A 57,671-nucleotide genomic window follows, 5' to 3' on the forward strand; every position below is an offset into this window, starting at 1 on the left:
GAAGGAAAGCTGAGAACTTCCTAACGCAGAAAAATAACTTACCACCTTAGAGCTGCACTGGGGAAATTAAGTATCTAGTGCCGTGTAAACGACGTTACCGTAAAAGAAGCCATTGTATATTTACAATGGGAATCTGGGTGGAACCACGGGTAAAAGCACGCTCGTCCCTATTTTAGGGATGAGTGTGCTTTTTATTATGAAATGGAGAGATGAAAAATGAAAGAACAGATGATTGAAATGAAATTTCCGGATGGAAGCGTTAAAGAATTTGTAAAAGGAATTACTTTAGAAGAAATTGCGGGATCCATTAGCAGTAGTTTAAAAAAGAAAGCAGTCGCAGGGAAAGTAAATGATCAGTTATATGATTTACGCCGAAATATTGAAGAAAATGCGGAAGTAGAAATCGTTACTATAGATTCAAATGAAGGGGTAGAAATTGCAAGACACTCTGCGGCACATATTTTAGCGCAAGCTGTAAAGAGAATGCATGGTAATGTAAACCTTGGTGTAGGACCTGTTATTGAAAATGGATTTTATTATGATATGGATCTTCCGAGTAGTGTAAACGTAGAAGATTTACCGGAAATCGAAAAAGAAATGAAAAAAATTATAAATGAAAATATAAAAATAGAGCGAGTTGAGGTTTCACGAGAAGAGGCAAAAAAACTGTTTCAAGAAATGAATGATCACCTGAAATTAGAATTGTTAGAAGCAATTCCTAGTGGGGAAAGTGTAACACTATATAAACAAGGTGAATTTGTAGACTTATGTAGAGGACCTCATTTACCGTCAACAGGCTATTTGAAAGCCTTCCAATTAACTCACGTTTCTGGTGCATATTGGCGAGGTGATAGTAACAATCAAGTGCTTCAGCGTATATATGGTGTTGCGTTCTCTTCTCAAAAAGAATTAGAAGATTATTTACATTTCGTTGAAGAAGCAGCAAAAAGAAATCATCGTAAATTAGGTAGTGAGCTGGAGTTATTTATGTTTTCTGAAGAGGCTCCGGGAATGCCATTTTATTTACCGAAAGGACAAATTATTCGTAATGAATTAGAAGCATTTTTAAGAGAAATTCAAAAAGAGTATAAGTATCAAGAAGTACGTACTCCGTTTATGATGAACCAAGAATTATGGGAGAAATCAGGACACTGGGGACATTACAAAGACAACATGTATTTCTCTGAAGTAGACAATAAAAGTTTCGCATTAAAACCAATGAACTGCCCAGGACATATGTTAATGTTCAAAAATAAATTACACTCTTATCGCGAATTGCCAATTCGTATGTGTGAGTTCGGTCAAGTACACCGACACGAATTTAGCGGGGCATTAAATGGATTATTAAGAGTACGTACTTTCTGCCAAGATGACGCTCATTTATTTGTAACTCCAGAACAAATTGAAGATGAAATTAAATCTGTAATGGCGCAAATTGATTACGTTTATAAAACTTTTGGATTCGAATATGAAGTAGAGCTTTCTACTCGTCCAGAAGATTCAATGGGTGATGATAAGTTGTGGGAGCAAGCAGAAGAGGCATTAGAAAATGTATTACATTCATTGAATTATAAATATAGACTAAATGAAGGTGACGGTGCATTTTATGGACCGAAAATCGACTTCCATATTAAAGACGCTTTAAATAGAAGTCATCAGTGCGGGACAATCCAACTAGATTTCCAAATGCCAGAGAAGTTTGATTTAAATTATATAGATGAGAAGAATGAAAAGAGAAGACCAGTTGTCATTCACAGAGCAGTTTTAGGATCTTTAGACCGTTTCTTAGCGATATTAATTGAGCACTTTGGAGGCGCGTTCCCGGCATGGGTGGCACCGGTTCAAGTGAAGGTCATTCCAGTTTCGAATGCAGTCCATGTACAATACGCAGATGAGATTGCGGATAAATTAGCACAAGCTGGCATTCGTGTTGAAAGAGATGTACGAGATGAAAAGTTAGGATATAAAATAAGAGAAGCACAAATGCAAAAAGTTCCTTATGTTCTTGTTATTGGGGATAAGGAAATGGAGAACGGATCTGTAAATGTACGTAAATACGGTGAAGACCAGTCAGAAGTTATTGAACTAAATGGGTTTGTGGAGAGTATAAAAGAGGAAATAAAAAATAAGAAATAGAGATTGATAATAAAATACACCATTAACATGTATTACTGAATTTAAACTCATTAAAGAACCCTAATAAATGATGAAGGGATAGCTTAATCGCTATCCCTTCATCATTTATTGCCATATACTTCACTTCATACCGTTAAATCATTTTCTGATTTTATATTAATGGCTTCTTGTAAGAGCTTTTGGAGAACTGCAGCAAAAACAGCAATCACGATAGAGGAGAAAATAATGATCAATCCAATTGGTATAAAACTTGGAGGATCAATTTTTTTTGCCATAAGATAGTAAAGTGGCATACCTAGTATGTATATGGTACCGATAGTGAGGGCACAGTATTTTATATTTTTTAAAGCCTTTACTGATAATACCGAGAACGCTTTGTTCTTATCAATATAACTTAAAAGTTTAAAAACTTGATACAGAGCGAAGTAAAAAGGTATCGTCGCTACGTACATATCGATTAAAACGAGAGATTTCATATAAGCAATAGCTGGATACAATTCTCCAGCGAAATTCCCGATTTTAGGAACTAAAAATATGCACAATGCAAGTACTACTATACCTATAAAAACAATAGCTAGTTTTAAAAAGAGTGTTGTAACTTGTTTCATAAAAAGCACCTCGTTTATTTAATGACAACATGATTTTATCATATAATTTATCGTTTTAAAATAAAATTATATTGTTTTTTAACTTATTATTATTGTTATTTATGTATCCTATTAATTTTGATAAAAATAAAAAACTTGCTCATTACAAATGAATCCACCTTATGAAATGGTCTGTAATATTTTTTACCTTACAAAAATGTAAGGTAAATGTAAGCGAAATCGAAGGAACGAGTTTTAGAAAAGTGAGAATATGGAATAGGAAAAAGGTTTACGTAACTCGTGTAATCCTTTCTGATTGAAAAGTTTAAAAATTATTAAGGATTTACATGAGAAAAAGATAAGAAATATGTGAGAAATTAATTTTATACAAAAGGGATGGAGTGAAAGAGATGTCAACAAATGTAGTTACTGTAGAACGTGTAGAAAAAACGTATGGGAAAAGAAATGAGAATCAGTCAAAAGCGTTAAGGGGTGTGTCATTAAGTATTAAAGAAGGGGAATTCGTCGGGATTATGGGTCCTTCTGGATCTGGAAAAACGACTTTACTTAATGTGATTAGTACATTGGATCAAGCAACGGGTGGCAGTGTGACAATAGCTGGTACAAATATTACTTCTATGAAGGGGAATGCATTATCTGATTTTCGATCTCAAAAATTAGGATTCATTTTTCAAGATTTTAACTTACTAGAAAACTTATCAATTTATGAAAATATCGCTTTACCACTTTCTCTGCAAGGCGTACCTTCAAGTGAGATTACGGGGAAGGTAAATGAGGTTGCAAAGAAATTAGGGATTACTGAAATTTTAACGAAATATCCAACTGCTGTTTCTGGTGGACAAAAGCAAAGAACGGCGGCAGCACGAGCTTTAGTACATAATCCAGCAATCGTATTAGCAGATGAACCGACAGGTGCGCTTGATAGTAAAAATGCAAAAAGCTTATTAGAAGCGATGCAAGATTTACATGAAAATCACAATGTAAGTATTTTGATGGTTACACACGATGCATTTAGCGCGAGTTATTGTGAACGTATTTTATTTATTCAAGACGGTCTTCTTTATAAAGAGTTAAAGCGTCAAGGAACGCGAGAAAATTTCTATCAAGACATTTTAGGCGTGCTCGCTCATATGGGCTCAGCTGCTGAGTCTAAGTAGGGGGCGAGACTATGTTATTCAAATTATCACGTCATAGTATGAAAAAGATGTTAAAAGATTATATGGTTTTACTTATTGGTCTCGTTATTAGTATTAGTATTTTCTACATGTTCCAAACGATGGCGATGAATAGTGAATTTACGAAGGATAATAGTCTTATTGGTAGTATTAGACTCGTATTTTGGGTAGGTGCCATACTATTATCTTTCATTACTGTATTTTATATTATATATGCCAATTCTTTCTTACTCACATTAAGAAGAAAAGAACTCGGTATGTACATGATGCTCGGTGCGAAAAAGAAAAAAGTAGCACAGTTATTATTTATTGAAACATTCGGTATGGGTATTGTCAGTATTATTATCGGGATCTTAGTAGGGATGTTACTTGCAAGTGTAGCAGGAAACTTTTTAATGAATGGTATGGAAATTTCAACAAAAGGTAGTTATTCATCTGTATATACACCAGCAATCTTAGTTACAGCTATTTTCTTCTTAATACTATTTTTTATTACTGGTTTAATGAATAGCATCCGTTTATTACGTAAAACAGAATTAGAATTAATACGTGAAGATGAAACACTAGATGAAGTGAAGAAAAGTAAAACTCGCATTATTATAATGACTGTACTTGGTGTATTACTAGTAAGTACAGGATATTATTTTATGGTAAATATAAAAATGTTTGCTGAACTTGGTTTTATAATAGCGACAATCGTTACAACACTCGGAACATATTTTATCTTTAGTTCATTGCTTCCATTTTTTGTGATGAAAATTAAAGGGAATAAAAAACGAAATGAAACGGGCTTAAATAGTTTTACATATGCACAGCTACGCTTTCGAGTAAATAGTTTATCGAGAGTATTAGGTACCGTAGCGATGTTAATTGCATTAGGTGCAGGTGCGATGACGGCAGGGATGGCGTTCCAAAAAAATGTAGGTATTATGACAGACTTCTCTCGTGTATATGATGTCGTAATTCATGATCCAAATAATCAAGATAAAGCAGCCTTAAAAGAAATGGAAATTGTGGAAGAAAGCAAGTATAAGTATAAAGTAGATGGAGAAGCGGTTTATTATTTACGTAACGACTTAACTGAGAAACCACCACTTGTTTCAGACCACTTTGATACAAAAACTTTAAAAGAACCTGCTCGTAAACGTGTGGCTGAACCTTTAACTGAACCTGTTTATTCTGCTTTGGAAGCTCCTGAAGCAGCCAATAAACTTCCTCGTATGCCAAGGGATTGGGAAGATGCGGTTGTAAGAGAAATACAAATTACACATAATCAATTTAACGGAAAACCTGTAAGGATTGCAGATGAAGAACACTACAAAGCAGTTCAAGGAACGGAACATAGTGTAACATTAGCAAAAGTAGATGATATGAAAAAATATAAACCGTTGTTAATTGAAATAGACAAGAGACAAAAAGAACAAATTGAAAAAACAACAGGTGCAAAAGTAGACTTATTTACGAAAATGACAATTTATCAGTTTATGAACAGTTTCATGAGTGGAACAATGTTTATGGGATTTTTCCTCGGAATTGCCTTTTTAGCAATGATGGCAAGTTCTCTTATGTTCAAAATATTAACAGGTGCTTCTCGTGACGTACGACGTTATGAAATGTTACGAAAAATTGGTGTGAGACGTAGTATGTTAACGAAAAGTATATATAAAGAAATTTCATATTTATTTATCTTCCCGGCAATCATTGGGATTTCCCACGTGTTAGTAGGGCTAAACTTATTTAGCTTCATATTAGTTGACCCGTTTGTAAAAGTGTGGGTGCCGATAGGGATTTTCTTAGTCATTTATTTCATCTATTACTGGATAACTGTTCAACTTTACAAAGGTATGGTAATGCCGAAAGAAGAGGTAGCGAAATAGTTAAAGGAAAAAAGTCTTTGTTTTGAAAACAAGGGCTTTTTTCTTTATTTTTAATACATTGTGACCGAGTCTTTCTATAAAATTTATATTGAAAATTAAGAAAATATTAAGAGTTTATATAGGGGAAAGTTAAGAAGTGTATGGGATATTAAAAATGTGCAAACGAGCAAGATGAAATTAGAGAGAGAAATTGTTATATATTCATATTATTTTGAGGGAGTTTTACAGAATTAAATTGATGTTTTTATAAATTTAAAAGAAAGGAGACTACTTATGAAGAAGATAAAAAAATTAATAAAACTTATTGGTGCCATCACTACACTATTATTAATCGTAGCACTAATATTTCCTACATGGACTTCGCAAATAAAGGGGAAGAACAGTATAAACATATTAGAGCAAGTAGAGATAAATGGCAGTGGTCATGAAATTATGATACGCGGCAAAGATAGGAACAATCCAGTTATTATTTTTGTACATGGTGGACCAGGAACTTCAGAAATACCATATGCTCAAAAATACCAAAACTTATTGGAAGAGAAATTCACAGTTGTTAATTACGATCAAAGAGCGAGCGGGAAGTCGTATCATTTCTTTGAAGACTATTCGAACCTTATATCAGATCTTCTTGTAGAAGACTTATTAGCTATGACAGATTATATTTCAAACCGTCTTGGTCGAGAAAAAATAATATTGGTTGGTCATTCTTACGGTACATATATCGGAATGCAAGCTGCCAATAAAGCCCCGGAAAAATTTGAAGCATATGTTGGCATCGGGCAAATGAGTGATACAGTAGAAAGTGAAATCGATAGTTTAAAATATGTGGTTGAACAGGCACAAAAAGCTGGGAATACAGATGAGGTGTCCTATTTAAATGGGTTGACTGAAAAAATTAAAAATGGCGATACATACACTCCGAGAAATTATGTTGCGAAATATGGTGGAACATCAAGACTCATTGAAAATCCAGATGGTGATAACATCGGAATGTTACTCAGTAATGAATATAACTTGTTAGACGTAATTCGTTATAACGTTGGATTATCACATTCTCAAACTGTCTTATTAGAAAAGGATTTAAAGAATCCATTGCCTACTAAGGTGACTAAAATGAAGCTACCGCTTTATTTCCTTATGGGGAAATATGACTATAACACTTCATATCATGCAGCAAAAACATATTTTGATACGATTGAAGCAGGTCAAAAAGAATTTATTACTTTTGAGAAGTCAGCTCATTATCCACAATTTGAGGAGGAAGAAAAATTTTATAATTGGATGTGCGATACATTCGTAAAATAAATAAAGTGTATCCGAACTTTAGAAAATTATAATAGTTAGCGAGACGTATAAAGATATTTAGATGCATAGTATTAACTGAAGCGAAGTTAAATAAAAAGACTCTTGATAAAAAACAAGAGTCTTTTTTATATTGTTCTCTATACAGAAGGAAAAGATTGGATAATGGTCGAAAAATATAATATAACTTCCAAGAAATGACTGAAAAAATAAAATTTTGTCGAGAGAAAGGGTTAGAAGTATGAAAGAAATGCTACAGTTATTTCGCAACAAAGTGTATGCCCGTTTTTTTCTAGCAAATATTTTAGAGCGACTCGGTTCTATGATTGCTGGAATTTCTTTAATGTTTTATTTGTTAGACCAGTACGGAAAACAACCAGTTTACGCAACGATGACACAAATTATGATGGCATTACCCGCATTAATCTTTTTTCTATTAGTAGGGACAGTAGTGGATCGTTTTGATAGACAACGTATTTGTACGGTAAGCAACATATGTTGTTCGCTCTGTAATATCGGAATTCTAATTTCGCTTTATTACGGAATGATTATACTCGTCTTTATATTTTTATTTTTGGAAAATGCATGTATACAATTTTTCTCTCCATCAGAACAGTCGATGATACAAGGAGTAGTTGAATCAGACCAATACGGTGCAGCAGCAGGTATGAATCAAATGGTAAATAGTTTGTATGCTTTGTTTGGGGTAGGAATTGCAACGATGGTGTACTGGACTTTTGGAATTTACGGGAGCATTTTAGTAAATACGCTCACATTTATTATGAGTGGTATTTTGATTCAAACGATCTCCATTCCAGAAAAAGTTCGTTTGCCAAATGGTAGAACAAAGTGGAAAGAAGTTAATTTGAAGATGTTAATAACAGAGTTTCAAGAAGGGATCAAGTATATATATCAAAATGACACTTTAAAAAAATTACTTTTAGGATTTATCGTATTTGGACTATTAAATGGTATTTTAAGCGTATCCACTACTTACATATTAAAATATAAATTAGCACCAGCAACGTATGAAAGTTTAGCGATGGTGGGCGGTGTAGTTGGAGGGATTTCATTATTAATTGGAAGTATAGTAGCAACAAGTATAGGTAAGAAATATGCACCTAAGCCTATTATTGTATTTGGTATGGCGGGCTCAGGAGTCTTTTTCGGTATGTGTTACTTTGTAAATCACGTATGGTCTTTTTATGTATGTATCGCTTTTGCGACTTTCTTTTTACCATTTATTAATGTTGCAATAATGGGCTGGATGTATGAAATTGTAGAAGAGTCATTCATGGGACGCGTTCAAAGTTTACTTAGTCCATTAACGACAGGATTCCAGCTGTTATCTCTCGGTGCGATAGCGATGTTGTTCCCGAAATGGATTCGTGCAGATACGTTGTTTATTATTTTATTTGGTTTATTATTTTTTGTTACGTGTTTATATCGAGCCATTTTACCTAGTGGAAAGAAACGAGTGCAAGGTATAGCTGAAGAGATGTAATATATCTGGTTTTGATTTCTGAATATTCTATCGGATAGTAAGGAGAAATCGTTATGTTGATGCGAATTGTTAAATGGTGTGGGATTACTTGTTTACAACTAGTAGCTGCTATTTTATGTATAATCTGCTTAGGTGCGCTGCCACGTTTATTTAAGGGATTGCAAATGGATTTAATCGGTTTTTGGAACACGATTGTATTTCTTGGAGGAAAGTTACTTCAACCAGGTGAAATTACATATGGATTTCGGGACTCAAGAAAATTATTTCCACAAATATGGATTCATTATATTGAAACGATGATTGTATTTCTATCAGCGTTTTTACTATCTTTGCTTATAGCGTATGTACTTGTCGTTTGGGTATTGCAACGTTCTCATATGAAACAGAAAATGTGGAACGGGATTTTTCTTACGCTTGAGAGTATACCAGATATATTACTTATTTTATTATCACAACTTCTTGTCGTAATTCTTTTTCAAAAAACAGGATTTATGCCGGTCAAACTAGCTGGATTAGGGGAAGAAAGGATACGTTTGTTACCGATTATATGTCTTACAATACCAACAACATTATTATTTATTAAACTGTTGTTATTACGATTTAAAGAAGAGTTAGAGAAAGATTATAGTTTGTTTGCCAAGAGTAAAGGATTAAGCTTACAGCATATTTTGACACATCATATTTCAAGAAATGTTTTATTGACGACAATTTATTATGCGAAAACAAATATATTATTTATGCTTTCCAATTTATATATTATTGAATGGATATTTAATACATATGGTATGTTTGTTTTTGTAAAAGAAAATTCTAAATTAGAAATATTTACAGTGAGTCTAGTAATATTATACGTACCGCTTTTTATACTATTTCGTATATTACATACACTCTTGCAAAATGTGATAAAGGAGCGTGTGTAATATGTGGCAAGTTGTAAAAAGAGATGTGAGATTTTGGATAGGTATTACTTTTTTAAGTGTACTAATGATTGTTAGTATTGGATATACGGTGTTTTTTGATGGGAATATTCGCGAACTTACGATGATGTATAACGAAAAAGGAGAACTAGAGGCAGCTCCATTTTCGCCATCAAGTAAATTTTGGTTTGGAAGTGATGTGAAAGGCCGCGACATTGTTCAATTAATAATAGAAGGCGCGAAATGGACAGTTGGAGCGAGTATAATTATAGCGATTTTACGAGTTATAGTTGGAGGGGGAGTTGGTTTACTTCTTGGTATGTATGGTAAACGTTCTTTTCCAGTTATTTCATCATTTTTTGATCCTTTTAGTATTGTACCAATGGTCATGATTTCTTATTTTATGTTAAATGAAGTTTTAACGTTTGACAGTGGAGCGGAAGTTGTGCCGTTGTATTTGCGGGTGGCATTTCAAATTATAGTGCTTGTATTTCTTGCTGTACCAACAGTTATGCTATATGTAGCGCAAGAAGTAAAACGTATTAAGAAAGAGGAATTTATGTTGGCAGCTACTGTTCTCGGCGGGAGTAAATGGCAGAGGTTGAAGCGCCATATATGGCCGCATATGTTACCACCATTTCTTTTATTAGTAGCCCAACAATTTGTGAGTACTTTATTGCTTCTTTTACACCTTGGTTTGTTGCAATTATTTTTTGGTGGAACAATAACCTTCAGTGGAATGGATCCAGATAGTGTAACAAAAGAATGGACTGGCCTAATTGGTCAAAACTTCCGCCATTTAACTACACATACATGGATTGTACTTATACCAATTGCTTTTTATAGTATGACGATTTTAGCGGGAAATCTAGTTAGTAATAGTATGCAAGATGCGATTAAACTAGGAAATATAAAAATACTTAAGAGCAAGGATAAAGAAGTAAAGGAAGAGAAACGAATACAAACTAATGTGAATGATTTTTCTTTCTATAGAGAGGTACAAAAATAAAAAAGATAGCTGAAGTTAAAAAACAGTAAAGTTTTAAAAGAAATAATAATCGAATTATTATGGAAATATCGATAGTGTAAATCCTATAATTGAACTGGGTGATTAAAAGTGACTATACAAAATAAAAAGATAATTGATATATGTGATAACCACAGACTATTAAATAAATATTCACGTAACAGTATTCCAAGCGTAATCTTCATAGCAGGGTTAGGCGATAGTTATGAGACATGGAAAAAAGTCCAAGACCGAATATCGCAAGAAACATCAACCTTTTCCTATAACAGGTCGGGTATTGGCAGGAGTCAAGTCGCATCCGTCCCGACGACTTGCTATAATCTAGTCGAGGAGCTAAACGAATTGTTGCTAGCGCTTGAAGTGGAGAAGCCCTATATATTGGTAGGACATTCTTTTGGTGGTTTGGTCGCTAGATTATATGCCAGCCTTTATCCACTGAACATCTGCGGTATGATTTTGGTTGACGCTGCACCGGAATATAAAGAACTTGCCTATGAAAAGGTTCTACCCGAAAATCTGCTTGCAAGAAATAGGGAATATTACGAGAATCCTATGTTGAATAGTGAGAAGATTGATAAAATACAAAGTTATAAGCAAATCGTTGATCATTCAAAGCAAAGTAACCTCCCTCTTGTAATTATTACAAGAGGTTTACCTGACAATGTTGAAGAGGGATGGCCATCTCAAGAAATATTGGAAATTGAGCAAAGACTCCAAGCAGAATTCCAATGGCTATCAACGTCAAGCAAGTACCGGATTGCTAGTCGAAGTGGACATTATATTCATCATGATGAGCCAGAAGTTGTTATAGAGGAGATTATGTTAATGTTGAAGGAGATGGGGAAATGAGCGATACAAGGACTAAATTGATGCTGGATTTGCAAAGAATTGAGAAGGATGAGTATCAGTTACGCGAAGGTGAGCAGCATCAAGATTTCTTACCTTTGTTACTTCAATATATTGGCGATCCTCAGCCAGAATTACGGGATAACCTGATTTATTCGATGTTTTATATGTGGATTAGAGAAGAGAATAGATTCAGTGAAGAGGAGTTACGAAGCCTCTTAACTGTTCTGACTGATGAGAACCATTTGTTCTATAGTATTGGTAGCGAGGATGATCAGTCAGTTTTTACAAGGACGTTCTCTGCTTTACCTATCGCTTTGATTGTGCAACGTCACAGACAGAATCCATTTTTTAATCAAGCGGAAATTGAGCAATTAATACATGCGATGCTCCGTTATTATAAAGAGGAGAAGGATCTGCGAGGTTACATTTCAGTAGGAGGCTGGGCTCACAGCGCGTCTCATGGTGCGGATGTTTTTGTCGAGCTGGTGCAGTGCGAGGAGAGCAGCGTCGCACTGCTGCGTGAGGTTCTTGTCGCTATTTCTGGCATGCTTCATAATGGTAGACACATTTTTAGCGATGAGGATGATGAGCGGTTGGTAAACATCGTGGATACGATGATTGACAAAGAGTTACTTCCACATCAAGAAATCGCTGATTGGATTAGCGGCTTAGCGCAATGCTGCAATTTGCCGAGAAGTCGCAGTCAGGTGATTGCTCGCGTGAACAGCAAAAATTTTTTACGCAGTCTCTATTTCAGAAGGGGAAAAGATAGCCGAGGGAATGAGCTTAACACTGTCATACTTAGTACTGAGGCAATTTTGAACAGGTTTTCTTTCAGTTAAAGGGTTAGAGGAGCCGTCCCAAAAGCCATCGGAAATTGGCTTTTGGGACGGCCCCTTTTTATGTCAAGAAAAACAAGAAGAAACCATCCATTGGTAAAATGGAAGTACCACCCACCACGCACAAAAGGAGAGGCAAGGGCTGCAATTAAGGCAGTTTTTCCTCATTGAACTAAAGGGTAGCATTTCTGTAAAGATTGTGAAAAAATGCTTATTGAACTAACGCATGCGTTAGTTCAATAAGGTCTAAAAATGTTGTTTTAGTAAATGAGGTCATATGTAGTACAAAAAGGATAGATAATGCATATACTTTCTGCTTTATCTATCCTCTTCTTTTTCGTCTATACAATGTGCAACATTATATAACTATTATTGATATACATATGCTAAATACCTATTTCTTGGTTCTAAATAAAACAAATCGTTTTCAGCTATCTTTTTTTGTTTAAAGTGGTGGTAAATCAATCTTACCTTCTTCAAATAATTCTTTTATCATATGCTTCGTATAACCAGCGGCTTGACCAAAGGTGATTTTTGCTGGCATTGGTGCTTCATTTACATCTACAACTACATCAATAATACACGGACTATTTTGTTTTACCGCACTTTCGAAAGCAGGAAGTAGTTCATCTAAATTCTCAACACGGTATCCAATACCTCCGCACGCCTCTGCGTATTTTGCAAAATCAGGGTTTGTTAAGTCTGTACCAAATTCGATATTCCCCATAACTTCTTGTTCGAATTTAATCATGGCGATTTTATTATTGTTTAAAACGACGACAACGATTGGTAGTTTATATTTAACAGCTGTTACGAAATCGTTCATTGTCATTCCAAAACCACCGTCACCACAAACCGCAAATACTTGTTTATCCGGGAAAGCAATTTTTCCAGCAAGTGCACCAGGTAAACCGCAGCCAAGTGTTGCGAGCCAGCTAGAAATAATAAATTGCTGATTTGTCATACGAAAGTGCCTTGCTGTCCATACTGTTACATTTCCGACATCGACTGATAATATTGCATCATCATGAGCTACTTGTTGCAGTGCATGCATAACGCGTTGTGGTTTAATTGGAGTAGAAGAATCTTCTTCTTGATTGTGTAATTTTTCTTCCCACTTTTTCATCATGTCTTGGTGATTCTCTAAGAAGGAATGGTCCTCGTGTTTTTCTACATTTTCAATTAACCATTTTAATGTTTTATCAGCATCACCAGCTAAGCCAATATCTGTTACGTAACGTTTTCCGATTTGGGCAGGATCAGTATCGATATGAATTGTTTTTGCTTTTTCGGGCAAGAAACCTGTGAACGGATAGGATGTACCAATCATAATTAAAGTATCCGCATGTTTCATTGCTTCATAAGAAGGTTTCGTTCCAATTAATCCTAATCCACCGATACAAAGTGGATGTTCATCAGGAATAATTCCTTTAGCTGGCAATGTAAGTACGATTGGAGCACCAATATGTTCTGCGAAAGTAAGTAAAGATTCTCTCGCGTGTTTCGCACCTTTTCCCGCTAGAATAACAGGCTTTTTCGCTTCATTTATTGCGAGTTTGGCAGCATGTAAATCTTTTTCTTGCGGAAATAATTCAGGTAATGTAAAAGAAGTATTTGTAACACGAGCACCACTTTTCACTTCGAATTTCGGAACATCATCTGGAATCGTAAGAACAGATACACCTTTTTTCGTATAAGCCATTCGAATCGCTTGATTCACGACAGCAGGCAACTGTTCTGCTGACATAATGCGCTGGTTATATACCGCAACATCATCGAATAATCTTTCTAAGTTTATTTCTTGGAAAAAATCCGTCCCGAGTAAATCTGTTTCTACTTGACCTGAAATTGCTAGAACAGGGGCTTTATCGAGTTTAGCATCATATAAACCATTTAATAAATGAATAGCACCGGGCCCTGCGATTGCCATACAAACGCCGAGTTTCCCTGTTAATTTCGCATAGGCAGCTGCTGCAAGTGCACCAGCTTCTTCATGGCGCACTTGAATAAATTTGATTTTATCTTGTTTTTTTCGTAAAGCTTCAATTATAGAATTGATGGAATCTCCAGGCATTCCGTATATATGTTCTACTCCCCAGTCAATTAAAAGGTCAACTAGAGCTTCACCCGCTGTTTTCCCAAACATAATTTTTCCTCCTTATAATTAGGTAGATACTATTATGTTTTGGAGAAAAAGGAAAAATATACAAATGATTATATTATTATCTTTAATGATGACCAGCGAATAGTGTAAATACTGTTATTAGTAAAAATCCACTAGTTGCCCATGTTAAAAATGTCAGGAAAGAGAGCTGTCTCTTTGCTTTCCAAAGCATTTCATGAATTGTAACATAGCCAAGGGAACCGATAGCACTTCCCATAATGAGCCCTTGTAGATGAAGAGCTTTTCCTTCCATCAAAATACCAAAAACAGTACCGGTACCGAGAATAAGTGAAAGTAATAAAGTTGTTAGTAAAAATGAAATATATTTATGCTTTGTAAAGAGAAAGGGGATAATTAAAGCTAATCCTTCAGGAATATGGTGAACAACGATTGCTATTAAAAAAGGAACTGCAGATTCAGCATGATTAATAAAAGCTGTACCTAAAGCAAATCCACTTGGCAAATTATGAATAAATATAGCAAAAGAAAGAAAAAGGAAAGTTTGCCACGCTTGTTGATCTTTTTTATGTATCATTGGATGGTGACAATATTTATCTAATAAGCTCATAACTAAAATACCGATAGCTATACCAAGTATAGGCCCAATTATTTCATAGCTTGCAAATGTTTCAGGAATAATTTCAAGGGATAAAAGGCCAAGCAAAATTCCGCCACATAATGCATATAAACGATGCATTTTTTCTTCAATTAGTTGGCGCGTAGCAATGCCGACAGCACCGCCTAATAGTAATCCACCAAATGAAAAAAACGTAACAATCATTGGAATCCATAATCGTCCCATCGTATCACACTCCGATTCTTCCACTTATTTTTAGCTTACGAAAAGGAAAGTTAGATTAGTCCAAGTAATTATGTTTGATTATAGAGAAAAAACTAATAATTCGTTATAATTTATATATTAAACTTAAGTGGAAATATGAAATGGGGAATACGTTTGCAAACAAAATGGAGTCTATCTGAATACGAAAATCCAAAACGATATGATATAGAAAATAAAAGTCTGTCAGATTTTCCGTTCTTACTATCATGGGCACAAAAACTAAATATACAAAATGAATGGATTCTAGATATTGCCTGCGGAACAGGAAGGGTTACAATTCCATTTATAGAAAACGGATATCAAATGATTGGTGTAGATATACATGAAGGTATGCTTGCTGAAGCAAAGAGAAAATCTATGGATTGTAAAAAAGTAAAATGGTTACAACAAGACTGTTTACAATTAAAGATTGAAGAAACAATTCTGTTAGCATTTATGGTTGGTCATGGATTTCAACACTTTCTTACGAATACAGATCAAAATAAGTTATTAACATCTATTCATCATGTGTTAGCTGATAATGGTATATTTATATTCGATACACGTTTTCCTTCAAAAGAAGAATTAATACAACCATCTACAGAAGAATATTGGACAACTATTAGTGATGAAAAGGAAAGAAAATGCGATCTATATACTGAAATGACATACGATTCAATTCAGCAAATACAGCATTACATAACAACAAGAAGATTTTATGAGGGTGATATGCAAGTAGAAGAACTGAAAACAACGATTGATCTTCGCTATACGTATCCACAGGAGTTAGAAAGATTATTAGTAGTGAATGGTTTTGAATTATTACATATATATAATGATTGGGAAGGAAATGAGTTAGGGGAAGACTGCTATTCTATGGTAGTAGTTTGTCGGAAGAAAAAATAGTGTTATTTTTAAAATATGAGTGTGAAAAGCTTTTAAGGAGAGAAAAAGATGACTTGGTACTTAGATAATGTTTATGAAATAAATAAAGAAGCGCCCTATACATTCTATCTTCCTAGCTCAGAAGTTTTGGAGAAATTAAAGGTTGGAGATTTGGTAAAGTTAATTTTTGTAACTAAAATCGAAGACGAAGATGGGTTTCATGGTGAACGAATGTGGGTGGAAATCACTGAAAGGAATGAGAAAAAGTTTGTAGGGGAACTGATCAATGAGCCATATCGTTTAGATTTAAAAATAGGTGATAAAATTTCATTTGGAATTGAAAATATATGTGATACGGAATATAATGATCCAGCTTCAAAAGATTGGGATTTTTATTTTGATACGAAGGTAATTGTTAGTGATGATGTACTTGAAAAAAGAGAATTTAACTTTATGCTTAAAGAGGGTTCAAGAGAAGAAGGTGACTCTGGTTGGTCAATATTAAGTGGCTATGAAAGTGATGACTATGTCAATAATCCTAAAAACTTTCAAATTATTTCAATTGGAGTCATTTTGAATATAGATGATTCTATTTTAAACTTTCTTGAGGAACCACCTTTATGTGCATATGAAAGAAATGATGAAGGTAGATTCTATAAGATTGAAGACTATGATTGGGATGCTTATTTAAATGGATAGATGAAGTTACTATGTTCTAAAGAAAGCGATATATATTATTTCATACTATGTGCTGGATGAAGGTTTTACAGATAATAATTGAAGAGAATAGTAGTAAATGGAGGAACTAATTATGCAGCAAATAAAAAAAATAGGAAACTCATTTTGGTATATGACACCTGTTTCTGAAACAGATAGACCTATATTAGGAATGGTCGTTGGACAAGAAAAAACTTTAATGATTGATGCAGGAAATTCAGAAGAACATGCACAATTATTTTTAGAAATGCTAAAAGAACAGAATGTATCAAGTCCTGATTTCGTAGCATTAACTCATTGGCACTGGGATCATATTTTTGGGTTGCCTGTACTACAAGATGCATTAACTATTGCGCATGCAGAAACGAAGAAAGAAATGCAGCCACTAGTATCTTATGAATGGACAGATGAAGCGTTGGACGCACGCGTAAAAGATGGGACTGAAATTGCATTTTGTGCAGATTGCATTAAAAAAGAGTTTGAAGAAAAAGCGAGAAATATTAAAATTATTCCTCCGACCTTAACGTTCCAGGATCAAATTGAATTAGACCTTGGTGAAGTGACATGCGTGTTAAAACATGTCGGCGGAGATCATGCACATGATTCAGTTGTTATTTACGTGAAAGAAGAAAAGATTTTATTTTTAGGAGACTGTATATATGCAGATATCTTCTCTTCAAAGTGGAACTATTCGATGAAACGAACGTTTAAATTAATAGAAGAGTTGGAGTCATTTGATGCTGAAACTTATATTCTTTCTCATGGGACAGCTATAAGTCAGGATGAGTTTTTACAAGAAATGCATTTGTTAAAAACAGTAGGAACTTATACAGAAATTCATAAAGGCGATGAAGAAAACATAAAGACAGCGTATAAACGAGACGTAAATAGAGAATTAAATGAAGATGAATTAGAAACAATTACGTTTTTTGTAAATGGTTATGAAATGAATAATCAGTAAGACACTACACTAATCAAATATAATTAAACTGCATAAAAAGAGTATTGAAAGTTAATTCAATACTCTTTTCAATAGTTAAATATGTAGTTTCAAACAAATTCTAAATATGGGGTTTATCGTCTAAAATAATGCCATTCTATTTATTTTTCATATAGATAGTGGTTCAAGTGGAAGCTTTCTTCGCTAATTCAGTTATATAGTTAAAAAATCCATTGTGGTTTACATCATATACTACATTTACAGGTCGTCCGTCAACAGTTTCCACTGTACGCCCCTGGCTAGGTCCATATGTATGAATAATACTATTAATTGTTTGTAATTTTGCAAGGTCAGATTTCCCGATAAAGGCAGCAGTCAATACATCCCACAAATAGTAAGTAGAGTTAGTTGAGAAATGAACGAGGGGAGGAACCATTGCATAGCATTGACCAAGAAAATCAACACCAATATATTTACGCTCTTTTGCCCAACTTTCACGTATGTCTATAGTTAATGGAACTTGGTTTGTACTTTCTAGCGTTACTAAGTCGATTTTAATTTTTGATTCCCACACACGAGCTACTGCTTCAGGATCCCAAAACGAATTCCACTCAGCCGTTCCATCATGTTCTGGTTCATGTACATTGCCGGCAGTACGAAATGTTCCTCCCATCCAAACAAGGCGCTCAATTTTCCCCTCGATTACAGGTGCTTCATATAGTGCACGCGCTAAATCGGTAAGAGGCCCTGTAAATAATAAAGTTGTTTTCTCTTCAGTTTGTAGTAGGGTTTCAATTAAATGATGATGTGCAGGTTTTTCTGCTACGGGTGTTACAACTTTTCCAGACTCATTTAAAATGGGTAAAGCATCTACATAAAATGCATGCATCCGCCACTCTTTTGGAAATGGATTTTTTGCACGGGAATTTGATGCGGCTACTTCAATATTTCCTTTGCCGAAGCGATCAATAATTTTGCGACTTGCAGACATTGCTGGTTCTAAATAGCAATCTGCAGGGATAACTGAAACACCTGTAAGTTTGACATTATCCATCTGGAGTAATAAAAATAATGAAATTAAATCATCTACACCACCATCATGATTGAAGTACACTTTTTTCATCATTATAATCTCCATCCTATATGATTTAGTTAGGAATTAAATATGAATTGCGGAAAAATCATCAATAATTTCCACCACTTCAATTTTTCCATTGATCAGTAACTCAGGAAGTTCATTACTAACGTTTCCTTTCCAATACTCTCTTGCTTGTTCAATTTTTTGAGAGAAAGGAATACCATCTTCTTTCGGTAAAAGATTTCCGTCACCTTCAAAACAATTTCCAATTACTCGTAGTTTAACAATCTGCAAAACTTCTCGATTGTAAGAATCAAATAATGCTTTCCATTTTAAAGTATCTTCATAGCTCTTTGCAGCATATAAACAAGATAATCTTGAAGGGTATTCAGGGAATTCTTGTAGTCTTACCATTTCTACAATCGTTTCTCTAACGGCTCTAATTGTTTGATTCATATAATTCATAACTACTTTAGCATTTTCATTATTTATATGTAATTCTTCATTTGTATAATGTTCTTTTAAAATTTGCATGGGATCTTCACCGTTAGAATTCAAATGTTCCCTTTCAAAAAAGAAATGAAAGAGGGTATTCGTTTGATTTTTATCGAAATGAATGATTTGTCCAATATTCATTTTTTCCCTTGTAACGATGTGGTATACGTAAAATTCTATGTCATTCATGGTTATCCTCCTAGTAGTAATGTATTTCAATGTTAAATTTAGTAATTCAACATTGAAATATATAAAACCTTTATAAGTAAGAGTGAGAATTTGATCAGAAAGTATAGTGAATATATGATAACGCTTTAAATTTGTTCACAAAATGTTCACTTACGAAGAGGTTTCCATAATCGATATAATGACAAAGACTTAAACAGAAAGGATGATAGAAATTGCCAACAACAAGAAAGGAAAACCTCCAATTTGGTATGATGATGTGCCTTGGGATGGTTATTGTAATGACGTTTTATAATTTATTACTGAATGGAGCAGGAGGGCCAATTCATATTAAGGAGATCGCATTAGAACTAATAATTGGATTCATTATTGCATTATTAATTGAAATATGTATCGTTGGACCTTGTACGAAAAAACTTGTATTCATGTTACCGTTTGATAAATCGAAGAAAATAAATATTATAGTTGCGATGGCGACAGCTATGGTAATTGGAATGGTTTTCTTTATGTCTTTTTACGGAATGGCTATGATGTATTTACATGGTGGACTACAAGGAGACTCATTTGTATCGATGTATTTTTCAATTTTCATTAAAAATTTCATTTTGGCGTATCCATTACAATTAATTATTATGGGGCCACTTGTGCGTTTCTTATTTGGAAAGTTTGTTATGAAGAATAAACCTGTTAATATAGCGTAGCTATAAATATTAAAATATTATATAACGATAAAACAATAAAAAACACATCTCAAATATTTTGAGTTGTGTTTTTTATTGTTCATTTGTAGCTATTTTCATACTGATGTGACATTTGTCCTTTTGCCTTTATAGGATTATAGCTTTTAATTAAGTCAGAAATAGAAGATTAGGAGATGATTTTTTGAAAGGCGTTGTATTTGCTATTTTAGCTGGCGTATTTATTACACTTCAAGGTACATTTAATGCAAAACTTAGTTCACATATCGGTATATGGTCGACAAGTATTATTACGCATTTAATTGGATTCATTATTGCAACAACAATATTTTTGTTAAAGAAAGAAGAGAAAATAGCGGATTTAAAGGATGTGAAAAAAATATATTTAGTAGCTGGTGCACTTGGCGGATTAATTATTTGTGCAGAAACAGTAGCGATACATGCAATGGGAGTTACATTAACAGCTGGAACACTTATGGTTGCTCAATTATTAACAGCAACTCTAATTGAAATGAAGGGATTATTTCAAATAAAAAAGATACAGATGGAGAGATATCATATTGTGGGAACAATAGTAATGATTATAGGTATTGTTGTATTTAATATGTAAATGAAAGGAGGAAATGAAAATGGAGAATAGATCAGATTTAATTATCCATTATTTGAAAACTAATAAAATGGTTGAAATTTTTTCAGAGATAGATACAGCTTATTTTCAAGTAAATCATTTTGAAAAAGGCGAGCTTATTTGCAATATAGATGACGCAATGGATCGTTTATATTTTGTTGTTAAAGGTAAAGTAAAAGTTTATACGATTACACCAGAGGGAAAGAAACTGATCCTTCGTTTTATCAATCCATTGGCGGTTGTTGGCGATATTGAATTAATACAAAATAGCAAAGCGCATAATGTCGTTGAAGCTTGTTCAGATGTTATAGTCATCTCTATTTCTCATGCTGTAATTAGAAATAAGTTATTACATGATCCTATATTTATGAACTTCTTGCTTGAAAACATTGCAAACACATTAAAAATATCGACTCGTTTTACAGCACTTAATTTACTTTATCCAGTAGAAGTACGTGTAGCTAGTTATTTACTTTCTATTTCTACTGATAGTAACGGGAATATGTATAAAAAAGATTTGGATGCAACTTCGATATCAAGTATTGCGGATTTTATAGGAGTAAGTTATAGGCACGTCATACGGGTGTTACAAAAATTTTATAAAGAAAAATTAATTGAAAAGAAAAATGGTGTTATTGTAATTAAAGATTTTTTTAGAATGAAGGAAGTTGCTAAAAATAATATATATGAGCAATGAATAGGGGAGAGGGAATATGATTGGATTTAGTTTAGCTATAATAGCTGGCGTATTAATTAGTTTACAATCTATTTTTAATGCAAAGGTAAATGAAAGTGTAGGACAGTGGTTAACAACAGCATGTGTTCTTGGAATAGGTCTCATAAGTTCTATTCTATTTTATATCATTACAGAAAACAGTATTAGCATTAAAGTGTATACTACAAATTATTTGTTTTATGTAAGTGGATTGTTTGGCATCGGGTTAATTATTTGTATAATGGGTGCAATAAAGAGTTTAGGTCCAGCGTATACGGTGTTAATTAGCCTTATTACTCAATTAGTTGTTGCGTTATGTATTGATACATTCGGATTATTTGGAATGGAGAGCATTCCATTGCAAATAAATAAATTAGTTGGGATAGGTCTATTAATTGTAGGGGTAGGAATTTTTAAAAATCTATTTTCGAGTAAGAAAGCTATTCATATAAATGAGGATAAGAAGTAGTGAATATATTTTGGTGAAGAGTTTACATCTATACAATACAATTATAAGTCAGTAACTAAAGCAGTTGAAAAATAAGAAAAGAAGAAGACCTTGTAAACTTAAGATCTTCTTCTTTTCTTATTTTCTATTGAATCGCACATGAACAAACTTTAACATCTTTATTAAGTTTACAATTCGCATCATAATGCGCGTACTACCATCCCAATCTTTATTTGTAGGTATATCTTTAAAGAAAGGAGAGCAGCTTAATACTTTTATGGTAGAAGACCATTTTTCTATTGATTTTGGATTGTTTACATAAAAATGCATCATTGCGCCGTTATTACCGGATTTCTTTACAGTAGCATTTGAAAGGTTCAGTGCAAATTTTGATTCAGCGTCAAAGTATAATTCGCCTCTAGGAAAACGTTTTGACACAGCGACTATGATTTTCTTCAAATCCTCTTCTTTAAAGTAATAAAACACGCCAGCTGATATAAAAAGAATACCGTCGTTTGGATCATATTTTATATCGTCAAACCAAGAAGTATCAAAAAATGATTTAGCGATGCTCATGTTTCTTGGTGTATCTTCAATTAATGTTTTTCGAAATGAAATAGCATCGGGCAAATCAAGATTATACCAATGTATCGTACCGTTATCAATTCTAGAAAAAGTAGTGTCTAGTCCAGAACCGATATTTACAATAGTAGCATTTGGATGTTTTATAATGAATTTTTTTATCGTATCATCAATTTTTCGTGCGCGAGTAATGTATGTGATACATCCGTATTCACCAAATGTATTTGCTATTGTTGAGAAGTCAAAATCACATTCTTTAATAATTCGAATTGCTTCCGTATCATCTAAAATATCTTTATTTTTCTCACTGCCATAGGCACGTCCCCATAGCGGAATAAGCATCGTACCTTGTACTGAATGAATATCTATTTCTTTAACCATGAAACATCCTCCGTGTAATAAAAAATTATTTATATTTTTAATCGTTATTTAACATTTTTGAGAGCATTTTATTTGTTTTATACAATCCGTAAGTTAAATCACGTTGATCTTCTTCACTTAGTTTCTCAAGATTATTAGTGAAATTATTATATATTTGTTTCCATCTCTCATAATGTACCTTTTCAGCCTTTTCTGTTAGAGAGATTAATATAGCTCTTTTGTCTACCGTATCTTGTTTTTTTATAATGTATCCATTTAGTTCTAAATTACGAACTGTTACGCTTAATTGTTGTTTAGGTATGTTTAAATAACTGGCAATCATTTTTAAATTTACAGGCACCTTTTTTTGTGCGATATATTCCACTACGTGTTGCTCTATATGTGTAAATTCAGATGATTTTTCCGATAATAATTTGAAAGTACCTGACATATTTAATAATAAATTCATGTATTCGTTTAATAATTCGTTTTGGGTCATCATTTTCGCTTCCTTTATGCATTTAGTAATTATTTTATTACTATTTTAATGATAAAACAAGTGATTTAATCCATCATAGTAAATTAATGTTTACTATGATTTATTTTTAAAATTATATGAATTGAAATAGAAGAGTATGAGAGATGCTTTTAGGAGAGGAGAGTATGACCGGAAAGGGAATATTACTAAATACATATAACTAATGCATGCAATGTCTTTTTCAGTTATTATGTTGTAAATAATTTTATGATAAAATCTTTAACATAATGAAATAAAGGGGTAGTATTCTATGGGGTATTTCTCAAATGGTTTATTAGTTCTGTTTGTGCTTATCGTATGCAGTTGTATAATTTTTGGTTGATAATATAATGAGAGTCTTATAAAAAAGAAGTTATCTTAAGTGAGATAACTTCTTTTTATTTTATGTTAAGAAGGAATTATATTGTTCTTAGGGAAGTTTGTATAAATTAATTTCATATTAAAGATAATTGTATGAAATAAAAACAAACGAGAAAATAAGGAGTATTTACATGAATAACAGTATAAATTATACAATGGAACACCCAACAAATTTCAATGGATTATTAACTGTATATGAATCTTTAGGATGGAATTCTCTTCAATTAACGGTTAACGAGTTAGAACAAATGTGTAAACAAAGTTGGTATGCAATGTATGCTTTTGATGATAAGAAGCTAGTAGGGATGGGGCGTATTATATCAGATGGCGTGATAACAGGCGTTATTTGTGGTGTTTGTGTATTACCAGAGTATCAGTCCATTGGTATTGGAAAAGAAATAGTAGAACGATTAATCCATCACTGCGAACAAAACAAGGTAATTCCTCAACTTATGTGTGTGGAAAAATTGCAATCTTATTATGAATCTATGGGGTTTGAGGCATTTTCTGTTGGAATGACAAAACACATTATAAGATAGTGGAGCTTTATATTTCCAGTTTATTCGTACATATCTTCAAACTTCAGTATAAAGGAGAATTGCTATATGGAGATTGCTAAAGGGGTAGAAATGTTACAACTTGAGTTTCAAGAATTTATCCCGCTTTAATGGGCAGTAAGACCCCCACCTCAAAATTCAACGAAAGCAAAGAATTTAGGTGGGGAATCAACTGCCCATAAAAGTCCGATTGGTTCAACTAATAATCAGTTGGGGATGAAGAAAACCCCCACTGATTAAAGTTTCACTTTATTATTCACCCAATTCTTTTATGAGAGATGAAATGGCAGTTTTAATAGATACTGGTTTTCCTGGACAATTTGAAGATATACAAGTAGGGATGGAAAAGGTTGGGGTATCATTTGATAAGTTAAAAGTCGTGATTTTGACGCATCAGGATATAGATCATATAGGTAGTCTTCCAGAGTTATTGCAACGCTGTGGAAGTAATATTAAAGTTTATGCGCACGAGTTAGATAAGCCATATATTGAGGGAAATTTACCTTTATTGAAAGATGGAAAAGTCGAGAATCCACCAAAAGGAAAAGTGAGTAATACTGTGATTGATGGGCAAGAACTTCCGTATTGCGGTGGGATACTAATTCTACATACCCCATGACACACTCCAGGTCATATTAGTTTATATTTGAAACAAAGTAAAACCCTTATTGCAGGAGATTCTATATATAGTGTGAATGGAAAGTTAGGAGGAATTCACGTCCTAACTACTTTAAATGTTAAGGAAGCACAGCAGTCTTTGAAGAGGTATTCAAATCTTGATATTGAATCGGTAGTTTGTTACCATGGGGGATTAAGTAAGGAGAATATAAAGATTCAAATTCAAAATTTGTAAAAGTTGAAGAGGAATTTTTTATTAAACTGAGCTGAAGTATAATCTAATTAATAGTAAATAAATAAAAGAGCATGTTTGAAAAAATTCAAACATGCTCTTTTATTCAAGAAAATCTATTTAATATTAATGACCTAACCCGTTCCAATAAAAAGAAACGATTTCTTTTGCTAAGTTATCTATATTTGAAGGAATATCATTATGGCTCTCATCCTTAAAATTTCCCATTGATAATAAAGAAACGAAAGCGTAAGCAGCAAATGTAGCATTTCCTTTTGGGATTTCTCCAATTTGCATTGCGTTATCGAGTGCTTTTTCTAATACTTCATACATGTTGTCTTCAGCGTCTTTTAATTCTTTCAATTGTTCTTCAGATAATGATAGTTTTGCATCTTTCATAAAATTCTTCATATCAATATCCATCGTTGCGTGTAAGTAGACTTTAGCGAAGTCCAATAATCTTTCTTTTAAAGTCTTATTTGTAGAAAGGATTTGAGACATATTCTCGCGTATACGTATCATCATTTGAATCATAGTAGCGGTAAATAAATCTGCTTTTGTTGAATAGTAATAGTAGACGGTTGCTTTCGTAACACCACAAACTTTTGCGACTTCATCCATGGAAACGACTTGATAATTTTGAGTAAGAAATAGCCGAGTTGCCACTTCCAAAATGGTTTCTTTTGTAGATTTTGTATTTTTATTTTGACGAGGCCTTCCGAGAGGACGTTGTTTTTGTTCCAAATCTATTCGCTCCTGACATGTATTGTTGAGATAATTATAACACAAATTTTTATTCATTCTTGATTAATTAACCGACCAGTATATATAATTAATAGTGGAAGAAAAAAGGAAGGTGGGTTTTTATGAAAAAGCACCCGTTACATATGTTAGGGAGGCTTGTAGCAGGGAAGCATACACAATGGATAACTTTATCAGTATGGATTCTTATTACATTATTACTTTCATTTACGTTACCACAAGTAAATAGTACAAAAGAACCGAATCCGAAAAATTTACCTGAAACAGCTATGTCGCAGCAAGCGGAAGCACTTATGAAAAAAGAGTTTCCGAATAATGCAGGGAATCCTTTATTAGTAGTATGGTATAGAGATGGTGGATTACAGTCACAGGATTATAAACTCATACAAGACGTTTATAAAGAATTAAAGGCCAGTCCTTTAAAAGAACAATCAACGTTACCACCATTTGATACAATACCAGAACAAGTATTATCAAAAAGCGCATCAAAAGATGGTACATCATTTGTCACACCGGTATTCTTTAATAAATCTGCCGGAACAGATATATTAAAAGGAAATCTTGAAGATTTAAGAAAGATAGTAAATAGTAAGGTGGAGGAAGATCCATTTAAACAAAAAATAAGTGAATCTGGTTTACATGCTCGATTATCTGGACCTGTAGGTATTCAAACTGATGCGGTTAGCTTATTTAGTCAAGCTGATGTGAAGCTGTTAGTTGCTACTGTACTACTCGTATTAGTCTTATTAATTTTACTGTATCGTTCACCAATTTTAGCAATTTTACCTTTACTTGTTGTGGGCTTTGCATACGGTATTATTAGTCCTACACTTGGTTTTTTAGCTGATCACGGATGGATTAAAGTAGATGCCCAAGCGATATCAATTATGACAGTATTATTGTTTGGTGCTGGAACGGACTATTGTCTATTTTTAATTTCGAGATATAGAGAGTACTTGCTAGAGGAAGAAAGTAAATATAAAGCATTGCAACTTGCAATTAAAGCTTCTGGCGGAGCAATTATAATGAGTGCGTTAACTGTTGTACTTGGATTAGGAACATTATTACTTGCTCATTACGGTGCCTTTCATCGATTTGCGGTACCATTTAGTGTTGCTGTATTCATAATGGGAATTGCTGCTTTAACAATTTTACCAGCGTTATTATTAATTTTCGGTAGAACTGCATTCTTCCCATTTATACCGAGAACAACTTCAATGAATGAGGAATTTGCAAGAAAGAAAAAGAAAGTTGTAAAAGTTAAAAAATCAAAAGGTGCCTTTAGTAAAAAACTTGGAGATGTCGTAGTACGAAGACCGTGGACAATAATTATGCTCACTGTATTTGTTTTAGGTGGATTGGCTTCATTTGTACCACGTATTCAATACACATATGACTTATTAGAATCGTTTCCAAAAGATATGCCTTCACGTGAAGGGTTTACGTTAATTAGTGATCATTTTTCAGCTGGAGAACTAGCACCAGTAAAAGTTGTTGTTGATACGAAAGGAAAAGAGCTTCTTATTAAAGAAGAACTAGAGGGATTTTCTTTTGTAAATACAGTAAAAGACCCAAAAGAGGGTAAAGAAAATAAGCAAATACAAATGTATGAGGTTTCTTTAGCTGAAAATCCATACTCAATTGAAGCGTTAGATCAAATCCCTAAATTGAAAAGTAGTGTAGAAAAAGTATTAAAAGATGCTGGGATTAGTAATGCAGAAGATCAACTATGGATTGGCGGAGAAACAGCATCATTATATGATACAAAGCAAATTACGGAACGTGATGAAGCAGTTATCATTCCAGTAATGATTAGTATTATAGCTTTATTATTACTTGTTTACTTACGATCAATTGTCGCGATGATTTATTTAATTGTAACTGTTGTATCATCGTTCTTCTCGGCACTAGGAGCAGGGTGGCTATTGCTTCATTATGGTATGGGAGCGCCGGCCATTCAAGGTGCGATACCGTTGTATGCATTCGTATTTCTGGTTGCTTTAGGTGAAGATTATAATATCTTTATGGTTTCAGAAATATGGAAAAACAGAAAGACACAAAATCACTTGGATGCTATAAAAAATGGCGTTATACAAACAGGTAGTGTCATTACATCCGCAGGTTTAATTTTAGCAGGAACTTTTGCAGTGTTAGGTACACTTCCAATTCAAGTTCTTGTTCAATTTGGTATTGTAACTGCAATTGGTGTAATACTAGATACATTTATTGTTAGACCATTACTTGTACCAGCAATTACAGTTGTTCTAGGTCGCTTTGCTTTTTGGCCAGGAAAGCTTTCAAGAAAGAGTGAAGAAGTACAAAAGGTGGATGCATAGTTAAGAAAGCCAAGGATATTTGCCTTGGCTTTCTTCTATGTATTTTATTAATTTTTTGAAGTCAAATCATCAGTTACAGCATGATCAGCATCTTCAATAGCAGTTTCTGGCATTCCATATAAGCCGTTCATTGCTTGTTCTTCGATATTAAGATTTGCAGTATTATCATTTTGAATAGGTGTATTGTTTGCGATAGCATTATCTTTTTTATTTACATTTTTGTCATTCATGTTTGAATCCTCCAAACGTCAGTTGATTTATTAATAGTATGTGGTTGGATTTCAATAAATATGTGAATGAATTTTTGTAGATGTTATATAATTAAATAAAAACTTTAACTATTAGGAGTGAACAGGTTTGGTGAAAGCAAGAAAGTTAGCCTTCTAAAATAAAAAATTTTTAGGAGGCTATTACAATGAAGTTTTATATAATTGACAGAGAAAATTGGAATAGAGAGCAGTATTTTGAACATTATTTAAAGTTGAAATGTACGTTTAGTATGACTGTGAATGTTGATATTACGAGGTTATTAAAGGAATTACATCAAAAAGGAATAAAATTTTATCCCGTTTTTATATATTTAATTTCTAGAGTAATAAATAATCATAAAGAATTTCGAACATGTTTTAACGATGAAGGAGTTTTAGGATATTGGGAGGAAATGATACCAAGTTATACAATCTTCCATAAAGATGATAAATCTTTTTCAAGTATATGGACGGATTATTCTAATGATTTTCACATTTTCTATAAAAACTATGAAGAGGATATGAGGTGCTATGCTGGTGTTCATGGTCTCTTCACAAAAGAAAATGTTCCGCCAAATGTTTTTCCTATTTCTAGCATACCTTGGGCTAGTTTTACTGGATTTAATCTTAATATTAATAATGATGGTGATTTTCTATTACCAATTATAACTTGTGGGAAATATTTTAATGAAGAAAATAAGGTTATGCTACCAGTTTCATTACAAATTCATCATTCGGTTTGTGATGGATATCATGCGAGTCGATTTATAGAGGATTTACAGGAGTTAAGTAATAGTTGCAACGAGTGGCTAAAGTAATATCTAATTTTTAATTATACACAATTGAAAATGAATAAAAGAGGAGAACATGTTTATATAGCATGGTCTCTTTTTTATTCATTAATACTAAGTAATGGTGGAAAATATAGGTTGATTTGTAGTTTAATAGTAAATGAAGTTATTAATTTTAATTTTCTTTATTTTATAACTATACGGTTCGCAAAACTTATTATCTTGTAACAATGAAGGAGAAAACAAAAATGATAATAATATCTATAGAAAAAGCTACAATTTTAGATGCTGAAAAGTTAACAGAAATAATGACAAGAACATTTGATGAAGAAGCAAAACGATGGCTATGCGGTCAAGGTGATGTCATTGACTATAACATCCAACCACCAGGCTATTCTTCAGTTGAAATGATGAGATATTCAATCGAAGAACTGGATTCTTTTAAGGTAATAGTGGATGACAAAATAATCGGAGGAATTATAGTTACGATTTCTGGTAAGTCATACGGTCGAATTGATCGTATTTTTGTAGATCCTGATTATCAAGGAAAAGGAATTGGATCACATGTTATTAAATCAATTGAAGTGGAATATCCAAGCATAAGGGTTTGGGATCTCGAAACATCCAGTAGACAACTTAATAATCATCATTTTTATGAAAAAATGGGCTATGAAATAATTTTTAAATCTGAAGATGAGTATTGTTATGTAAAAAGAATAACTGTAGAGTCAGCTAAAGAGAACCTGATTAAAAATAATGATATGAAAAATAGCCAATATGAAAACTGTAATCTAGCAAATACAGAGTATTATCAAGTGAATTTAAAAAACAGTTCCTTTGTTGGTAGCAATATGATGAATATGAGGATGAGTAATTGTAATGTGAGTCAATCAAAGTTTAGAAATATAAATTTTAAAAGTTCTTTATATGCCGATTTAAATTTTTCCGGTAGTAAATTTTCTTTTGTGACTTTAGGTGGAGTTCATTTTAAAGATACAAACCTTGGAGAAGGTAAACATCCTATTTCATTTAATAGATGTGATTTGGAAGGTAGTGCGATAAGTAATAGTAATCTGAAAAATATGGAAATAGAAAATTGTGATATAACTGGTATGAAAATAAATGGTATTCCAATTGAAAATCTGCTGGAGTTATATAATAAAGTAAAAAGTTAACCAAATGTAGATAAGCTGTTCATAAATTGGATGTTATACTGAAATGATTATGTAAAAATAACATAAAGAAATATAGAAGAGAAGGGGTTTCACCCAGGGGTCTAGAATGAATATGTATTGTTATGAATATGGAGGGGAGAAAATATGGAGATCAAACTAAGAGCGGTAGAAATACAAGATGCTAGAGCAATTCATCGTATATGCATACAAGATGATGTATTACCTTATATGGTTTTCTTACCTAGTATGCGTGTAGATGCGATGGAAAATAGAATTCGTAATTTAGCGCCAAATCAATTTGAATTTGTTGCAGAGTATGATGGAAAAGTTGTTGGATTTGTTGGATTAACCCAAAGCCCAGGACGTAGATCTCATTCGGGGGATTTGTTTATGGGGGTAGATAGTGAATATCATAATAAAGGCATTGGGAAAACACTTCTTACAAAAATGCTTGATTTAGCTGATAATTGGTTAATGTTAGAGCGAGTAGAGCTTGGTGTTTTAGAAACGAATCCGAAAGCGAAATCGCTATATGAAAAATTTGGATTTGTAGAAGAGGGAATAAAAGTAGGGAATTTGAAGGCTCACGGAAAGTTTATTAATGAAATTATGATGAGTCGTTTTAGACCTGATGGTTTAATTGTACATAATGAATAGTGAAAAGCATGACAAATTAATGTCATGCTTTTTTATTTGTTAGTTGTGATTCGGTAGTTTTGGTTGTAATAAGAATAATGCTAAACCAATAAAAATAAATGTAATGCCTAGCCCTTGTTGTAAAGAAATAGTCTCATTTAATATAAAGTACGCTAGTATACAAGTTCCAATCGTTTCTCCTAAAATACTCATAGAGATTACAGTAGCACTCATCCATTTTAATAACCAATTAAAAACTGTTTGCCCTAAAATTGTAGCAATAAATGCTAAGCCGATAAAGCACAACCAAGTTTGTGTAGAGTAATGGATGAAAGATTCTTGCTGCATGTAGGAAAAAATACCGAGAAAACAGGCGCTACTTCCATAACTAATTACCGAATACGGTATAAGTGATAAATCTTTACGAACATGTTGGCTAATGAAAAAGTAAGTGGTAATAATTCCGGCCGCAATAAAGGCTAAAATGTCCCCGTATAAAGCTTCTCCACTAATTTGGAAGTCTTGCCATCCGATGACGATACTTCCTGAAATAGCGATGAGGCAACCAATGACCGCTCCTTTCGTAAATCTCTCTTTAAATAGAAAGTAACCACCAATCATTGAAAATAAAGGTTGTAACGTTACGATAACTGTAGAACTCGCTACAGAAGTATATTGTAATGATTCAAACCATAGTACATAATGTGCAGCTAAAAATAGCCCGGATATGAATCCGAATCCCCATTGTCTGTTTGTTACTGTTTTTAGCTCGTTTCGATTATTTTTATTAAATAGTAATAACGGTAATAGAATCAGTGCAGCAAAAAATAAACGGTAAAAAGCAATGATAGCCGCAGGAGCATCTGCCAATTTTACGAAAATTGCTGAAGTTGATAGGGCGAATACGCCGAAAAATAAGATGCAATATGAAAGAATAGGTGATTTCACAGTTTGTCCCTCCGATAGATTGTTTATTATAATGAACTAAATACGATATAATGTACAAAGGTAAGTATATAAGTCCTTAAGGCGATAGGAAAGGATTATTTGCCTTTGTTTACTATGTCAGCACAAAGACAACGAAACATGCAATATGATGAACGAAAGGAAGGTTTTACTATGATACATGATAGACTCGGACAAACTGTATTAAGTTATCGTAAGAAAAATAATATGACAATTCGTGAATTTGCTGATTATGCAGGAATTAGTACTTCACTAATTAGTCAAATTGAACGAGGATATGCGAATCCTTCTTTAAGTGTATTGGAATTAATTGCGAAAGCATTAAATGTACCGCTATTTACACTTTTTATTAATGAGATTGATACAGATTCACTCATTTCTAAGAAAAAAGATCGAAAAAAAGTGTATCGGGAGAACAATGATCACATTGTATATGATGTATTAACACCGGATTTTATGAAAGCACGAATTGAAATGTTAATAATGGATTTAAATAAACAAGCAAACACAACGGAAAGTCACTATTCACATGAAGATAAAGAAGAGATTGCTGTTGTTATGAAAGGAGAAGTGTATGTGGAGTTAGAAGGAAAAGAATATTTTTTAGAAGAAGGCGATGTTGTACGTATTCCGCCAAATGTGAAACATCGCTTTTTGAATAAAAGTGATGAATCCAATCATATTTTATTTGTATTGACACCATCTTTAGGATGAGTATTAAGTGATTTTTATTACGGGGGAAAAATAGATGGAAAATAAAACTGTTTTAAGAGAGGGTCTTTCAATTATTTCTCAGTGTAAAAAACAAACAAATGATATTTGGCATGCGCATTTCGGAGCAGCTGCAATTGCTAGTTATTTTTTTATGAAAGATAACAATATGGAAGAAGAGATAAATCGTAGTATGTATTCTCAAACAAAAATGATGTTGAACAATCAAAACTTAGGTGAAATCATCGATAGTAAAAAAGAAATTGATTTTCAAAGTGCTGAAAAACTGATTATAAAATCAATGGAGCATACAATTGATGAACTTCATTGGGTGGGGCATAATGTCATTTATGCTGCATTAAGTTTATTAGCTATGAAAGAGTTACAAAAATGGGGGAATAATCAAGCAATTGAGGGAATTACTAACCTTATATTATCGTTTCGAAAAACAATTCCTGGTAGATCGTGGATTGGTTTTACGACGAAGGAAGTAAAACAATTAAGTATAAACGATGAGATAGAAAGTGAATTCAAAAATCCGAAACAATTATCTAAGTTTATTTTAAAGGAGCTCTCGCAATTTAATATTATTTATAGAGCGGAAGCGCATCATGATTTAATTGGTCATTTGCTTACTTTTTCTCATGCAATTAATATTATGTATGATTTAGGGCATAGAGATATATTCCAACGAGGGATACGTCCACTGTTAAAACTAGTATACGTGTTACGTGCTAGTCAATATCTTATGCCGAATACTGAAATTAACTTGCACTCACCTATAGATCGTTTACCTTTAATCGAATCAAAACGTGCTTATGTATTACCAACAGAAAATCAATTTTGGCTAAAAGACTATAGTGCGTTTGATTGGGATTTCGGGCATGTTTTTAAATTCTCATATAGTTATTTTGATCATATAAAGAGAGCTCCAGAATATAAAGATATTACATTAGAGAAATTCCGATTTGTTATTAATACATAATGAAGTCTAATGATCTGTATAAAGGGTTAAATTTAAAATTTTTTGTTGATAGGTATATTATTTTTTTATTTGTAAGATTTTACATGCTTATTTTACTTTTACTAATTATGTAAATAGGCTATACTAAAATACATATATTTTAGTATTGGAGAGAGAAGTAAAACGACATGGAATTAGTGAAATTGGAAAAAGTCATTGAAATAAAGAAAGAAGAACTTTTATATTTAGTATCGGATTACGGAATTCAACATGAAAAAGTATTGGCATTAAGTCAAGAAATAGACAAATTGATTAATTACTTTATGTTTTTAAAATAAAAAGAACTATGGCATGATTTGAAAATGTTATAGTTCTTTTTTATTTGGAAATTCAGATGTATATTCTATATACTGATAATAGATAGAATATTCTGTTTTGAAGGAGGGAGATATATGATATTACATACGCACATTTCAGGCGAAGGGGAACCAATTATGCTTTTACACTCTGGTGGTATGACAGGTTTAGTAGAGTATGAAGAGCAGGTAGCATTTTTTCGAGAAAAAAACTATCAAATCATTCGTCCTGATTTAAGAGGACATGGAAGATCAGGGGGGACGTTGGAGAATTATTTCCTACGATCTGTAAAGGATTTACATGCTACGTTAGTACATTTACAAATTGATAGATGTCATATAGCTGGTGTTTCACTAGGAGGATTAGTCGCTTTATTATTTGCAAAAAAATATCCAGATAAAGTGAGAACATTAACTTTTTCAGGTATTTTTCCGGTTAAGAGAGAAAATTGGGAAGAGTCTCAGGAGTATGAAGCAAAGTGTCATCAGGAATTGATGGAAAATAAAGAAGTTATAACGTATATGAATGAAATTCATGAGAAAAGTGACTGGAAAGCATTACTTGAATCGTGGCAAGTTAAAGATTGGTACCCATTTGATGAAACAGGTGATGTAGCTAATCTTCAAATACCTACACTTTGTATTGCTGGGGGAGATGCAGAAGATGAAGTTACAGCTACTACAATGTTCAAACAATTAAACGATAATATTTATATTGCTGTTATTCCGTTTGCTGGTCATTTAGTGCATAACGATCAACCAGAAATATATTCGAATATATTGTCTAATTTCTTACAGAATGCACAAGCTGCTAGTCGAATATAAGGACTTTTGGGTATAATAATAAAGGAATTATTAATTGTATCGGTTAGGAGCGCAGTACATATGAAAACAGTTGTTGTTATCGGTGGAGGTATAACGGGACTTTCTACTATGTTTTATTTAGAAAAATTAAAAAAGGATAATAATATCGATTTAAATTTAATCCTTGTAGAAAAAGAAGAGTACTTAGGTGGTAAAATCCATAGTGTAGAAGAAAAGGATTTTATTATGGAATCAGGAGCGGATTCTATCGTTGCTCGTAATGAACATGTTATGCCGCTTGTAAAAGATTTGAATTTAGAAGAAGAAATGGTATATAACGAAACGGGTATTTCTTACATACATTCTGATAATACTTTACACCCAATTCCATCTGACACTATATTTGGGATACCGATGAGTGTGGAGTCATTGTTTAGCACTACGCTAGTATCAACGAAAGGGAAAATTGTTGCTTTAAAAGATTTTATAACGAAAAATAAAGAGTTTACAAAAGATACTTCACTTGCTGTATTTTTAGAAAGCTTTTTAGGGAAAGAGTTAGTGGAAAGACAAATTGCTCCGGTGCTTTCAGGAGTATATTCCGGTAAATTGAATGAACTTACTATGGCATCGACATTACCGTATTTACTGGATTATAAAAATAAATATGGAAGTATTATTAAAGGTTTTGAAGAGAATAAAAAACAGTTTCAATCAGCAGGAAACAAAAAGTTCGTATCATTTAAAGGTGGACTATCTACGATTATTGATCGTTTAGAAGAAATGCTGACTGAGACAGTCGTTAAGAAAGGTGCTGTAACGACTGCTGTAAGGAAACAAGGTGATCGCTATGAAATCTCCTTTGCAAATCATGAATCAATCCAAGCTGATTATGTTGTTTTAGCAGCTCCGCATGATATCGCAGAAACTTTATTACGGTCTAATGAGTTAAACGAGCAGTTTCATACATTTAAAAACTCATCTCTTATAAGTATTTACTTAGGATTTGATATACTTGATGAACAATTACCGGCGGACGGCACAGGATTTATCGTAACGGAAAACAGTGATTTACATTGTGATGCGTGTACATGGACAAGCCGGAAGTGGAAGCATACATCGGGAAAACAAAAGCTATTAGTAAGAATGTTTTATAAGAGTACAAATCCAGTATATGCAACGATTAAAAATTATAGTGAAGAAGAATTGGTACAAGTCGCTTTATATGATATTGAAAAGAGTCTGGGAATTAAAGGGAAACCAGAAGTAGTTGAAGTTACAAATTGGAAAGATTTAATGCCGAAATATCATTTAGAACATAATCAAGCTGTTCAAATATTACAAGAAAAAATGACGGATCTTTATCCTAATGTATACTTAGCTGGAGCTTCATATTACGGTGTCGGAATTGGTGCGTGTATTGGAAATGGGAAGAACACTGCAAATGAAATAATTGCAACATTAAAGAAACAGTCAAAATAGAATACATATATAAATAAAATGTCCCTCCAGTATATTGGAGGGACGTTTTATTTATTTCACTTGAATTGAGATTTTTTTATTAGTTATATTATTCTCAGTAATCGTTAATGCTATGTTCCCAGATTCTTTAAATGAATATGATGAGAGTTGATAAAGCTCTTTTATGCCATGTTTCTCTTTTAATTTATTGGCTGGAAGTGATGTTATGTTCGGTTTCCATGATTCTTGTTTACCTGAAGGGTATTTTACTATTATTTCTGGATTATTTAATTGAATTGTTTCCCAAGAGGCAAAATGTAATTCAACTGCTGTATCTTTTTTTAGTAACTCTTCTGAGAAATATCCAAGCTCCCCAACATTACCGAAAACAGTAAAGTTTTGATTTTGTAACGTGATATCTAAATGTTTAGGTTGATAGGTTGCTGCGTGATAGATTCCATATGAAAGCGAAAGAGTGGAAGCGATTAACATGCCGATTGAAAATGTCATAAAGCTATTACCTTTAAAACTAGTCATCATGAATGAATTTGGGGCGAACTTTTTTGCAAATAAAAATATGAGTAATATGAGTAAGAGGGATAAGCCGATGAATATATACATAGAACATTTACACTCCACAGAAAAACATAACGTTAACTACATTTTACCATAAATGTATGGATCAGGGGTGTGTTTTAGAAGGGAAAAGTGAGCACGGAATCGAAATTATAAGACGGAGTGGTGAAAATGAAAATAATACAATTAATTTTTATAAATAAAGGTAAGAGTAGGGAATGTGATTGTATCCTTTTGTTAATGAGTTAGATACACTACTTAGAGAAACTGGTTTTTTAAGTGTAAACTGGAGACAAACAGCTCTTGGGCATTAGTTGCAAATAAATAGAGCATAAAGAGGTGATCATAGTATTTTGATCACCTCTTTATTTTTTCTAATCATGCAAAAGCAAGAAGGGTTATTTTTAGTTTGTATTGAATTAAGATGATAAGCTTCTCTAGAAATATTTGATAAATGGGACATTGAGGACTTTCCTAATTATAAATACTTTTTCTGCTATAATGAATGAGTAGAAAGAAAGGAGTGATCCTGTGGCGTTTCCTATATTAGAAACAGAACGTTTGCGTTTAGTTGAAATAGAACAATCTTATTGTCAAAAAATATATGAAATCTTTTCATTGGATGAAGTAACGTGTTATTACGGTATGAATTCTTTTACGGAGTTTGGACAAGCTTCACGTATGATTGAATCTTTTTCAAAAAATTACTTTGAGAAAAAGGCAATACGATGGGGGATTGTATTAAAAGAAACAAATACTTTAGTGGGTACAATTGGATTAAATAATTTACAACTATGGAGTAAACGATCTGAAATTGGATATGACTTACATCCTCGTTATTGGGGGAATGGTTATGCGTCAGAAGCGGCTCGAGAAATTATTCATTATGGATTTCGAGATTTAGGCTTATTTAGAATTGGAGCTATTACATACCCTGAAAATGTTACTTCTTGTAAAATGTTATCTAAAATAGGCTTTCATAAGGAAGGGTTATTACGTGGCTATATTCATCAAGGAAATAAGCAACATGATGCACTATTGTATTCTATAGTTCGAACGGATGTAGAGGATATAAATTTATAATAAAAACCCCCTCTTATAAAAGAGGGGGTAAGTAAAAATTAACCTATTTTAGGTAATAAACGTTCTCCGCTTTTCATGCTACTTTTACATAAAGGGCATTTAGGCTCTTCTTCAAATGAAAAATTCTTTCTCATCCATCCTAAACAATCCTCTGATTCACATTCCCAGACAGGGGTTTGTTCTGGTGGTACTTCAGCTACATCGTTCTTTCGATTGCGATACATATAACCACTCCTTTTATGTAAAAAATTTTAGTTATATATTAAAAAGGTTGTTAACCGAGCTGGTAACAACCTTTTTATTGTTTGAATTATAGCTTTACAACGTTTTTAGCTTGAGGTCCACGGTTACCGTCTTCAACTTCGAAGCTAACTTCTTGACCTTCGTCAAGAGACTTGAAGCCGTCGCCAGTGATAGCTGAGAAGTGAACGAATACGTCGTTACCGTCTGCAACTTCGATGAAACCGAAACCTTTTTCGCTGTTAAACCATTTTACTTTACCTGTTAATGTCATGGTAATGCCTCCTAAAATTTAAAAAGATTACAATATGATCGGCCTTATTTGAATGAAAAATAAAAGTTCACATATTATCAAACACCCATAAGGAGTACAAAATAATCCTGATTGATACTTGATAATATGCAAAGGAAATATGGTGTTAAATTGACCTTAATTACTATCTTACAACAAATGGTGGGAAATAGCAAGTGCTGGTAATACCAGTGAATAATCTTGGTGATAATAGTAAAACGCACAAAGTTATCTCTTTTATTTATATATTATTCCAAATTTAGGTTTATGCTAAACGGAGAGCATTTTTATTGGAAGTTTGTATTAGAGAAACGATATATAGTATTAATATATTTGTTATGGAGGCGAGAATATTGCAATTTACTCAATTTAAAATAATTGATGCAGCTAAAGAAGGAAGAAAAAAAGTTCATCCAATATTCGCTGTTATACTTGCAATTGTATTTTTAACTTTAGGTGAATTGTTCATGTTATTTATGTTGTTTTTACCGAAAGCAGAAACACTTTTAATGAAGGCAATTTATAGTGATATTGAGATGATATTGACGTTTGGCGGAGCTGTATTTTTTGTTTTTTTATGGGTTAGATTTGTAGAGAAAAGATCAATTTCATCCATTGGTTTTTGGAGAAATCAGTGGATAAGAAAATATTTGAGAGGTGCATTAATAGGTTTTGTTTTCATTTCAATACCAGTAATGATACTTTTATTAACAGGAATTGTACAACTACAAATGCAACAAATTACGCCAACCGCTATAATTGGAATTGTGGGATCTTTAGTTGCTTTTTTAATACAAGGTGCAACAGAAGAAATTGTTGTTCGAGGTTGGTTATTTCCAGTCCTTTCTGTTAGAAGCCGTATATGGATTGGGATTGTTGTAACTTCTTTTTTATTTGGTTTTCTGCATTTACTAAATCCAGGTATTACAATTCTTTCAATATCGAATATAATATTAGTTGGTGTATTTGCAGCTTTTTACGCTTTAAAGGACAGTAGTCTTTGGGGGATATGCGCGTGGCATTCGTTGTGGAATTGGGCACAGTTTAATATTTATGGTTTTGCAGTAAGTGGAATGGCAATGTATTCTACACCACTTTTTAAACCTGTAACAAAAGGATCGGAAGTCCTTCATGGGGGCTCGTTCGGTATTGAGGGGAGTATCATTACAACAATTATGCTTTCTATCGCTTCAATTGTTTTATGGAGACAGTTATGGGGAAAAAATGCAAAGCAAAGAGATTTAAGTTAATGAAAGTGGGAGAAACTATGGGGATTATAGCGTTTGAGGGAGCAAGTGCGGTTGGTAAGAGTAGCACGTGTCGTGAGTTAGAAAAAAATTATGGTGCGTACATTATACCTGAAGTGAATTTATTGTTTGAAAGACCAAAAAACGAACATAGAACATGGTATTTTGAAAAACAAGTAGAGCGCTGGAAAATAGCAGCGCAGAAATCAGAGCAATATGAATTAGTAATACTTGATGGCGACATTTATCAACCACTTAGTTATAATTGGTGTTTCCATTTTGATATATTTAATCAGCCGTTATCTTTAATAGAAAACTTTTATAAAGAAAAGCTGATACATAGGGAAATTGGTTTTCCCGATCAATATTTTTATTTATATACGAATGATGAAGAACTTAGAAAACGGAAAGAATCTGACGAGACAAAAAGAAGAAGAAACTTTGAAAAACATTTACATATATCAAAATCATTTCAACGTTATTATGAAAATTTAAATGCTGTTACAGACGGATATTGCAAAATGATTGATGCGAAAAGTGTAAAATCGAATGAATTAGAAATTGTGAAAAGTTTAAATAGTTTAAATGTGTGTGAAGAGAGACGTTTTGATGTTTCGAGGTTAGATGCGATTACGAAGTGGTTAAAAGAACATCGTGCATAAAAACAACGAGTGCCTTATAAGGTACTCGTTGTTTTTTTATGTATTATATATTGATTTTAAAATTTGTAAGTTTGCTTTTTCATTTTTCTTAATAGCATTTGCATATTTAGCTAGAAAGAGCTGAGAAGGATAAACCGGTAGTTCACCACAAATATCGATACCATAAACATTTTTATTCCTAATAAGAGAATGTAAACATTTTAATAGTGTAGAAAGTTTCATATGTCCTTGATCCCAATTTGTAATAGTTACTTTTGAATCTAAAACATCTTTATCAATGCTTACATATATAGTATCTGTATGAATATGCGAAAGTATCGTATGTGTAGATACTTCTACGCATGAATAATCATTAGAATGAATGGTTAAAGAAGAAGGTCCGATAATAATTACTTTCTTTAATTTTGGGTTATTTTGAAGTGTGAACGATACCCATGACCCGCAAGAAATAAGAGTATGTTCATTTTCTTCTTTTAAGTTCATGTCAGTGTGATGATCAAATAAAATAAGGCTAAATGGTTCATCTATTTCTTTTAGTAGCAAATAAGATACATAATGATAATTTCCAGAACCGATAAAGGTGATTCCTCTTTGCTTTCTACGATATAACTCCCGTTTTATACTCTTTAAAGAAGGAATCTCGCAATACAGGTTTGTGTGCTCTAAATGACTAAAATCAATATCCTCATGTGAATAAGAATGAAGTTTATTTTGTAATAAATATGTATCGTCAAAGTTTAAAAAAGTTAAACCGCTATACAATAAACTCATATTTATTCATCTCCTTAATATGTAGGCTAGCATATATTTTTATAAAATTAAAACGAAATGCTTAGAGATGGATCTGCATTTGAAAAAGATGGATATTTTGACAGAATAATCTTTCAATTGATAAAGAAAAGAAATATAATATAAGGAAATATATATGTGGTTCGAGAAATAGAAAATATGAATGGGATATGTGGGAGGAAACAAGCAAGATGAAAACATTTTTTAAAATAATAGGTATTTTAGCTGGTATGGCGGTAATCGGCGTAGGTGTAACATATGGTATGCTGTATTATCTAAATAATAGTAAACCAGCTGCGAAAAAGGCATCACCAGCTGCTCCGGCAGCAGAAGTACTAGCTGATAGTAATGTAAAAGCTGAAGATGCAAAGCTTTTAGAAAATGGCAATCATTCATTACCAAATAGCGGTTTTAATAAAAATTTTAAATGGACAGATGAGAACATACAGACAGCATTACATGAAATGGCACATCAAAAAACGAAAGCTGATCAAAAGTGGGGCTATATTTTTATCACACAAGAACGAATTGAAAGTTTACTTGATATTGTAAAGAGTAATGATCTAGTACAAGGAAATACATATGCAGATATTTTAGAGAGATGGAAACAAGGGAAATATGAAAAGATGGACGCAGATCACAACAAGATTTGGAAATTACAAAGCGGGAATTTAGGCGAAGGAAAAGGAGTAATGTCAGAAGCGGAACAAAAAGAGTTAATTAATCAATTGTTTATGCAAAAAGGTACATATTCAGGTAGTAAATTAATTGCAGATGGGGGACAGACTAATAAATAAGATAATATTGGAAGAGAGTAAGTGCTTATTAGGCAGTTACTCTTTTTTTGTGCACCTTTTAGTCTCGCTCTAGTAAGGAAAGAAACGATTGTAAAACGGGTGAAATCCATCTAGATTTATGATAGATTACATGGCTTTGAATAACTGTTGAAGTTTCGATAGGCTGAAAACAGAGTTGTTCTTTTTGACAACTTTCTTGTACAACAATGTAAGGAAGAATTGAAATTCCTAACTCACACATCACAGATTGTTTAATGACTTCAACGTTGGAAGTTTCAAATGTTTTAGCTGGAATATTTCCGCTTTGACGTAAAAACCGATCTACCATCGGTCTATAGCCGCAGCTTTGTTCTGTAAAGATAAATTGAGTATCATTTAGTAAACAAAATGGATTAGAGTGTGTAGAGTAATGGGGAGGTAAAATCCATCCAAATGCTTCATTACAAAAAGTACGCGTAATAAAATCATTATGTTCCATACTTTCTCCAATTATGAAAATAACATCTGTTTCTCCTTCACGTAGCTTATTCATTGCTTGTTCGTTTGTAGTTGTTTCCAGTATGATATTTACTTTCGGATTCTCCTGTTTGTACATACGTAATAATTGTGGTAATCGGTACACTGCTAATGATTCGTTAGATGTAATCGTTAAAGTTCCCTCTAAATCATCACTATTTTGAGGGATTTCTTGCGCTTTTTCATAAATAGCTAGTAATTCTAGAGCATAAGGATGAAATTGATGACCTGCTTTTGTAAGAAGTACTTTTTTCCCTAATCGATCGAATAGAGGGAGACGTAAATCGTTTTCTAATGCTTTCATATGCGCTGTTACAGTAGATTGCGCATAACCTAACGCATGAGCAGCTTTAGAAAAACTACCATACTTAACGATGGCACAAAATGTTTTAACATGTCTCATTTCCATAAGCTATCCCTCTTTTATTATCATGATTTGTGAATGATTATATCACGTATTTCAATTTTCCAAATGATTAAATTCTTTATAAAATGAAATTATAGAAATATTCATTTAAATTATATTGGAGGAGAAATGATGATCAAAAAGGGCTATCATGTAGCTGTAGTTGGTGCTACAGGTGCAGTAGGACAAAAAATTATTGAACTGTTAGAAAAAGAAACTAAATTTAATATAGTTGAAGTTACATTGCTTTCGTCAAAACGATCCGCTGGCAAGTTAGTGCAATTTAAAGGACGAGAGATAATGATACAAGAGGCAAAAGCAACTAGCTTTGAAGGTGTAGATATTGCCTTTTTTAGCGCTGGAGGAGAAGTGTCTAGACAATTTGTTAATCACGCAGTCACTAGTGGTGCCATCGTAATTGATAACACAAGTGAATACCGAATGGCGCACGATGTACCACTCGTTGTTCCAGAAGTAAATGCGCACACTTTAAAGGAGCATAACGGTATCATAGCAGTTCCGAATTGTTCAGCATTACAGATGGTGACGGCACTTCAACCAATTCGAAAAGTATTCGGATTGGAACGAATTATTGTTTCCACATACCAAGCTGTGTCAGGTTCAGGAATTCATGCGATTCATGAATTAAAAGAACAGGCAAAGTCAATGCTTGAAGGTGAAGAGGTTAAGAGTACTATACTGCCAGCGAAAAAAGATAAAAAACACTATCCGATTGCGTTTAATGTATTGCCTCAAGTAGATATATTTACAGATAATGATTTTACATTTGAAGAAGTAAAAATGATTCAAGAAACGAAGAAAATTTTGGAGGACCAAAACTTGAAAATGGCAGCTACTTGTGTGCGTGTTCCGGTCGTATCCGGGCACTCAGAATCGGTTTATATAGAACTTGAAAAAGAAGCAACTGTTGCAGAAATAAGAGAAGTGTTGCTGGATGCACCAGGTGTTATACTGCAAGATAATCCTAGTGAACAGCTGTACCCAATGCCATTATATGCAGAAGGGAAAATAGATACATTTGTCGGGAGAATTAGAAAAGACCCTGATACACCAAAAGGATTCCATCTTTGGATTGTTTCCGATAATTTATTAAAAGGGGCCGCTTGGAACTCGGTTCAAATTGCAGAAACGTTGGTGGAAGAGGGGATAATATAGTATAGGTAAATTAGGAAACTGTTAATGATTACAGTTTCCTAATTTTTATTTTATAATTGTTTTCTTTATTCCAGCCAAATTTGATTTGAAAGACAGTAAAAAACATCAAGAATGAATAAAATTCATTTGGTATGATATGGATAAATTAGATGTAAGGTGGGATTTAGATGTACCAAGTTAAGGGGTACTTTTCATCATTAAAAGGAAGTCATTATGATATTGGAAAGCAACAAGGAGAGTTTGTGAAAAATCATCCGTATCTCATTCCACAATTTATACAGCAAGAACATTTAGTATCAGATAATTATTGGACAGAATCTAGAAATATATTAAATCAATATTGTCCAGGAATTAATGAAGAAATTGAAGGGTTTTGTGAAGTGTTGAAAATTCCTGCTAGAAATCTGATGTATTATTATCAAACACTATTAAAAGCAGGATGTAGTCATTGTGTCGTATTACCTAAAAAGACAGATTCAAAGCACACATATGTATTAAGAAATTATGATTTGTTACCCAAAATAGATGATATGCGTTTTTGCTCAACACATGTTGAAGGTGCATATGTACATAGTGGCTTTTCTACTTTTTATTTCGGTCGAACAGAAGGAGTTAACGAGCATGGGTTAGCTGTTACATTTTCAGCATGTGGTCAACCAGTAGGAAATATTGAAGGCTTACGAAAGCCAGTGTTAAGTGGTTTACAATGCTTTGCGGTAATTCGAGTATTATTGGAGAAATGTAAAAATGTGCAGGAGGCGATATCACTAGTTGATGAAATGCCAATTGCAAGTAATATTAATCTAATTGTAGCAGATCCTTTAGACGCAGCGCGTATTGAAATATTTGACGGATATAAATCAATAACCACAATTGATGAGGAAAGCCATGATTTTATCGTATCAACAAACCATGCGATTAGTTTACCTATTCAAAAATTGAATAATAGAAGATTAGAACAATCCACAAACAGATATCACATATTGTATGAATATTTAAATCAAAATGAACTAGTGAGCATGGATTCTTTAAAAGAATTAGTAGAAAGAGAGTATCCTACTGGGCTGACAGTACATAATTATGAAGAATGGTTTGGAACTTTGCATTCTGTCTTATTTGATTTGCATAATCGTATAATGAATATTTGCTTCGGATCTCCACTATTCAACGACTGGTACTCATTGAAAGTTGGAGGAAGTCTTTCATTTTCTCAGGTAAATGTGAAATTTAATAATAAAACGTATACTGACTTTTGGAGAGAAGAATGCTATTAATTGATTCAAGAAGAATAAATGAGATAAAATGGTAATAGTAAGGTGTATGTACGGGAGGGATTGCCATTGCTAAAAGTAATGTTACCGATTGTTCTTATCTTATTTGTTGCCGTTTCAATGTATATTACTTATGAAAAAAGAAAAAAAGCAGGGGTAAAAGGATTGAAGAGTGCGTTAACTTCAATTTGTTTCTTTACACTAGCAATCTTAAATTTGCTTGCATATTGGTTTAACTTTGGCGGTATTTTTATTTGGTTAACTTCAATTGTTTTATTACTAGTCGGGGCATATTTTACGAAATATATTCCAATATCTAAAAAGGTACATTGAAATTTATTTGAGTTTAAAAGTTATGTTGTATTTTGTTTTGAAAAGAGATTATCCTACTAGAGCGTTGTGAAACGGTTTTATAGGATAATCTCTTTTGTTCGTTTAGCTTTGTAAAGAACGTACTGTTCTTTTTAGTTGTTCAATAAATTCTCGAGTTGCAGCACACATATATTTATCTTTTCTATAAATAAGCCCAATTTCTATTGTTGGGGTAGGATTTTCTATTTTAATTGCTTGAATGTTTTTATTTTGTAAAAAGTCTATATACGGTTTTGGTAACACTGTAATTCCCATTCCTTTTGAAACCATTTGGATTAAAGATTCCATCGTACTAATTTCTAAAATTGGTTTTGGTTTAAAGTTAAATTTTTGACAATGAGATGTAATTAGTTCGGTTAAAAAGAAATTTTTAGGTAAAAGAATTAAAGGGTAGTTCTGTAATTCAGCAATAGATACATGATTACGTTCAGCTAATTGATGATCGGTTGGTACGACTAATGTAAGTTCACTTTTGTATAGAGGGATAGAAATAATCTCCTTATCTTGCACCGGGAGAAATGTAATGCCAATATCTAGTTCGTTTTGTAATAATTTTTCACGAATATCTTCTGTACGAAGCCCTAATACAGAAAGCTCTATATTGGGATATGAATGATTAAAATTTAATATAGCTGGTGGTAGTAAATAATTTACGACGGTTAACAAAGAGCCTATTGTTAAGGAACCTTGCTGTAATCCGTTTAGATCTTGAATTGCAGAACGAGCTTGTTCGACTTCATGAAAAATGGTTTTACTATGTAATAATAAAATCCTTCCTGCATCAGTTAAAGATATTTTTTTACCAATGCGATCAAAAAGCGGCATTCCTACTTCATGTTCTAATGCACGTATTTGCTGACTTAAAGAAGGTTGTGAAATATTTAGTTTCTCAGCTGCTTTTGTGAAATGCAATTCTTTTGAAACAGCTAAAAAATATTCAAGTTGTCTTAATTCGATTGGAATCACCTCAAGTTTAATGATAGGTTATACCTATCATTATTATATAAATAATTGGATTGAACAATGATTTTGTTGAGCTTATAATCACTTTATTAGAGAGGGATTGAAAAGTTTTGAAGTAAGGATAGATAAGTATAGGAGCAAGGATATTTGAGTGGTTATTACATTTGCTGACCTTTTGTCATTTTAAATGAAAAATAGACAGAGAGTTTGAAAGTATAAATTAATCTATTGAAAAATTGTAGGGTAAGTAAGAGGAGCGATTAAGATGAATAAAGTATATGAGGTACTATCTTTAAATATAGGGTTACCAAAAGAGGTTACATACGGCGGAAAGGTAATTCATACAGGTATAAATAAGAAGCAAGTAAGGGAACCGGTGTTTTTATCCTTTTTAAAATTTAATGGAGATGGGCAAGCGGACTTAGTTCATCATGGTGGAGTAGATAAAGCAGTTTGTGTGTATTCTGGAGAACATTATAGATACTGGGAAAAAGAGTTGAATCAAGCCCTTGTATATGGAGCATTCGGAGAAAATATAACAATTAATTGTCTGTGTGAAGAGGATGTTTGTATTGGTGATACATTTCAAATTGGAGAAGCAATTGTACAAGTAACACAGCCAAGACAACCTTGTTTTAAATTAGCTAAGAAATACAATATTCCAAAGTTACCACTTTATTTTCAAGAAACAGGATATACAGGATTTTATTTTCGTGTATTAAAAGAAGGATGGGTATCACCTGTTGATACGTTAAAGTTAATAAAGTCTGATCCAAAAGGTGTTACAGTAGCATTTGCTAATCGTATTATGCATAAGGAAAAACAAAATATGGAAGGGCTAAAAAGGATCTTAGAAGTACATGCACTTTCTACAAGTTGGAGAAATACATTTGAAAAGCGAATGAGAGGAGAAGAAATTAATACGAGGGAGAGACTAGAAGGAAAAAAATAATAAAAAATATTTTTTTATAAATGGTGCATTTCTATGAGTAAAAACGAAGTAGAAAGCACTATTTTTATATAATAAACTTATTAATATTCAAAAATCTTAATATTGTTTTATTCGACTTATTTTCGAATAGTCAAAACATAAAATTAATTAGACTCTTTTTTTATATTTTATGATAGTATATTGATTGGTAAGACCTATTACATTAAGAGCAGGTTATATAACTAAATCTAATTTGATGGAATTAACGTATGGAGGGACAACATGGGGAATGTTGAAATTTTTGAAAAATTTCTTTTAGAAGAACCAAAAAGAGAGCAGTTATTTCCTTTATTTGAAGAAGTGTTTGGAATTACAATTCAAACATTGAATGATTTTTCAGAGAGAGGTTATTGGGATGATACATACAAAGCTTTATCATTTTTACATGACGATAAAGCGATTGCAAATGTTGCGGTATTTTCGCTACCATTGCTAGTAAATGGTGAAAGAATAAATGCAGCCGGCATTCAAACGGTAATGACTCACCCTGATTTTCGTAGACAAGGACTCATGACACAATTAATAAGTAAAATGATAGAAGAAATTGATAAGAAATGTGAATGTACCTTATTATTTACGGAAAAACCTGAACTATATGCATCATTTGGGTTTAAAGTTGTGCAGGAGTATTTGATGACTATTCTATATGATAAAAAGAATAATAATGACTCCTTACTTAGAAAATTAGATTATTATATGGAAGAGGATAGAAAGTTAATACATGAAACTATTGATAGTAGCCAAAGACTTTCAAATAATTTTTCAACATTAAACTTCCGTCCTTCGTTTTATTTGAATATGTATGATTCGGGATGGAATGAGAAATTGTATTATTCAGAGAAACTAGATGCTCTAATTGTGTATGAAGTAGATAATGAAAAGTTGAAATTATATGGAGTATTTGCACCAGTAATTCCAGTTTTAGATGAAATATGCGGAGAAATCGCTGAAAGATTTACAGAAATCGAATTTTACTTCTCACCAGATCAATTAGGGATTGAGGATGTACAATTTACAGAATTACAGTCTAATAAGTATTTAATGGTTCGAAGTAATAAAGAGTTAGATTTTAAAGGTTATAAATTCCCTGTATTAGCGGAGTTTTAAATGTTTGTATAAAGGCTTTATTATGGAGGAACTATGAATATATCGTATATACCTAAACATGTTGAGCAGCTCACTATAATGAATGTCCCTGAATATTATAAAATTAATGACAACCGGTCGTTTATCGTCCGTTCGAAAGCAGAAACAGATTTCTGGCTTAAAACACATTATGGTTTTGAAGTAATGAATGGTCATGTATTTTATAATGAAATGATGACAGACTTTCAAGCTGAAGTTCAATTGTGTATGGATCCAAATTCAAAATACGATCAAGCAGGTCTTTTTGTTATGATTTCGGAAAAGTGTTGGTTGAAAACTTCATTAGAGTATATTCCAGATGGCCTTTCTCATTTAGGAGCTGTCGTAACGAATAATGGATATTCTGATTGGTCAACACAAGACTTTCCAACAGAATTAGCTACCCAACAACTTCATTTTCGAATTGTTCGTAAACGTGGCGATTATATAATATATGTAAAAAATAGCTGTCAATGGGAACAAATAAGAATTGCTCATTTGATGGAGGATATAGGGAATGCGCCTGTTAAAATAGGTTTTTACACGTGTAGTCCTTCTAAAAACAATGGATTTGAGACTGAGTTTTTAGATTTTACAATTGAAGAGATATAGATGAAAAACCGTATTCTTTCTACTTAAGAATACGGTTTTTCTATTTGCGTAATATAAAGCACATTTATTGACCGGAAAGTCATTAATGCTTATCATTTAATAATGTTAAATATTAATTTGCATAATATAATAGAAGTACTGGAAAAATCAAAAATTATATGGCTTAAGTAAGGAGGGTATGAATTATTAAATGGTAATTTCATAGGAAAAAGGAGATTAAGTATGAAATCATTTCGCAAATTATTACATTATTTAAAACCATACATGTTCTTCGCGATTATTGGACCACTATTTATGGTACTTGAGGTTGCGATGGACTTAATTCAACCGACTATTATGCAACATATTATTGATGTAGGGATAGCAAATCGTGATTTGAATTATGTAATAAAAATGGGGCTTCTTATGATAGGAGCTGCAGCACTCGGTTTAGTTGGAGGACTTGGGTGTATGATGTATTCTACAAAAGCAGCTGTTAATTTCGCTACAGACATACGAAAAGATGTATTTGCGAAAGTAGAAACATTTTCTAGTGAAAATCGTGATTCATTTGGAACTGGGAAATTATTAACGATTGTGACAAATGATATTACTTCTATTCAATCGGCGATGACGATGACATTACGTGTACTTGTTCGTGGTCCTTTGTTATTTATCGGAAGTATAATAATTGTTTTTGTAACAGCACGCGAGTTATTTCCTATATTACTTGTGGTTGTTCCAATTTTATTACTTGCGATTATATTCATTGCAAGTAAAGCGAGCGGAACGTTCAAAAAAGTGCAAGAAGCATTAGATAAAGTGAATACAAAGCTACAAGAAAATTTATCTGGAGTACGTGTTATTAAAGCGTATGTAAGACAAAAATATGAAATTATTCAGTTTGGAAATGTTAATACAAATTTAACGAAGATAAATATTCGAGCGGTGCAGCTTATTTCCATAATGATGCCAATCATTATGTTAGTTGTAAGCGGCGGGATTGTCGCAACATTATGGATTGGTGGAGAAAAAGTATTTGATGGAACGCTTCAAGTAGGAGCTATTTTAGCGTTTATAAACTATTTGAATATTATTTTAATGTCACTTATGTCTATAAGTATGGTATTTATGCAAATCGCGCGAGCATTTCCATCTGCGGATCGTGTACAGCAAGTTTTAAATACTGAGGTTGATATTACGACGGAAACAAATGCGGTTGCACCTAAGCAAATCGAGGGACAAATTGACTTTAAAAATGTTAGTTATAGTTACACGAAAAATAATGAATATGTTTTAAAAGATATTTCATTTAACATATGTAAAGGTGAAAAAGTAGGAATTATCGGTTCTACAGGAAGTGGTAAATCTACTTTAGCAAAACTGTTACCGCGTTTATACGATGTTGATCAAGGGGAAGTATGCATTGATGGAATAAATGTTAGAGCATACGATTTACAAAAACTTCGTGCTTCAATCGGGTTTGTACCTCAAAAGGCATTATTGTTTTCAGGTAGCATAGAAGAGAACTTACGTTATGGTAAAGAAGATGCAACGAATGACGAACTGGAAGTAGCGGCTTCATCAGCTTGTGCGACTGAGTTTATTAACAAGTTGGAAGATTCATATCAATATCATTTAACACAAGGGGCGACGAATTTATCAGGTGGACAAAAACAACGTGTATCAATTGCAAGGGCACTTGTGAGAAAGCCATCCATTCTTATATTAGATGATTCTACATCAGCAGTTGATGCGAAATCAGAATCTAACATTCAATCGGCATTAAGAACAGAATATAAAGGAACAACAACATTATTAATCGCCTCTAAAATTTCATCTATAATAGATGCTGATAAAATTCTCGTTTTAGATAACGGTGAATTAGTAGGTGATGGTACACATGAAGAATTGTTAGAACAATGTGAGGTATATCAAGAAATTTATCTTTCCCAAGGTGGCAATTTACATAAAGAAGGTGGGAAAGAACATGCGTAATTTTCAAGGGCAATTTGCTAATAAAGGTGGGCGTAACGCGCCTAAAATGGGTGAAGCTAGAAACACTAAAGGAACTGTATTGCGAGTATGGAACTATATGGGGTATCAAAAGGCTGCTCTTACGTTCGTTATATTTTTAGTATTTGTTACGACGTTACTTGGGTTATTAGGTCCTTATTTAATGGGAGTAATTATAGATCAATATATTGTACCGAAAGATTTAAACGGTACGGCGAGAATGTGTTTGTTACTTATCGCGATTTACGGTGTAACAGTATTGTTAACTTGGCTACAAACATTTGTCATGGTTAACGTTGCATTAAAAACAATACAAAAAATACGACAAGATATTTTCGAGAAAATCCAAACGCTTTCTTTACGGTTCTTTGATGTACGTTCTCAAGGGGATTTAATGAGTCGTGTGACAAATGATATAGATAATTTGAATCAAGCGTTAACACAAAGTGTTGTACAAATTATTTCATCAGCATTAACCTTTATAGGTGTAACGATTGCGATGTTCGCATTAGATTGGATTTTAGCAATTGTTACATTAATTACAGTACCTATTATGTTTTTCGTTACAAAAAAATTAGTTGCTTATAGTGGTAAAAACTTTGCAAAGCGTCAACGAGATTTAGGAGAATTAAATGGTTTTATTGAGGAAGCTATAACAGGAGCGGATGTTACAACGTTATATGGGAAAGAAAAAGAAACCGTACAAACTTTCAATAAAATTAATGAACAATTAAGAGTTTCAGCTACGAAGGCGGATACATTTTCAGCTTTTATTTTTCCAAGTATGAACTTTATAAATAACTTAGGTATGGGGCTTGTAATTGGGACTGGATCAGTAATGGTTTTAAATGGAATGACAACAGTAGGTGTCATTGCAGCTTTTATTAATTATTCTCGTCAATTCTCAAGACCACTTAGTCAATTCGCAACTTTAATGAATACGATTCAATCGGCAGTTGCTGGTGGAGAACGTGTCTTTGAAATTATGGATGAAGTACCAGAAATCCAAAATAAAAAAGATGCGTTCATGGTACAAAATTTACAAGGACATGTTGCACTTGAGAATGTTACATTCGGTTATGAGGAAAATAAAACGATTTTAAAAGAAGTGAGTCTTAAGGCACAGCCAGGGGAGACAATTGCTTTAGTTGGTCCAACTGGATCGGGCAAAACAACAATCATTAATTTGCTAACTCGCTTTTACGATATACAGCAAGGGCAAATTCATATCGATGGAAAAGATATAAAAGATTATGATATTAATTCGTTGCGAAGTAAAATAGGAGTAGTTTTACAAGATACGTACTTATTTGCTGGGACGATTATGGATAATATTCGTTATGGTCGATTAGATGCTAGTGATGATGAAGTAATCAATGCAGCTAAGGCAGCATCTGCACATTCTTTTATTAAACATTTACCGAATCAATATGAAACAAAAATTGCTTCAGAAGGATCGAATTTAAGTCAAGGACAAAAACAACTTCTTGCGATTGCGCGGGCGATTTTAGCAGATGCAGATATATTAATTCTCGACGAAGCAACATCAAATATTGATACGAGAACAGAATTGCAAATTCAAGAAGGACTAAATAATTTAATGAAAGGTCGAACAAGTTTTGTAATCGCTCATCGACTGAAAACGATTGAGAAAGCAGATCAAATCCTTGTTATAAAAGATGGAAGTATTTTGGAAAGAGGGAATCATGAATCTCTTATGGAAGATAGAGGGTTTTACTTTGATCTGTATACGAGTCAGTTTAAAATTTAATAAAAACTTTAATAAGGTGCGGTTTCTCCAGGAAGGAGCAACCGCATTTTTATATTTGTAAACATTACTATTTAAATATTCGTTCACTAAATGTTTTAACTGCGTCTTTCTTGCATACAAAGTAAAACATACGAATGGTGGCAACCTTAATGAGTATTTCACGTTCTATTTAAATGTTTTAATGATTTATTAGATAATACAATTTGAATTTTATTAAAAAAAGACACTGTTTCCAGTGCCCCAACTTACTACGAGAGTTTTATGAGGAAACTTAAATAGGTGAATCTAAGTTTCTCTATAATATATGAAACTACAATTAGAAAATCACATATTTTTTAAAGGAGTTAATGGGTAATTGTACGTGCTAAAATCTTTATTAAAAATATCCTGTACTAATTGGATAGTTTCATGGTCATAAAAGCTATCGTATGTTGGGAGGCGTGGGAATAAAGGATCGGTAATATCAGCATCTGCAAAATTACCTCTAAAAATCGCCCTGTCTTTCTGATGATGCCATGATTTGGTTAGTATGTGTAAAGGAGAAGTTTTTAATTGATATGTTTGTTCTAAGCGCTCAATTTCAGTAGAGAAATTTTCAAGGTAGATATACTTTGTAACAAACTCTTCCTCACCTGGTTCATATTGCTGCATTAAATGTGGATCTACTTGTTCTAAATCTATCATTTGCTCTTTTAAGTAGTAGAGAAAGATTTTAAATGAAATAGGTTTATTACAAAATTCATTACCATAATAAAAATTCCGAATAGGATTCCATGCTGGGTTTTCTATGTAAGGGGGGGCAATTAGTGAAAAAAATGAACTTACAGCTCTTGTATAGGGGTTTCTCACTAATTTATAGGTATCTTTTCCGTTTGTATATAAAGCTGCAGCTAGTTCAATAAAGTAGTCCGAGGAGTTTTTGTATATTTCATTTTCATAATTATGGATGAAAGAATCGTATTTTATGGCTTCTTTAAATAAATTTATTTGATAAAAAAACCAATGTGCAAGAGAGGTACAGCCACTTTTTTGACTCCAAAATAAAATCAAAGGGAAGTTAGAATTAAAGAGGGGAACGCGTCCGTATTTAATAATATTTGAAAAAGACATTATTAGCCTCCATTCAGTTATGTCAAGTACTTTTAGTTTATGAATAAAAAACTTGGCATATGAACAAGAAAAGAGAAGTAGAATAGATAATTTAAAATAATACAAATTTAAAAATAAAAGAGTTATTTGAAAAGAAAAAAAGAGCTTACAAATGGATAAACTCTTAGAAAAAATAGGTTTTATGAGCACTGAATTACCATATACCTTATGTTTTATTCTGCATGATCGTGAAAATAACATTGAATAAAAGGAGCATATATTTAAATGTGCTCCTTTAAAAGGTGGCAGCTCACAAGGCCTAATTTATAAGCTGAATACGTGTGCAGCCCGTATTTAAAAAGGACAGCTAGCAAAAGCTAACTGATAAGCCTTCGGGTATGAAGGGGAAACAGAAACTATATATACATTATTAACGGGATATTGGCTTTTATTCGGAAGTAGAAGAAATAAATAAGTTTAGGCGGTTCCAACTTGGCTTTGGTCGGCAACATCAGAATCAAATGTGTTGGTTGCACTAACACCGTTAAATGTATTAAGCACAAAAGCAACATTAGATGCACCCGAACCATTATAAGCTTTTGTATTTTCTTTTGGAGAAACATTATAAAAATCACCTAAGTTGAAAGAACCGTTACTATTTTGTACAACCATATTTCCGACAATAGATGGCATAACTTTCACCTTCTTTCCTAGGAAGTATTTAAATTAGTATATGGTGTATGTGTCTAGTGGTTCATATAAAACGGAGAATTTTGAAATGAAGTTTAATTGAAAAACCAATAAAATAATCCTTTGAATAGAAAGCGAGGTAATGTAAAGCTTTTAAATGATGATGGGATATTGGGTATGGAGTTTAAGGAAAGAACGATACGTATTTATAGCACAGAAGGTAATGTGATGGAATTACTTTCAACAAAAGAACGGCTTCAAGAGGATATCGATTTTCTTAAAGAATGTAAAAAGGAAATGAAGTAAAAGTTCAATAGAGTAAATCGAACGGAGGGGGACCGTATCGTATGAATCAATTGTCATTTTTTGAGGACATCGATGAAAAGGAAATGCGAAGACTTGTGGTGAAGGAGCTGAAAAACTACAAAGCATTGTGCGTCTGGATGAAAAATCAAGAAGATCAGGAAAATTAGCGAAGAGAATGTGTTTATAAGTTAGTACATTTATATATTGAAAAACTAGTTAAGCAAGGAGAAATAAAGGAAGTAAAAAGAAGCGGAAGAAAAAGATGATTCTGTAAAAAGCAACCAGTTGGGTGCTTTTTCTTTTACACAAAACAAACGAACTCAATGAAAAAAACAGCGATGTATGAGATTTTTATACTAGTCAGTTTAAAATTTAATATAGTGTGGTTTCTCTAGAAAGGAGAAACCGCACTATTATATTTGTAAAGATAATTAGAAATGTAGAGTTGAAACTTATATATATACGAATTGTTAGCAAAAACTAGCAACTTCAGTGACAGGTGGAAGAAATAATTTACGTGGTATTGTAATAATCTCAAGAGCCATCTGAGCTGAATAGAGAAGTATTGGAGTTAATTCTAAAGCGTGAGTTAATAATAATATAAAGCTTGTTAGGATTGCAAAGCTCCCCCAAAAGAAACTTTTTGAAATGTTACGGAAATCTTTTATTAAGGAAAAGAAAGAAACAAATGCTGTAACAAAGAGAATCAAAAATTTATATTTATCAGCCATTAAACCCCTCCTAAAGAACAGTAGCTTATATTATAACGTATTTTTATGTATTATAATAAAAAGATTTCAAAATAAACAGTTTAAATGCGTAAAAACCACAACTAAAAAATATTAGTTGTGGTTTTTATTTATGAGTCCTTTGCTTTAGAAAATAGATAATCTAGAATTAAAAATTAAAAAATAGATTAGTGCCCTTATTATTGTTTGCTGGAGCTTTACTGGATATTTGACCGGACAATAAGACGAGCTTTGAATATATTAATAAAAAAGGGGATGTTGAACAATGGCTAGATATAGTTTACATGGAGGTCACAATAGTATTGTACAGGGTGCAAATTATGGGAATCGGAAAGAACATATTATGGATCGACAAGTTAAGGATGCAGTTGTTGCTAAATTAAGAGCAGTAGGGCATACAGTTTATGATGATACTGATGAAGTAGGGACAACACAAGCGCAAAATTTAAATAACATTGTATCTAAAACAAACTCACATGATGTAGACTTAGTAGTTTCATTTCATTTAAACTCATATGATACGAATGCTAATGGTGTTGAAGTACTGTATTATGACCAACAAGCTTTATCAGCAAAGATAGCAGCGCAACTTTCAAAAGATATTGGCTGGTCAACTCGTGGCGCGAAGGAGCGAAAAGACCTTTATGTATTAGCGAATACGAAAGCACCTGCAATCTTAATTGAACTTGGATTTATCGATAATGAAGCAGATATGTCAAAATGGAATCCAGATAAGATTGCAAATTCAATTGTTTATGCGTTAACGGGGCAATCTGGCGGGACAACTCCGCCATCGAAAAAAAATATCATTCAATCAGGAGCTTTTTCACCGCATGAAACCCCCGATGTAATGGGAGCATTAACGTCACTAAAAATGACAGCTAACTTCATCTTACAATCGGATGGTCTAACATATTTTATCTCTGAACCAACTTCAGATGCGCAACTTAAAGGAATGACGGATTACCTTGATCGTAAAGGCTGGTGGTATGAAGTTAAGTAAAGATTTTAGTTTAGTGGAACAGAATATTTAAAAATCAATAGTCAAAAAAGAGGATTACTTATAATGAGTAATCCTCTTTTTATTTTATCTCGTATGAATAAGAGTAGATATAGAAGATTACCGCCTTAAAACTAAATAAGTAATGCATGTAAGCGGGAGGTTCATTTGGTATATCAGCTATATTTGTAAATCATACTTTTAAACAGAAATAAAATTTAGAGTTTGAATTTAATTGATTACAATTGAAAAAGCACTAAAAACTAATAAAACGGCCATAATGATGTTAAAAGATTTAGTATGTTTTAATAAAAGTTTTTGGAACATGGAACCAAATAAGCTCCAACTAAATGTACTCATTAACCCGACTACACCTAGAAATAATGAGAAGAGTAGAAAACTTGAATATGAATTATAGTAAGGGAGAATAAAAGTTGACACTACAGTCAGGCCGAATAGTATCCCTTTAGGGTTAACAAACTGAAGAA

The 57,671-nt window shown here is 32.7% G+C and carries 61 protein-coding genes and 1 pseudogene (1 of these 62 running past the window's edge); 42 read left to right on the forward strand and 20 right to left on the reverse strand.

All coding sequences use genetic code 11. The features are described 5' to 3' along the window. The first annotated feature begins 216 nt into the window (after nucleotides 1–216). Complete coding sequence (gene thrS / locus CER22_RS23290) at nucleotides 217–2,136, forward strand: threonine--tRNA ligase (protein ID WP_048546697.1); 1,920 nt, start codon at nucleotides 217–219, stop codon at nucleotides 2,134–2,136. A 125-nt stretch (nucleotides 2,137–2,261) separates the two neighbouring features. Here thrS and CER22_RS23295 read toward each other — a convergent pair whose 3' ends face one another. Further along, entirely contained in the window at nucleotides 2,262–2,744 is a 483-nt protein-coding gene (locus CER22_RS23295) for a DUF2975 domain-containing protein (RefSeq protein WP_046959368.1), read from the reverse strand. Nucleotides 2,745–3,133: 389 nt separating this feature from the next. Between CER22_RS23295 and CER22_RS23300 the strand changes: the two genes are divergently transcribed. The 8 genes from CER22_RS23300 to CER22_RS23335 all read left to right on the forward strand — a co-directional run bounded on the left by CER22_RS23300 (nucleotide 3,134) and on the right by CER22_RS23335 (nucleotide 12,237). After that, nucleotides 3,134–3,901, forward strand: a complete 768-nt coding sequence (locus CER22_RS23300; protein WP_000106412.1) for an ABC transporter ATP-binding protein — start codon at nucleotides 3,134–3,136, stop codon at nucleotides 3,899–3,901. Between the two features lie 11 nt (nucleotides 3,902–3,912). Then, nucleotides 3,913–5,796, forward strand: a complete 1,884-nt coding sequence (locus CER22_RS23305) for an FtsX-like permease family protein (RefSeq protein WP_088063311.1) — start codon at nucleotides 3,913–3,915, stop codon at nucleotides 5,794–5,796. Between the two features lie 273 nt (nucleotides 5,797–6,069). Then, on the forward strand, nucleotides 6,070–7,101 hold the full coding sequence (locus CER22_RS23310) for an alpha/beta hydrolase (RefSeq protein ID WP_088063312.1): 1,032 nt from the start codon (nucleotides 6,070–6,072) through the stop codon (nucleotides 7,099–7,101). Between the two features lie 214 nt (nucleotides 7,102–7,315). Beyond that, complete coding sequence (locus tag CER22_RS23315; protein ID WP_088063313.1) at nucleotides 7,316–8,602, forward strand: MFS transporter; 1,287 nt, start codon at nucleotides 7,316–7,318, stop codon at nucleotides 8,600–8,602. 53 nt (nucleotides 8,603–8,655) lie between these two features. Beyond that, entirely contained in the window at nucleotides 8,656–9,522 is an 867-nt protein-coding gene (locus CER22_RS23320; protein WP_060488707.1) for an ABC transporter permease subunit, read from the forward strand. A gap of 1 nt (nucleotide 9,523) precedes the next feature. Continuing rightward, nucleotides 9,524–10,528 (forward strand): ABC transporter permease subunit, encoded by a 1,005-nt coding sequence (locus CER22_RS23325; protein ID WP_088063314.1) that lies wholly within the window; start codon nucleotides 9,524–9,526, stop codon nucleotides 10,526–10,528. A 108-nt stretch (nucleotides 10,529–10,636) separates the two neighbouring features. Next, on the forward strand, nucleotides 10,637–11,395 hold the full coding sequence (locus tag CER22_RS23330) for an alpha/beta fold hydrolase (protein WP_046955760.1): 759 nt from the start codon (nucleotides 10,637–10,639) through the stop codon (nucleotides 11,393–11,395). Beyond that, complete coding sequence (locus CER22_RS23335; RefSeq protein WP_088122076.1) at nucleotides 11,392–12,237, forward strand: DUF2785 domain-containing protein; 846 nt, start codon at nucleotides 11,392–11,394, stop codon at nucleotides 12,235–12,237. Before CER22_RS23330 ends, CER22_RS23335 begins: the two co-directional genes overlap by 4 nt. A 442-nt stretch (nucleotides 12,238–12,679) precedes the next feature. Here the strand turns inward: CER22_RS23335 and CER22_RS23340 are convergent, their stop codons facing one another. Both CER22_RS23340 and CER22_RS23345 read right to left on the reverse strand, forming a co-directional pair. Further along, complete coding sequence (locus CER22_RS23340; RefSeq protein ID WP_088609701.1) at nucleotides 12,680–14,380, reverse strand: pyruvate oxidase; 1,701 nt, start codon at nucleotides 14,378–14,380, stop codon at nucleotides 12,680–12,682. A gap of 82 nt (nucleotides 14,381–14,462) precedes the next feature. Beyond that, nucleotides 14,463–15,200 carry a ZIP family metal transporter gene (locus CER22_RS23345; protein ID WP_088609702.1) on the reverse strand — a complete coding sequence of 246 codons (738 nt, stop codon included), beginning with the start codon at nucleotides 15,198–15,200 and terminating at the stop codon, nucleotides 14,463–14,465. Between the two features lie 135 nt (nucleotides 15,201–15,335). Between CER22_RS23345 and CER22_RS23350 the strand changes: the two genes are divergently transcribed. The 3 genes from CER22_RS23350 to CER22_RS23360 all read left to right on the forward strand — a co-directional run bounded on the left by CER22_RS23350 (nucleotide 15,336) and on the right by CER22_RS23360 (nucleotide 17,781). Further along, nucleotides 15,336–16,124: a class I SAM-dependent DNA methyltransferase gene (locus CER22_RS23350; RefSeq protein WP_088609703.1), complete on the forward strand. Its 789-nt coding sequence runs from the start codon at nucleotides 15,336–15,338 to the stop codon at nucleotides 16,122–16,124. Between the two features lie 48 nt (nucleotides 16,125–16,172). Continuing rightward, nucleotides 16,173–16,802, forward strand: a complete 630-nt coding sequence (locus CER22_RS23355; protein ID WP_088609704.1) for an immunity protein Imm33 domain-containing protein — start codon at nucleotides 16,173–16,175, stop codon at nucleotides 16,800–16,802. A gap of 112 nt (nucleotides 16,803–16,914) precedes the next feature. Continuing rightward, on the forward strand, nucleotides 16,915–17,781 hold the full coding sequence (locus CER22_RS23360; RefSeq protein WP_088609705.1) for an MBL fold metallo-hydrolase: 867 nt from the start codon (nucleotides 16,915–16,917) through the stop codon (nucleotides 17,779–17,781). Between the two features lie 163 nt (nucleotides 17,782–17,944). On the opposite strand, the gene CER22_RS23365 is transcribed toward CER22_RS23360, so the two are convergent. Together CER22_RS23365 and CER22_RS23370 are read right to left on the reverse strand one after the other, a co-directional pair. Next, the gene (locus CER22_RS23365) at nucleotides 17,945–18,886 is read right to left on the reverse strand and encodes a nucleoside hydrolase (RefSeq protein WP_142293542.1); all 942 of its coding nucleotides are present in this window, start codon (nucleotides 18,884–18,886) and stop codon (nucleotides 17,945–17,947) included. Nucleotides 18,887–18,919: 33 nt separating this feature from the next. Further along, nucleotides 18,920–19,522 (reverse strand): DUF2441 domain-containing protein, encoded by a 603-nt coding sequence (locus tag CER22_RS23370; RefSeq protein WP_088609707.1) that lies wholly within the window; start codon nucleotides 19,520–19,522, stop codon nucleotides 18,920–18,922. A gap of 212 nt (nucleotides 19,523–19,734) precedes the next feature. On the opposite strand from CER22_RS23370, the gene CER22_RS23375 reads away from it, so the two are divergent. From CER22_RS23375 to CER22_RS23390, 4 genes are all read left to right on the forward strand, one after another. Further along, nucleotides 19,735–20,220, forward strand: a complete 486-nt coding sequence (locus tag CER22_RS23375; protein ID WP_088063326.1) for a DUF2798 domain-containing protein — start codon at nucleotides 19,735–19,737, stop codon at nucleotides 20,218–20,220. 181 nt (nucleotides 20,221–20,401) lie between these two features. Further along, complete coding sequence (locus CER22_RS23380) at nucleotides 20,402–20,827, forward strand: DMT family transporter (protein ID WP_060488717.1); 426 nt, start codon at nucleotides 20,402–20,404, stop codon at nucleotides 20,825–20,827. A gap of 19 nt (nucleotides 20,828–20,846) precedes the next feature. Next, nucleotides 20,847–21,542, forward strand: a complete 696-nt coding sequence (locus CER22_RS23385; RefSeq protein WP_142293543.1) for a Crp/Fnr family transcriptional regulator — start codon at nucleotides 20,847–20,849, stop codon at nucleotides 21,540–21,542. Nucleotides 21,543–21,558: 16 nt separating this feature from the next. Next, nucleotides 21,559–22,029, forward strand: a complete 471-nt coding sequence (locus CER22_RS23390) for a DMT family transporter (RefSeq protein WP_088609709.1) — start codon at nucleotides 21,559–21,561, stop codon at nucleotides 22,027–22,029. 117 nt (nucleotides 22,030–22,146) lie between these two features. Here CER22_RS23390 and CER22_RS23395 read toward each other — a convergent pair whose 3' ends face one another. Both CER22_RS23395 and CER22_RS23400 read right to left on the reverse strand, forming a co-directional pair. Continuing rightward, nucleotides 22,147–22,971 carry a class I SAM-dependent methyltransferase gene (locus CER22_RS23395; RefSeq protein WP_088609710.1) on the reverse strand — a complete coding sequence of 275 codons (825 nt, stop codon included), beginning with the start codon at nucleotides 22,969–22,971 and terminating at the stop codon, nucleotides 22,147–22,149. Nucleotides 22,972–23,008: 37 nt separating this feature from the next. Further along, nucleotides 23,009–23,449, reverse strand: coding sequence for a MarR family winged helix-turn-helix transcriptional regulator (locus CER22_RS23400; protein ID WP_088609711.1), 441 nt, complete (start codon nucleotides 23,447–23,449; stop codon nucleotides 23,009–23,011). Nucleotides 23,450–23,979: 530 nt separating this feature from the next. Here CER22_RS23400 and CER22_RS23405 point away from each other — a divergent pair. After that, nucleotides 23,980–24,387, forward strand: a complete 408-nt coding sequence (locus CER22_RS23405; RefSeq protein ID WP_088609712.1) for a GNAT family N-acetyltransferase — start codon at nucleotides 23,980–23,982, stop codon at nucleotides 24,385–24,387. A gap of 269 nt (nucleotides 24,388–24,656) precedes the next feature. Further along, nucleotides 24,657–25,258, forward strand: a pseudogene (locus CER22_RS23415) (MBL fold metallo-hydrolase). A gap of 123 nt (nucleotides 25,259–25,381) precedes the next feature. On the opposite strand, the gene CER22_RS23420 reads toward CER22_RS23415, so the two are convergent. Then, nucleotides 25,382–26,005, reverse strand: coding sequence for a TetR/AcrR family transcriptional regulator (locus CER22_RS23420; RefSeq protein WP_088063330.1), 624 nt, complete (start codon nucleotides 26,003–26,005; stop codon nucleotides 25,382–25,384). 116 nt (nucleotides 26,006–26,121) lie between these two features. Between CER22_RS23420 and CER22_RS23425 the strand changes: the two genes are divergently transcribed. Continuing rightward, nucleotides 26,122–28,353: an MMPL family transporter gene (locus tag CER22_RS23425; protein ID WP_088609713.1), complete on the forward strand. Its 2,232-nt coding sequence runs from the start codon at nucleotides 26,122–26,124 to the stop codon at nucleotides 28,351–28,353. Nucleotides 28,354–28,400: 47 nt separating this feature from the next. On the opposite strand, the gene CER22_RS23430 is transcribed toward CER22_RS23425, so the two are convergent. Continuing rightward, the gene (locus tag CER22_RS23430; protein WP_088609714.1) at nucleotides 28,401–28,583 is read right to left on the reverse strand and encodes a DUF4021 domain-containing protein; all 183 of its coding nucleotides are present in this window, start codon (nucleotides 28,581–28,583) and stop codon (nucleotides 28,401–28,403) included. A 185-nt stretch (nucleotides 28,584–28,768) separates the two neighbouring features. On the opposite strand from CER22_RS23430, the gene catA reads away from it, so the two are divergent. The 3 genes from catA to CER22_RS23445 all read left to right on the forward strand — a co-directional run bounded on the left by catA (nucleotide 28,769) and on the right by CER22_RS23445 (nucleotide 31,224). Then, the gene (gene catA, locus CER22_RS23435; RefSeq protein ID WP_088063332.1) at nucleotides 28,769–29,419 is read left to right on the forward strand and encodes a type A chloramphenicol O-acetyltransferase; all 651 of its coding nucleotides are present in this window, start codon (nucleotides 28,769–28,771) and stop codon (nucleotides 29,417–29,419) included. 221 nt (nucleotides 29,420–29,640) lie between these two features. Beyond that, on the forward strand, nucleotides 29,641–30,567 hold the full coding sequence (locus CER22_RS23440) for a GNAT family N-acetyltransferase (protein WP_088609715.1): 927 nt from the start codon (nucleotides 29,641–29,643) through the stop codon (nucleotides 30,565–30,567). A gap of 144 nt (nucleotides 30,568–30,711) precedes the next feature. Further along, nucleotides 30,712–31,224 (forward strand): GNAT family N-acetyltransferase, encoded by a 513-nt coding sequence (locus CER22_RS23445; RefSeq protein WP_088063334.1) that lies wholly within the window; start codon nucleotides 30,712–30,714, stop codon nucleotides 31,222–31,224. A gap of 39 nt (nucleotides 31,225–31,263) precedes the next feature. Here the strand turns inward: CER22_RS23445 and CER22_RS23450 are convergent, their stop codons facing one another. Beyond that, nucleotides 31,264–32,151, reverse strand: a complete 888-nt coding sequence (locus CER22_RS23450) for a DMT family transporter (RefSeq protein WP_088063335.1) — start codon at nucleotides 32,149–32,151, stop codon at nucleotides 31,264–31,266. A 171-nt stretch (nucleotides 32,152–32,322) separates the two neighbouring features. Here CER22_RS23450 and CER22_RS23455 point away from each other — a divergent pair, with 171 nt between their 5' ends. From CER22_RS23455 to CER22_RS23475, 5 genes are all read left to right on the forward strand, one after another. Continuing rightward, on the forward strand, nucleotides 32,323–32,883 hold the full coding sequence (locus CER22_RS23455) for a helix-turn-helix domain-containing protein (protein WP_000581036.1): 561 nt from the start codon (nucleotides 32,323–32,325) through the stop codon (nucleotides 32,881–32,883). Nucleotides 32,884–32,917: 34 nt separating this feature from the next. Next, nucleotides 32,918–33,865 (forward strand): hypothetical protein, encoded by a 948-nt coding sequence (locus tag CER22_RS23460; protein ID WP_088063336.1) that lies wholly within the window; start codon nucleotides 32,918–32,920, stop codon nucleotides 33,863–33,865. 167 nt (nucleotides 33,866–34,032) lie between these two features. Next, a complete protein-coding gene (locus CER22_RS23465) occupies nucleotides 34,033–34,182 on the forward strand; it encodes an aspartyl-phosphate phosphatase Spo0E family protein (RefSeq protein ID WP_000424361.1) in 150 nt (49 codons plus the stop codon). Nucleotides 34,183–34,296: 114 nt separating this feature from the next. Then, nucleotides 34,297–35,025, forward strand: a complete 729-nt coding sequence (locus CER22_RS23470; RefSeq protein WP_088609716.1) for an alpha/beta fold hydrolase — start codon at nucleotides 34,297–34,299, stop codon at nucleotides 35,023–35,025. Between the two features lie 60 nt (nucleotides 35,026–35,085). Further along, nucleotides 35,086–36,486, forward strand: coding sequence for a protoporphyrinogen oxidase (locus tag CER22_RS23475; RefSeq protein WP_088609717.1), 1,401 nt, complete (start codon nucleotides 35,086–35,088; stop codon nucleotides 36,484–36,486). A 51-nt stretch (nucleotides 36,487–36,537) separates the two neighbouring features. On the opposite strand, the gene CER22_RS23480 is transcribed toward CER22_RS23475, so the two are convergent. Then, a complete protein-coding gene (locus CER22_RS23480) occupies nucleotides 36,538–37,086 on the reverse strand; it encodes a hypothetical protein (protein ID WP_088063338.1) in 549 nt (182 codons plus the stop codon). A gap of 486 nt (nucleotides 37,087–37,572) precedes the next feature. Here CER22_RS23480 and CER22_RS23485 point away from each other — a divergent pair, with 486 nt between their 5' ends. Beyond that, a complete protein-coding gene (locus tag CER22_RS23485) occupies nucleotides 37,573–38,124 on the forward strand; it encodes a GNAT family N-acetyltransferase (protein ID WP_046954301.1) in 552 nt (183 codons plus the stop codon). A 38-nt stretch (nucleotides 38,125–38,162) separates the two neighbouring features. On the opposite strand, the gene CER22_RS23490 is transcribed toward CER22_RS23485, so the two are convergent. Together CER22_RS23490 and cspD are read right to left on the reverse strand one after the other, a co-directional pair. After that, on the reverse strand, nucleotides 38,163–38,348 hold the full coding sequence (locus CER22_RS23490; protein ID WP_000286202.1) for a cold-shock protein: 186 nt from the start codon (nucleotides 38,346–38,348) through the stop codon (nucleotides 38,163–38,165). 86 nt (nucleotides 38,349–38,434) lie between these two features. Next, on the reverse strand, nucleotides 38,435–38,638 hold the full coding sequence (gene cspD / locus CER22_RS23495; protein WP_000176365.1) for a cold-shock protein CspD: 204 nt from the start codon (nucleotides 38,636–38,638) through the stop codon (nucleotides 38,435–38,437). A 371-nt stretch (nucleotides 38,639–39,009) separates the two neighbouring features. On the opposite strand from cspD, the gene CER22_RS23500 reads away from it, so the two are divergent. Beyond that, nucleotides 39,010–39,906, forward strand: coding sequence for a CPBP family intramembrane glutamic endopeptidase (locus CER22_RS23500; protein WP_060488737.1), 897 nt, complete (start codon nucleotides 39,010–39,012; stop codon nucleotides 39,904–39,906). 17 nt (nucleotides 39,907–39,923) lie between these two features. Then, nucleotides 39,924–40,565 carry an AAA family ATPase gene (locus CER22_RS23505; protein ID WP_088609724.1) on the forward strand — a complete coding sequence of 214 codons (642 nt, stop codon included), beginning with the start codon at nucleotides 39,924–39,926 and terminating at the stop codon, nucleotides 40,563–40,565. A 36-nt stretch (nucleotides 40,566–40,601) separates the two neighbouring features. Here CER22_RS23505 and CER22_RS23510 read toward each other — a convergent pair whose 3' ends face one another. Further along, nucleotides 40,602–41,336, reverse strand: coding sequence for an arginase family protein (locus CER22_RS23510; RefSeq protein WP_088609718.1), 735 nt, complete (start codon nucleotides 41,334–41,336; stop codon nucleotides 40,602–40,604). A 188-nt stretch (nucleotides 41,337–41,524) separates the two neighbouring features. Between CER22_RS23510 and CER22_RS23515 the strand changes: the two genes are divergently transcribed. Then, nucleotides 41,525–42,151, forward strand: coding sequence for a PRK06770 family protein (locus CER22_RS23515; protein ID WP_116300182.1), 627 nt, complete (start codon nucleotides 41,525–41,527; stop codon nucleotides 42,149–42,151). Between the two features lie 58 nt (nucleotides 42,152–42,209). Here the strand turns inward: CER22_RS23515 and CER22_RS23520 are convergent, their stop codons facing one another. Further along, nucleotides 42,210–43,076, reverse strand: a complete 867-nt coding sequence (locus CER22_RS23520) for a LysR family transcriptional regulator (RefSeq protein ID WP_060488742.1) — start codon at nucleotides 43,074–43,076, stop codon at nucleotides 42,210–42,212. A 129-nt stretch (nucleotides 43,077–43,205) separates the two neighbouring features. Between CER22_RS23520 and CER22_RS23525 the strand changes: the two genes are divergently transcribed. The 3 genes from CER22_RS23525 (at nucleotide 43,206) to CER22_RS23535 (ending at nucleotide 45,853) form a co-directional block, all read left to right on the forward strand. Beyond that, nucleotides 43,206–44,249, forward strand: coding sequence for an aspartate-semialdehyde dehydrogenase (locus tag CER22_RS23525; RefSeq protein WP_088063340.1), 1,044 nt, complete (start codon nucleotides 43,206–43,208; stop codon nucleotides 44,247–44,249). A gap of 167 nt (nucleotides 44,250–44,416) precedes the next feature. Then, nucleotides 44,417–45,523: a C45 family autoproteolytic acyltransferase/hydolase gene (locus tag CER22_RS23530; RefSeq protein ID WP_088609719.1), complete on the forward strand. Its 1,107-nt coding sequence runs from the start codon at nucleotides 44,417–44,419 to the stop codon at nucleotides 45,521–45,523. Nucleotides 45,524–45,589: 66 nt separating this feature from the next. After that, nucleotides 45,590–45,853 (forward strand): hypothetical protein, encoded by a 264-nt coding sequence (locus tag CER22_RS23535; RefSeq protein WP_142291730.1) that lies wholly within the window; start codon nucleotides 45,590–45,592, stop codon nucleotides 45,851–45,853. A 102-nt stretch (nucleotides 45,854–45,955) separates the two neighbouring features. Here CER22_RS23535 and CER22_RS23540 read toward each other — a convergent pair whose 3' ends face one another. Beyond that, nucleotides 45,956–46,858, reverse strand: coding sequence for a LysR family transcriptional regulator (locus tag CER22_RS23540; RefSeq protein ID WP_088609720.1), 903 nt, complete (start codon nucleotides 46,856–46,858; stop codon nucleotides 45,956–45,958). Between the two features lie 262 nt (nucleotides 46,859–47,120). Between CER22_RS23540 and CER22_RS23545 the strand changes: the two genes are divergently transcribed. The 5 genes from CER22_RS23545 (at nucleotide 47,121) to CER22_RS23565 (ending at nucleotide 53,349) form a co-directional block, all read left to right on the forward strand. Continuing rightward, a complete protein-coding gene (locus CER22_RS23545) occupies nucleotides 47,121–47,807 on the forward strand; it encodes an MOSC domain-containing protein (protein WP_001045580.1) in 687 nt (228 codons plus the stop codon). A 261-nt stretch (nucleotides 47,808–48,068) separates the two neighbouring features. Then, on the forward strand, nucleotides 48,069–48,953 hold the full coding sequence (locus tag CER22_RS23550; protein WP_088063343.1) for a GNAT family N-acetyltransferase: 885 nt from the start codon (nucleotides 48,069–48,071) through the stop codon (nucleotides 48,951–48,953). Nucleotides 48,954–48,986: 33 nt separating this feature from the next. Continuing rightward, nucleotides 48,987–49,583, forward strand: coding sequence for a DUF1349 domain-containing protein (locus tag CER22_RS23555; RefSeq protein WP_088609721.1), 597 nt, complete (start codon nucleotides 48,987–48,989; stop codon nucleotides 49,581–49,583). Nucleotides 49,584–49,805: 222 nt separating this feature from the next. Then, the gene (locus CER22_RS23560) at nucleotides 49,806–51,560 is read left to right on the forward strand and encodes an ABC transporter ATP-binding protein (RefSeq protein ID WP_088609722.1); all 1,755 of its coding nucleotides are present in this window, start codon (nucleotides 49,806–49,808) and stop codon (nucleotides 51,558–51,560) included. Next, nucleotides 51,553–53,349, forward strand: a complete 1,797-nt coding sequence (locus tag CER22_RS23565) for an ABC transporter ATP-binding protein (RefSeq protein WP_088063345.1) — start codon at nucleotides 51,553–51,555, stop codon at nucleotides 53,347–53,349. Before CER22_RS23560 ends, CER22_RS23565 begins: the two co-directional genes overlap by 8 nt. Nucleotides 53,350–53,673: 324 nt before the next feature. On the opposite strand, the gene CER22_RS23570 is transcribed toward CER22_RS23565, so the two are convergent. After that, nucleotides 53,674–54,459 carry a sulfotransferase family 2 domain-containing protein gene (locus CER22_RS23570; protein WP_088609723.1) on the reverse strand — a complete coding sequence of 262 codons (786 nt, stop codon included), beginning with the start codon at nucleotides 54,457–54,459 and terminating at the stop codon, nucleotides 53,674–53,676. Nucleotides 54,460–54,915: 456 nt separating this feature from the next. Continuing rightward, entirely contained in the window at nucleotides 54,916–55,131 is a 216-nt protein-coding gene (locus tag CER22_RS23575) for a spore germination protein (RefSeq protein WP_088063347.1), read from the reverse strand. Nucleotides 55,132–55,305: 174 nt separating this feature from the next. Here CER22_RS23575 and CER22_RS33725 point away from each other — a divergent pair, with 174 nt between their 5' ends. Together CER22_RS33725 and CER22_RS33730 are read left to right on the forward strand one after the other, a co-directional pair. After that, the gene (locus tag CER22_RS33725) at nucleotides 55,306–55,434 is read left to right on the forward strand and encodes a hypothetical protein (RefSeq protein WP_256943727.1); all 129 of its coding nucleotides are present in this window, start codon (nucleotides 55,306–55,308) and stop codon (nucleotides 55,432–55,434) included. A 41-nt stretch (nucleotides 55,435–55,475) separates the two neighbouring features. After that, nucleotides 55,476–55,601 (forward strand): hypothetical protein, encoded by a 126-nt coding sequence (locus CER22_RS33730; RefSeq protein WP_255294011.1) that lies wholly within the window; start codon nucleotides 55,476–55,478, stop codon nucleotides 55,599–55,601. Nucleotides 55,602–55,904: 303 nt separating this feature from the next. On the opposite strand, the gene CER22_RS23580 is transcribed toward CER22_RS33730, so the two are convergent. Beyond that, nucleotides 55,905–56,165 carry a hypothetical protein gene (locus CER22_RS23580; RefSeq protein ID WP_061672984.1) on the reverse strand — a complete coding sequence of 87 codons (261 nt, stop codon included), beginning with the start codon at nucleotides 56,163–56,165 and terminating at the stop codon, nucleotides 55,905–55,907. A gap of 283 nt (nucleotides 56,166–56,448) precedes the next feature. Here CER22_RS23580 and CER22_RS23585 point away from each other — a divergent pair, with 283 nt between their 5' ends. After that, nucleotides 56,449–57,186 (forward strand): N-acetylmuramoyl-L-alanine amidase, encoded by a 738-nt coding sequence (locus CER22_RS23585; RefSeq protein ID WP_088063348.1) that lies wholly within the window; start codon nucleotides 56,449–56,451, stop codon nucleotides 57,184–57,186. Between the two features lie 228 nt (nucleotides 57,187–57,414). Here the strand turns inward: CER22_RS23585 and CER22_RS23590 are convergent, their stop codons facing one another. Continuing rightward, on the reverse strand, nucleotides 57,415–57,671 hold the 3' end of the coding sequence (locus tag CER22_RS23590; RefSeq protein WP_088063349.1) for a LysE family transporter. 328 nt of this gene lie beyond the right edge of the window; the window shows 257 of its 585 coding nt (coding positions 329–585); its start codon lies beyond the right edge, outside the window; the stop codon is at nucleotides 57,415–57,417.

This window comes from Bacillus sp. K2I17, assembly GCF_002209985.1.
Classification (GTDB): Bacteria; Bacillota; Bacilli; order Bacillales; family Bacillaceae_G; genus Bacillus_A; species Bacillus_A wiedmannii.

Excerpts from the sequence above, each read along its gene's own strand:
- thrS (WP_048546697.1), top strand. The coding sequence starts at position 217 with ATGAAAGAACAGATGATTGAAATGAAATTTCCGGATGGAAGCGTTAAA.
- CER22_RS23295 (WP_046959368.1), bottom strand. The coding sequence starts at position 2,744 with ATGAAACAAGTTACAACACTCTTTTTAAAACTAGCTATTGTTTTTATA.
- CER22_RS23300 (WP_000106412.1), top strand. The coding sequence starts at position 3,134 with ATGTCAACAAATGTAGTTACTGTAGAACGTGTAGAAAAAACGTATGGG.
- CER22_RS23305 (WP_088063311.1), top strand. The coding sequence starts at position 3,913 with ATGTTATTCAAATTATCACGTCATAGTATGAAAAAGATGTTAAAAGAT.
- CER22_RS23310 (WP_088063312.1), top strand. The coding sequence starts at position 6,070 with ATGAAGAAGATAAAAAAATTAATAAAACTTATTGGTGCCATCACTACA.
- CER22_RS23320 (WP_060488707.1), top strand. The coding sequence starts at position 8,656 with ATGTTGATGCGAATTGTTAAATGGTGTGGGATTACTTGTTTACAACTA.
- CER22_RS23325 (WP_088063314.1), top strand. The coding sequence starts at position 9,524 with ATGTGGCAAGTTGTAAAAAGAGATGTGAGATTTTGGATAGGTATTACT.
- CER22_RS23335 (WP_088122076.1), top strand. The coding sequence starts at position 11,392 with ATGAGCGATACAAGGACTAAATTGATGCTGGATTTGCAAAGAATTGAG.
- CER22_RS23340 (WP_088609701.1), bottom strand. The coding sequence starts at position 14,380 with ATGTTTGGGAAAACAGCGGGTGAAGCTCTAGTTGACCTTTTAATTGAC.
- CER22_RS23345 (WP_088609702.1), bottom strand. The coding sequence starts at position 15,200 with ATGGGACGATTATGGATTCCAATGATTGTTACGTTTTTTTCATTTGGT.
- CER22_RS23350 (WP_088609703.1), top strand. The coding sequence starts at position 15,336 with ATGAAATGGGGAATACGTTTGCAAACAAAATGGAGTCTATCTGAATAC.
- CER22_RS23355 (WP_088609704.1), top strand. The coding sequence starts at position 16,173 with ATGACTTGGTACTTAGATAATGTTTATGAAATAAATAAAGAAGCGCCC.
- CER22_RS23360 (WP_088609705.1), top strand. The coding sequence starts at position 16,915 with ATGCAGCAAATAAAAAAAATAGGAAACTCATTTTGGTATATGACACCT.
- CER22_RS23365 (WP_142293542.1), bottom strand. The coding sequence starts at position 18,886 with ATGATGAAAAAAGTGTACTTCAATCATGATGGTGGTGTAGATGATTTA.
- CER22_RS23370 (WP_088609707.1), bottom strand. The coding sequence starts at position 19,522 with ATGAATGACATAGAATTTTACGTATACCACATCGTTACAAGGGAAAAA.
- CER22_RS23385 (WP_142293543.1), top strand. The coding sequence starts at position 20,847 with ATGGAGAATAGATCAGATTTAATTATCCATTATTTGAAAACTAATAAA.
- CER22_RS23390 (WP_088609709.1), top strand. The coding sequence starts at position 21,559 with ATGATTGGATTTAGTTTAGCTATAATAGCTGGCGTATTAATTAGTTTA.
- CER22_RS23395 (WP_088609710.1), bottom strand. The coding sequence starts at position 22,971 with ATGGTTAAAGAAATAGATATTCATTCAGTACAAGGTACGATGCTTATT.
- CER22_RS23400 (WP_088609711.1), bottom strand. The coding sequence starts at position 23,449 with ATGACCCAAAACGAATTATTAAACGAATACATGAATTTATTATTAAAT.
- CER22_RS23405 (WP_088609712.1), top strand. The coding sequence starts at position 23,980 with ATGAATAACAGTATAAATTATACAATGGAACACCCAACAAATTTCAAT.
- CER22_RS23425 (WP_088609713.1), top strand. The coding sequence starts at position 26,122 with ATGAAAAAGCACCCGTTACATATGTTAGGGAGGCTTGTAGCAGGGAAG.
- CER22_RS23430 (WP_088609714.1), bottom strand. The coding sequence starts at position 28,583 with ATGAATGACAAAAATGTAAATAAAAAAGATAATGCTATCGCAAACAAT.
- catA (WP_088063332.1), top strand. The coding sequence starts at position 28,769 with ATGAAGTTTTATATAATTGACAGAGAAAATTGGAATAGAGAGCAGTAT.
- CER22_RS23440 (WP_088609715.1), top strand. The coding sequence starts at position 29,641 with ATGATAATAATATCTATAGAAAAAGCTACAATTTTAGATGCTGAAAAG.
- CER22_RS23445 (WP_088063334.1), top strand. The coding sequence starts at position 30,712 with ATGGAGATCAAACTAAGAGCGGTAGAAATACAAGATGCTAGAGCAATT.
- CER22_RS23455 (WP_000581036.1), top strand. The coding sequence starts at position 32,323 with ATGATACATGATAGACTCGGACAAACTGTATTAAGTTATCGTAAGAAA.
- CER22_RS23460 (WP_088063336.1), top strand. The coding sequence starts at position 32,918 with ATGGAAAATAAAACTGTTTTAAGAGAGGGTCTTTCAATTATTTCTCAG.
- CER22_RS23465 (WP_000424361.1), top strand. The coding sequence starts at position 34,033 with ATGGAATTAGTGAAATTGGAAAAAGTCATTGAAATAAAGAAAGAAGAA.
- CER22_RS23470 (WP_088609716.1), top strand. The coding sequence starts at position 34,297 with ATGATATTACATACGCACATTTCAGGCGAAGGGGAACCAATTATGCTT.
- CER22_RS23475 (WP_088609717.1), top strand. The coding sequence starts at position 35,086 with ATGAAAACAGTTGTTGTTATCGGTGGAGGTATAACGGGACTTTCTACT.
- CER22_RS23480 (WP_088063338.1), bottom strand. The coding sequence starts at position 37,086 with ATGTATATATTCATCGGCTTATCCCTCTTACTCATATTACTCATATTT.
- CER22_RS23490 (WP_000286202.1), bottom strand. The coding sequence starts at position 38,348 with ATGTATCGCAATCGAAAGAACGATGTAGCTGAAGTACCACCAGAACAA.
- cspD (WP_000176365.1), bottom strand. The coding sequence starts at position 38,638 with ATGACATTAACAGGTAAAGTAAAATGGTTTAACAGCGAAAAAGGTTTC.
- CER22_RS23505 (WP_088609724.1), top strand. The coding sequence starts at position 39,924 with ATGGGGATTATAGCGTTTGAGGGAGCAAGTGCGGTTGGTAAGAGTAGC.
- CER22_RS23510 (WP_088609718.1), bottom strand. The coding sequence starts at position 41,336 with ATGAGTTTATTGTATAGCGGTTTAACTTTTTTAAACTTTGACGATACA.
- CER22_RS23515 (WP_116300182.1), top strand. The coding sequence starts at position 41,525 with ATGTGGGAGGAAACAAGCAAGATGAAAACATTTTTTAAAATAATAGGT.
- CER22_RS23520 (WP_060488742.1), bottom strand. The coding sequence starts at position 43,076 with ATGGAAATGAGACATGTTAAAACATTTTGTGCCATCGTTAAGTATGGT.
- CER22_RS23525 (WP_088063340.1), top strand. The coding sequence starts at position 43,206 with ATGATCAAAAAGGGCTATCATGTAGCTGTAGTTGGTGCTACAGGTGCA.
- CER22_RS23530 (WP_088609719.1), top strand. The coding sequence starts at position 44,417 with ATGTACCAAGTTAAGGGGTACTTTTCATCATTAAAAGGAAGTCATTAT.
- CER22_RS23545 (WP_001045580.1), top strand. The coding sequence starts at position 47,121 with ATGAATAAAGTATATGAGGTACTATCTTTAAATATAGGGTTACCAAAA.
- CER22_RS23550 (WP_088063343.1), top strand. The coding sequence starts at position 48,069 with ATGGGGAATGTTGAAATTTTTGAAAAATTTCTTTTAGAAGAACCAAAA.
- CER22_RS23555 (WP_088609721.1), top strand. The coding sequence starts at position 48,987 with ATGAATATATCGTATATACCTAAACATGTTGAGCAGCTCACTATAATG.
- CER22_RS23560 (WP_088609722.1), top strand. The coding sequence starts at position 49,806 with ATGAAATCATTTCGCAAATTATTACATTATTTAAAACCATACATGTTC.
- CER22_RS23565 (WP_088063345.1), top strand. The coding sequence starts at position 51,553 with ATGCGTAATTTTCAAGGGCAATTTGCTAATAAAGGTGGGCGTAACGCG.
- CER22_RS23570 (WP_088609723.1), bottom strand. The coding sequence starts at position 54,459 with ATGTCTTTTTCAAATATTATTAAATACGGACGCGTTCCCCTCTTTAAT.
- CER22_RS23575 (WP_088063347.1), bottom strand. The coding sequence starts at position 55,131 with ATGCCATCTATTGTCGGAAATATGGTTGTACAAAATAGTAACGGTTCT.
- CER22_RS33725 (WP_256943727.1), top strand. The coding sequence starts at position 55,306 with ATGGAGTTTAAGGAAAGAACGATACGTATTTATAGCACAGAAGGTAAT.
- CER22_RS33730 (WP_255294011.1), top strand. The coding sequence starts at position 55,476 with ATGAATCAATTGTCATTTTTTGAGGACATCGATGAAAAGGAAATGCGA.
- CER22_RS23580 (WP_061672984.1), bottom strand. The coding sequence starts at position 56,165 with ATGGCTGATAAATATAAATTTTTGATTCTCTTTGTTACAGCATTTGTT.
- CER22_RS23585 (WP_088063348.1), top strand. The coding sequence starts at position 56,449 with ATGGCTAGATATAGTTTACATGGAGGTCACAATAGTATTGTACAGGGT.